Genomic DNA, 57,328 nt, shown 5'->3' with positions numbered 1-57,328 from the left:
GGATCGCGCTGCGCAGAATCCGCGAGGACGCCAGACAGTCCAGGGCTGCCATCGAAGCCCGGCTGTGTCTGGGATTGCCTGCGCGCCAAGCCTTTTTGCCCCATCGGCAGTCCGCTTTGCGTACTGCGCTGGTCCCGTCGATCGATGCCACGAAGGTCGTCGGCTTGATCAGCCTGCCCGGCGCGATGACCGGACTCATACTTGCCGGTGTCGACCCGCTCACCGCGATCCGCTACCAGATCGTGGTCATGTACATGCTTCTCGCCGCCACCGCCCTGGCCGCGCTCACCGCCGCCCGTGTCGCCGAACGCGCGTTGTTCGACGACGCCCAGCGTCTCGTCCCGCTACCGGATTGATCCCGGACTCATCGTTGACGGGTTTCATGGCGTCGTACTGCTTACGCCGTCGTACCGCGAGTTGATCCGGTGAGGGTGGCGACCGGTGTCACCCAGCGATGCAGAGCATCAGGGAGACCGTCGTCCGCGGGTGTGGTGCTCAGCCAGGCGGTGTGGCCGTCCGGGCGCAGCAGAAGTGCGCGGATTTCCGGATGCTCCGGACACTTCGCGTGGACGGTGGTGACCGAGGCCGACCACGTCGAAAACGCCTGTTCTGGAGTCAGATCCAGCAACACCGGACGGCCTGGGTACAGCAGCGAGGCTAGGGTCGTTTCGCCGTCAGCGGTCGACAAAGCGAGGTTGGGGGCGAGGCGGCCGAGCCAGCGGTGATCACCCGGCTCGTAACAGGTGTCGAGGCCGGTCAGGATCTCGGTCAGCGCGCGGTTGCCTTCCGGGTGTGCCGCGACCCGCTGGACCAACTCGGCCAGCGGCGATGCGTTTTCGCCGAGCAGCACCTGCGCCCGCTGATTCGACAGGAGTGCGACACCGGTCGCGTGCCGTTCCTCGTGGTAGGTGTCGAGCAAGCCCTCGGGCGCACTGCCGCGGACCGTGGCAGCGAGCTTCCAACCCAGGTTGAACGCGTCATCAATCGCCACATTGACGCCTATTGCCCCGGCAGGCGGATGGATGTGCGCCGCATCGCCTGCCAGCAGGACCCGCCTATCGCGGAAGCGGTCGGCCAGGCGCGCGGCGTCCCCGAACCGGGTCAGCCAGCGTGGCGCGCGCAGTTCGACGTGCCGGCCGAGCGCATCGGACACCTGGGCTTGCAGCAACTCCAGCGTCACCGGGGTGTCTTTTGCTGCGGGCGAGTCGGTTTCGCCCACGATGACGCGGACGTATCCGGGCCGGGGGATGACGAACACATTGCGCCCGTCCGGTCCGGTCGACAGCCCGAACGGCAGGTCGCATTCGACGTCGCCGAGCAAGGCGAAGAAGGTGGCGTCGGTGCCGGGAAACGCGATTCCCGCGCTCTTGCGCACAACACTTCGGCCACCATCGCAGCCGACAAGGTACCGCGCGGTCACCTGAGTGACGTGCGGTCCGTCGTGAACCGTGGCGGTGACCGACTCCGTGTCCTGCTCGATTCCGCGAACCTCGCGACCGCGCAGGACGGTGGCACCCAGCTCGATCGCCCGCTCGGCCAGCACCTCTTCGACGCGGGTCTGCGGGATACCCAGCGAGAACGGGTGATCGGTCCGAGTCCCGGCCAGCACCAACGGCTGCGCGATCCCGGTGGCCGGAACGTTCGGCACCTGATGGCCTTCGGCGATGAACCCGTCGGCCAGGCCGCGCCGCGCGAGCAGGTCCAAGGAACGGGCGTTGAGGTTATAGCCGCGACACCACAACGGTTCCAGCGAACGTTCGAGGACAGTCGTACGAACCCCGGCGAGCGCGAGCTCATAGGCGAGCATCAGACCCGCCGGGCCCGCGCCGACGATCAAGACTTCGGTATCCAGTGGACGGTTCGACATCGTGCTCCCCCTCAGAACGTGCCGGGCTCAGGCCAAGGCAGCGAACCATCGCGGATCTCGGCGACGGTCTGCCGAGTCCATTCCAGTTCGGCCCGCAAGGCGTGCCGCACGTACTCGACTTCGATCATGAACAGCCGCGGCGCGCCCGCACCGACGGTCTCCTGCAGTGCGGTTTCCGCACCGGAAATGCGTTCGACTAGATGGCGTGCGCGCTCCTCGAGGGCATCGGCCGCACGCTCAGGACCCAGCGCACCGAGATAGCTCACCGCGGCAATGAACTTCGGGAACTCCGCGACCGGAGTCCGCACCAGCTCATCGAGCCACGAGACGAACTCCTCACGCCCGAGCTCGGTATGCGCGTAGACCGTCCGCTCCGGACGGTTGCCATCCCGGACCGTCTCCACCGGCTCGATCCAGCCGTGCCGCGCGAGCACCTCGACCGTGTCGTACAACGAACCAGAGTTGATCTTGAAACTGCCGTCCTTGTGCCGTTCCCGCAGCGTAGTGGCCATTTCATAGGGATGCATCGGGCGTTCGAGCAGCAGCCCGAGCAGCGCGAGAGCCAGGGTGTTGGTGACCTTACGGCGTGCCATCATTAGTCGCTTCCTACTAGTCGGAACCGACTATACGCGCGCGGCACTGCGCGAGCGAACTCAACCCGGGTACGACAGAGCCGCGCGTAGTCGTTCAGCCAACGCGCTCGCCTGCTCGGGCGTCCACGGCAAGACGCCGTTTTCCGCCATCAGTGCATGGAACTGCTGCTCGCGGTAGGGCACGCCCGGCGGCAGTGGCGAGACGTGCCAGTGCACATGCGCATTGCCCTGCTGGCTGCCCAGGCTCAGCAGGTATGTGCGTTCGACCGGCAGAACGTCCTCGACAGCGCGCGCTACCCGGTAGACCAATGCCATCAGCTTCAGGAATGCATCCTCGGCAAGATCGCGCACGACGTGCTCGTGATGGATCTTCGGCGCGACCAGCACATGGCCGAGCAGCGTCGGATACTTCGACAGGAACGCGATGTTGCGCTCGTCCTCGGCGATGACCTGATGCCACTCGTCTTGCTCGGCGACTACCCCGCAGATGAAGCAGGGACTCGACTGGACGCGCTCGGCGTAGGCGGCGACATCGAACGGAATACGTTGCATACCAACCGATTCTGCCGTGCCGCCGACGCCACGACCGCCCGCTACCGATACGCGGTCACGGAAGGTGCTGTGCCGCAACCGTGGCGGGCGGCTGATTCACCGCCAAGTCGGGGACCGTGCCCTCGAACCGCTCGATCTCAACCAACGACAACTGACCTGTACAGCCCTGACTCAACGTCGAAGAGGGACGGTCCGGAGTCAGCACGTTCGGGTTGCCATGGCGGCAGAACGCGGCATTCGCGGGGTCGGGGTCGTACCAGGCACCGGTGGACAGTTGCGCGACTCCCTGCCGGACCGCGTCGTCGACGACCAGTCCGGCCAGGCAGCTACCGCGCTTGCTGATGATGCGGACGGTGTCCCCGTTGTGCAGGCTGCGGGCCGCGGCGTCGTCGGGGTGCAATCGAACCGGTTCGCGCCCGGCGACTTTGGTGGATTGGCTGTACGCGCCGACATCGAGTTGGCTGTGCAGCTTGGACCGCGGCTGGTTGGCGACCAGTTGCAGCGGGAACTCGGCCGGAGCACCCAACCATTCCTCCGGCTCGAACCACGTCGGGTGGCCGGGGCAGTCGGCATAACCGAAGCCGTCGATGGTCTCGGAGAAGATCTCGATCTTGCCGCTGGGCGTACTGAGTGGGAATCGCTCGGGGTCGGCGCGGAAGTCGGCGGCGAACACCTGTTGCGGGTCGGGCACGGGCAGTTCGATGTGCTCGCTGGCCCAGAACGTGTCGAAGTCGGGCAGCGCGTGCCCGCTGCGCCGGAGCCGCCATTCCTCATAGAGGTGACGCAACCACTCGTCGGCGGTGCGTCCCTCGGTGAATTCCTTGCCGATACCGAGTCGTTCGGCCAACTCGCCGAAGATGGCGTAGTCGTCCCACGCTTTGCCGTGTGGCTTGGTGATCGCCTTCATCGGAAACAGGACGCGGTCGTTTTCACCTGCGCCGTAGTCGTCACGTTCGATCGTCATGGTGGAGGGCAGCACGAAATCCGCGTGCCGGGCCGTCGAGGACCAGAACGGATCGTGCACCACCACGGTCTCGGGACGGGCGAACGCCTCACGCAACCGGGCGAGATCCTGGTGATGATGAAAGGGATTCCCGCCGGCCCAGTAGACCAGCCGGATATCGGGGTAGGTCAGGTGTTGCCCGTTGTACTCGAAGGGTTGGCCTGGGTTCAACAGCATGTCGGCGATCCGCGCGACCGGAATGAAAGTGTCGACCCCATTGGGCCCTTGCGGAAGCCGCGGCGGGGAGAACTCCCGCGCAGGCTCCCCCACGCTCGCCGTCGACCCATAACCGTGTCCGAATCCGCCACCGGGCAGTCCGATTTGGCCGAGCATCGCCGCGAGCACCACCCCCAACCACAGCGGCTGCTCACCGTACTGTGCGCGCTGCAACGACCAGCTGACCGTCACGAACGTCCGCGCGGCCGCCATCTCGCGTGCGAGTGTCCGGATGCGCTCGGCCGGTAGCCCGGTGAGCGACGAGGCCCACTCCGGAGACTTGACGATTCCATCCGCCTCGCCGCGCACATAGCCGACGAAACGCTCGTAGCCCACCGTGTACTTGTCCAGAAATGCGTTGTCCGCCAGGCCTTCCGCGTCCAGCACCTGCGCCAGCGCCAACATCAGCGCCGTATCGCTGCCCGGTCGCGGCGCGAGCCACTCCGCGTCCGCCTCCGCGGGGATGTCGTCGCGCAACGGCGTGATCGACACGAACCGGCAGCCCCGTGCCCGCGCGGCCCCGATCCATCCCCGCGTATTGTGCCGAGACACTCCGCCCGGCGACACCGCCGCGTTCTTCGGCGACAACCCGCCGAACGCCACTACCAACTCCGCGTGTTCCGCCAGCACGGTCTTCGACGTCGCCTGCTCCAACACCACACCGAGGTGGGCGATCACATGCGGCATCAGCACCTGCGACACCCCGAGGCTGTAGCTGTTGACGTGCCGCACGTACCCGCCGAGGCAGTTCAGGAACCGATGCGTCTGACTCTGCGCGTGATGAAACCGTCCCGCACTGGCCCACCCATAAGACCCGCCGTACACGGCTTCGGCACCGTGTTCGCGATATACCCGCCTCAACTCACCGGACAGCAGATCCAGCGCCGTCTCCCATGACACCGGCACGAACGGTTCGTCCCCACGCCCGGCCGCCCCCGGCCCACGCTCCAACCACCCCCGCCGAACATAGGGTTGATCGACCCTGGTCGGATGATGTTGTGCGGACGCCACATTCTCGATCAGCCGCATCGGCTCGGGATCGTCGCGCCAAGGCCGAACAGCGGTCAGCCGAACACCATCGCTGTCGGCCTCGAAGGCACCCCAGTGCGTCAGATGCGTGGTCACCATCCCACCGTAACCCGGCCGTACGACAAAGTGGCGGCCACGTCGACGGCCATCAGGAACGGCACGACTCACCGACGCCACGAACACATTTCAACTCGCCGTCGGCACCACGATCTCCCCTCGGGCCGAGCGGGTCTCAGACCCGGCGCAGCTCGAACATCCGGAACTGACGCCCGCCGGAGAGCTCGTACTCCATCTCGTACCCAGGCCAGAACTCAACAGCCAGATCCCAGGCCGGTTTGCGATCGACACCGGTGAGCTCGGTGACCCCGACCGTGAACTGCTCACCCTTGTGCCGAACCGTCGCGGTACTGGCCGCACGCAGATTCGCCGACCACACCGGATGCTTCGGACTGCCCCAGTTGGAACCGAGCACCAGAAAGTCCTCGCCGCGCGGCACATACAGCAGCGAGGTGGTCCGCGCGATGCCGGTCTTACGACCCGCGACCGTCACCTCGATCGAGGGCAACCCCACCAGATCCAGCACACCCATCCGGCCGTGGGTCCAGCGCCGAACCACACGCTCCACCGGAATAACGACCGGCGCCGTGCGCATGACCCAGCGCTGTTGAGCCAACCTACGAGCAATCGGAGGCAGCGGATTCGACACCATCTCAGAATCCTGACACGCCGTCGTTCCTCAGTCGCCACGGCAGGCCGCGACCGAGGGGCATGTCACACCGTCGACCCACGCCGCACCGCAAAGTCGTTGACACACAACGCTCCACGAACGCGACTGTGCGGTCGATCCGTCGGATCGACCGCACAGTCCCACTACAACAACCTCACGCCAGCGCGATCGCCGCACTCAACGCCGCGACCGCGATGAACTGCAACGCGACTCGCGCATTGACCACGCTGTCCCACTTGTCCTGCAGCGCACGGGCATTCGGCGGCGTCGTCCCCGCCTGCGCGGCGGCGGTCTGCAGCTGATTGACCGGCTTGGCCACCCGAACGTAGATGGCCAACCAGCTCACCAACGCCACCACCGCAATACCCGCCGCGACTGCCGCCTCGCTCAAGCCGCCGACGGCCGCCAACACCGCGGTCAGCACCGCCGTGACGACACCACTGATCCCGACGATCGGCATCCGACGGTCACCGTAGTAATGACCCCACCCCGCCGAGGCGGTCACCGTGGCATCGTCCAACCGTGCATACACCGACCGCGTGATCAGGGCATAGCAGGCGTCGGTCCCGTACACGACCGCGTTAGCGAGCACCGCCACGATGCCGAGGACCTGAACGATTGTGCTGAACATTGGTGACTCCGTCTATAGATCTAGCGTTGCTAATCAATCTAGCATGGCTAGAGATAGACGCAAGTCCACACCCATTCCAGCAGCTCACACCCCCTCTTCAACCCGAAGACCAGCCTCCGCCCAATCCTGAATCCCCGCCCGATACGCGCGCACATTCGAATACCCCAACGCCCGCAGCTTGACGGCGACGTTCTCACTGTTACGGCACGCCTCGTTCGAGCAATAGGTCACGATGGCCGCGTCGCGATCCGGAAGCAGTTGCCCCGCAGTCGATTCCACGTCGGCTTCGACCAGCACCCGCGCGCCCGGCAGATGCGCCTTCTCGTAATAGCCGGGCCCGAGCGTGTCGAGCACCGTCACCGAACCCGCCTCGATAGCGGCGGCCAGCTCCTCGCGAGCAATGACGTCGGTCATGAGATTTCCTTCCTCCGAACACAAACTATGTGCGTGTGCACGCTACTATATGCGTGCAGACGCACACAAGTAGGTAAGATCGAACCGTGACCGACAATCACCGCGCGGCCGCCAACGCCTGGTCCGCGCTGCTGCGCGTGCACGCGCAGCTGGTGCCCCAACTCGACGCCGACCTGCGCAAAGCAACCGGACTCCCGCTCGCCTGGTACGACGTCCTACTCGAACTCGACGGCGTCCCACCCCTGCGCATGACCGACCTCGGCGAACGCGTCGTGCTCAGCCGCACCCGAGTCAGCCGCCTGGTCACCGAACTCGAGACAGCCGGACTGGTCACCCGCGAAGCCAACCCCGACGACGGCAGATCCGCCTTCGTCACCATCACCGACGCCGGACGCACCCGCCTGCACGACGCCGCCCCGCGCTACCTCGCAGGCATAGCAGAACGCTTCGCAGGCAAACTCGACCCCGACGAACTGCGAACACTCACCCGAACACTCGGCAAAATCCTTGGCCCAACCGACATTTCCTAGCAAAACTCTCAGGAAGACCACTCGGCGGCACCGGTACTTTGGATAGCGCGCAGCTCGGGCGCGACCACCGGAAGGATGCAATCTCTTGATGATCGGTGCCCTCAGGCCGCTCCCCACTCGACCGACCTGTCCGCACTTACGAAGAGCCGCCTGATGTTCGCGCGCTGGGGAGACTTCGTCCACCGGTTCCGATTCATCGTCATCGGCATCGTCGGCGCCGCGCTGCTCGCACTCGGCGGGTACGGGTCCGACCTGTCCGAGCATCTGAGCTCCAGCGGATTGGACGACCCGACCTCGGAATCGGCCAAGGCCGCGAAGATATCCGACCAGGCCTTCGGCCGAGACCACAAAGCCGACGTCGTCGTCCTCTACACCGCACCCGCGGGCGTATCGCTCGACGATCCGGAGTTCAGCGGCAAGATCGTCGCCAATCTCAACAGCCTGCGCACCGAGCACCCCAACGAAATCAAAGAGATCAACGGCTCCTACTGGAAGACCGAGACCGGCCAGCAGCAACGCGACGCATTCGGCCGACCTGAGCTCAACCGCGCCTTCGCCTCGATCGCCATCAAGGGCGAGACCGACACCGAGATGGTGAACAACTTCCGGAAAGTGAAGGACGTCTTCTACATTCCGGGCATCGACGTCAAGGTCGCCGGAATCCAACCCATCGCGGGCACACTCACGTCCTCCCTCGACGAGGACATCCACCTCATGGAAGTCGTCGCCTTCCCCGTGGTGGCCGTGCTCCTGTTCTTCATCTTCGGCGGCTTGGTCGCCGCCGCACTCCCCCTGATCGTCGGCGGACTCACCGTAATCGGCGCCAACGGCATCATTAGGATCTTCACCGAATTCACCGACGTCAATTCCTTTGTCTCCGGCGTCGTCTCGATGATCGGCGTCGGCCTGGCCATCGACTACGGCCTGTTCATCGTCAGCCGATTCCGCGAGGAACTCGCCGAGGGCTACGACACCCCCACCGCAGTGCGCCGCTCGGTGATGACCGCAGGCCGCACCGTGGTGTTCTCCGCAGCCATGATCATCGCCAGCCTCGGCGGCATGCTGCTGTTCCCGCACGGCATCCTCAGATCGATGGCCTATGCCTCCATCGCAACGGTCACGCTGGCCGCGTTGACGGCGCTCACCATCTTGCCCGCGATGCTGAGCATCCTCGGCCCGCGCGTGGACATGCTCGGGCTCAAGCGTTTCGGCAAGACCAAAACCGCCGAGGAGGTCGAGAACGGCTTCTGGGGTCGCTCCACCCGCTGGGTGATGAAGCACCCCAAACAGATCGCCGTCCCGATCTGCCTCGGCCTGCTGCTGTTGATAATCCCGATCAAGAACATCGCCTTCGGCGGATTCAGCGAAACCTATCTGCCACCGAAAGATCCGACCCGGGTGGCCCAGCAGGAGTTCGACGCCACCTTCCCGCTCCGCAAAGCCGATCCCGTACAGCTCGTGTTCATTTCCGAAAACACAATCGCCATCGGCGACGTCGTGAAGAAGGCCAATCGAGCACCGGGACTGCTCACCCCGACAGGTGCGACCGGCCCATTCCACACGCCGGAAACCTCGACCCTGCGACCCGGCGTCTATCGCACCGACGCAACTCTCGCCGTCAAGAACGCCAACGCGACCATCGACTACCTACGCTCGATCGAGCTACCCGACGGCGTGACCATGCTCGTCGGCGGCACGCCCGCGATTCAAAAGGATTCGATCGACGGCCTTTTGGGCCGCATCCCATTCATGGTCGCGGTGGTCCTCTTCCTCACGACCGTGCTGATGTTCCTGACCTTCGGATCCCTCGTGCTGCCGATCAAGGCCGCCCTGATGAGCGCCCTCGGCCTCGGCACCACACTCGGCATTCTCACCTGGATCTTCGTCGACGGAAACGGCGCAGGACTGCTCAACTTCACCCCGCAGCCGATCCAAGCCGTAGTCCTCGTGCTGATCATCGCCATCATCTACGGCCTATCCACCGACTACGAGGTATTCCTGTTGTCCCGCATGGTCGAAGCCCGCTCCAAGGGCGCGACCACCACCGAGGCGATTCGCACCGGCACCGCGCACACCGGCCGCATCATCACCGCCGCCGCGCTCATCCTGCTCGTCGTCACCGGCGCGTTCGCCTTCTCCAAACTGGTGATGATGCAGTACATCGCCTACGGCATGATCGCCGCGCTCATCATCGACGCGACCATCCTACGCATGCTGCTGGTCCCCGCCGTCATGAAACTCCTCGGCGACGACTGCTGGTGGGCGCCGGCCTGGATGAAACGGCTGCACGAACGCGTCGGCCTCAGCGAACCGATCCTCGCCGACGAACACCCCGCCAACCGCAACATGACCGACCTCGTCAAAACCACGCCCATCACCGACCCGGTGACCGTACAACTGCCCGTCGTCACCGCCGATCACGCACCACGCTGACGCCGAATTCGCCCTCAGCGGAATCACTTCCGCCGCTCGACCGCCCCGAATTAGCGTGGGCAGCTCGAAGGGAGGGCGAGTATGAACGCTCCGATCAAGTTCTCGATGACCGCCAATGTGGTCGAGGTCGGCGCCTGGGCGGACTTCGCCCGGGGGTGTGAGCAGGAGGGGTTCGGTGCCCTGATGGTTCCCGACCATCCGGGTTCGTTCGTCTCACCGTTCGTCGCCTTGGCCGCGGCCGCGACGGCTACCGAGACGATCCGGCTCGGGACCAATGTGGTGAATGCCGGGATGTGGGAACCGTTTCTGCTCGCCGGTGAGGTCGCCACGCTGGATTTCTTGTCCGGCGGGCGCGCGCTGTTCGGGATCGGCGCGGGACACACCCCGGCGGAATGGACCATGCAGGGGCGCGCGCATCCGTCGGCTGCGCAACGGGTCGACCGGATGATCGAGGTCACCGACACCACTCGGCGGCTACTCGCCGGGGAGACCGTGACGTTCGCGGGTGACCACGTCCAACTCCGGGACGCCGTGCTGCGGCAACCGCCGACCGTCCAGGAGCAGGTGCCAGTTCTCATCGGCGGCAACGGGACTCGAGTACTCCGGTATGCCGCCGCGACCGCCGATATCGTCGGATTCTCCGGGCTCGGTCGTACGCTGCCTGACGGTCACAATCATGAGACCCGGTGGAGTCGCGATCAGATCGACGCGCACGTCGAGCTCGCACGCAACGCTGCCGAGCAAGCCGGACGCACCCCCGCGTTCGAGGCGCTCGTGCAGCACGTCGAGATCACCGATGACGCCGAGGCCGCCTGTGCGCGCTTCGCCGAGGACATCCCCACCACCAGCGCCGCCGAGCTGCTCGGTGCGCCGTACGTGTTGATCGGCACGGTAGCCGAACTGGTGACCGAGCTCCGTGCGCACCAGAAGCGCTGGGGGTTCGACCGATTCGTCATGCGCGCCCCCGCCCGTGCGGCTGGTGCCCAGCTCCTCGAAGCACTCGCCACATCGGAGACCTAGTACTCGCCACCCGAGCCCACCCCTCTCGTCTCAGCTGATGAGAGGGCTGGGACGGGTGGTTCAGCATTGGTGATTCGTGGTTGGTTCGTACTGAAATGAGCTGCATGCGTAGGTGCGCATATCTAAGTATCCATATGGACCATCTGTATTCATACGTTCCACTGACCCGCGCCGACCACACGCGACGTCTCCGAAACATGAAGTCCCCCAACCGAACTCCCTACCGAACTGCAGCCACTCCCCTATCTCACCGGAACGCCCGCCTACTGCACTCCTCCCCCACTTCTCCGGACTCTCGCCCAACGCACCGCCACAGATCCACCTAAAACGGACATACGACCAGTTACGCTGTCCCCCAGATCCATGGCCCGGTCATCCCGTTGAACAGGAGCCCGATGCGATCACAGCGCCGTCGCCACGTCTTGGCCACCCTCGCGGCCACTACCGCCGCGCTCACCGTCGGCAGCACAGCCACCGCTGCCGCACGTCCGGAGCCACCCACTCAGGTCGCAGCACTGGGCGCGGACTTCCGGTGGGGCGTCGCCGCATCCGGCTACCAGTCCGAAGGCCATGCCCCCGACAGCAACTGGTCTCGATACGTCGCCGCCGGGAAAACCACTGACCCCTACAGCGATTCGATCGACTTCTTCACCCGATACCGCTCGGACATCGCCCTGGCCGCGCAGCTCGGCGTCAAGGTCTATCGAATCGGACTCGAATGGGCACGCGTGCAACCGCGGCCAGGCGAGTGGGACGAGGACGGACTCCGCTTCTACGACAACGTCATCGCCGCGATCACCGACGCGGGCATGCAACCGATGCTCACCATCGACCACTGGGTGTATCCCGGCTGGGAGTTCGACCGCGGCGGCTGGCGCAACGCGGGCATCGTCGAGGACTGGCTCGCCAACGCCCGCACATTCGTCAACCGGTACGCGCAGGCCAACCCACTGTGGGTCACCTTCAACGAGCCCACGTTCTACATCGTCAACGAACTGCAAAAGGGTGGCATCTCGCCCATCGACATCCCCGCGATGCACGATCGAATCGCCCAGGCACACAACAGCATCTACGACTACATCCACGCCGTCCAACCGGGCGCGCTGGTCACCAGCAACGTCGCCTACATCCCCACCGGTGAGGATGTCATCAACAAACCCCTGATCGACAAGATCAGCGCACGACTCGACTACATCGGCATCGACTACTACTACGGCCTCTCCCCCGAATCCCTCCTGGCGGGCCCGCCCGACTTCGAAAGGCTATGGACCCAACCACTTCAGCCGGAAGGCATCTACTACGCCCTCCAGCACTACACTCGCCAGTTCCCCGGAAAGCCGCTCTACATAGTCGAAAACGGCATGCCGACCGAAAACGGCGCGCCCCGAGCCGACGGCTACACCCGCGCCGACAACCTGCGCGACACCATCTACTGGCTGCAACGCGCCAAGTCCGACGGCATGAACGTCATCGGCTACAACTACTGGAGCCTCACCGACAACTACGAATGGGGTTCCTACACGCCACGTTTCGGCCTCTACACCGTCGACGTACTGACCGATCCAACCCTGACCCGCAAACCCACCGACGCGGTTCCCGCCTACACCGCGATCACCCGGGCAGGCGGCGTGGCTCCCGACTACCGCCCCACCCGAGCACCGCAGAGCTGCTCGTTCGTCGACGCCGTGGCCAGCTGCCTCGACCCGGTCACCGTCCCGCGCTGACACGTGAGCGAAACACCTGACCCCACAGCGGTTCTCCAGCGCTGGCAGGATTCGGGAGCCATCTGGCGCGTCCTCTCCCGCCAGCCGGACCGGGTGACCATCGGCCTCTACGAATGCACCGGCGGCCAGGAGGTCGACCGATTCACCTCGACCGACCCGAGCCTGTTGCAGTTCCTGGGCAACCGATCGAGCAGCGAAGACCTCGACTGACGCAGTCAGTGGTCCGGTCGGTGGCCCAACACGTCCAGCAGTGCGTCGATTTGGAGTTCGAAGAGTTCGTCACGGTCGGTGAAGGTTTCGGTGCCGTACATGTCGAAGACGTCGGCGCTCACCGCGCCGAACAGGCTGGCCCAGAACGTGACTCCGCGGACGATCAGCCAGTCCGGGATATCCAGCTGGAGCTCGTCCCGGATCTGGGCGAAATTGGTTGCGAGCGAAGACGATATGCGCACATCAGTGGATGGGGCCTGGAGTTGGCCCGACCGGTAGGCGCGGGCGAAGAGGGATTGCAGAGAGATGATCACTCGGGTGCCCGGCGCCATGGTCTGGTCGGCGGGAGCGTCGTAGCCGGGGACAGGAGTGCCGAAAAGCAGTCCGTAGCGGGCAGATTCGGCGTGCGCCCAGCGTCGGACGGTGCGGGCGAGAATCCGTATCTGTTCGATCGGGTCGTCAGGTGACTCGGCCAAGGCGGCATCGACCTCGTCGGCGAGTGCGTTGTAGCCGTCGACCACCAGCAAGGTGAGTAGCTCGTCGCGGCTGCTGACGTAGCGGTAGACGGCCGAGGAGACCACGCCGAGATCGCGTGCGACCGCGCGGAGCGAGAGCGCCGCGGCACCGTCCGTGGCCAGATGTTCGCGACCGATGCGGACTATGTCGGTCATGGTCTGGGCCCTAGCTCGGGCGCGCGGGGTCGTCGGCATGCATCCACGGTGCAATATCCAGAGAGCGTTGTCAACAACAGTGAGCACTGCTCTTGACAACGGACCCTAGGCTGCCGCATGCTCATCCTCAACAGAGAGCACTGCTCTCCAAAGGGATCGGGCGACCTCAGCCCCTCGGAAGGGATTCACCAATGTCTGACCTGCACATCGTCACCGGAGCCGGACCCGTCGGTACCACCATCGCCGAGCAACTGGCCACCGCAGGCAAACAGGTGCGCGTGCTCACCCGCTCTGGCAGCGGCCCCGACCATCCGTTGATCGAGCTCCGTCGGGTGGACGCCTCGCAGCCGGAACAGCTCGCCGGCCAATTCGACGGCGCCACTGCGGTGTATCACTGCATTCACGGTTCGAAGTACTCCGCAAAGGTCTGGCGCGCGGAACTCCCCGCCGCCGAGCAGGTCGTGATGGACGAGGCAGACAAGGCAGGTGCGGTCGTCGTGTTCCCGGAGAGCCTGTACTCGTACCGGCCGACCGACGGTCCGATCACCGAAACTTCGCCGCGCACAGGGGCTTCGGGAAAGGGCGCGGTGCGCGAGGACCTCCTGCGCGCCCGTGCCGCACACTCCACGGCGACCGTCAGCGTCGTATCCGCCGACTTCTTCGGCCCGTATGTGCACGCCTCGATCGCAGGCGATCAGATGTTCACGCCGATCCTGGCCGGCAAGCGGGTCACCGCCCTCGGCAAGATCGACCTCCCCCACTCCTTCACCTACATCCCCGACCTCGCCGCAGCCATGATCCGAGCGGCCGCCGACAAGTCCCTGCACAACACCGTCCTGCACGCCCCCACCGCACCGGCAGGCACCCAGCGCCAGCTCATCAACGCCATCGCGGACGCGGCGGGCGCGCCGAAACCGAAGATCACGGCCACCCCGGTCTGGATGATGAAGCTGATCGGCCTCGCCAACCCGCTGCTGCGCGAACTCGCCGAACTCGGCTACCAGCTCGAGCGCCCGTTCATGCTCGACTCCACCGACAGCGAGAAGAAGCTCGGCCTGCACCCCACCCCGTTCGACGAGGCCGTCGCCACCACCGTCGGCTGGTGGAAATCGCAGTCCTGAACGTGGAAAGCGGGTGGCGCCGACACAAAGCCGCGTCACCCGCCCTGGTTCGGCGCACAACCTACTCGGTAGTAGTGTTAGCCGAGTCACTGGCGACACGATCGAGGAGTTTCCTATGGACCAGCGAGCAACGGACTTCGACGTTCTCATCGTCGGTTCTGGCTTCGGTGGCAGCGTCACCGCGCTCCGGCTGGTCGAGAAGGGCTACAGGGTAGGCGTCCTCGAAGCGGGCCAGCGGTTCGCCGACGACGAGCTGCCCAAGAACAGCTGGGAGCTGAAGAAGTTCCTTTGGGCCCCCAAGCTCGGCTGCTACGGCATCCAGCGCATCCACCTGCTGCGCGATGTGCTCATCCTCGGCGGCGCCGGTGTCGGCGGCGGATCGCTGAACTACGCCAACACGCTGTACGTGCCGCCGGAGCCGTTCTTCCGCGACGCACAGTGGCGCGACATCACCGACTGGCAGACCGAGCTCGCCCCGTACTACGAGCGCGCGCAGAAGATGCTCGGCGTGGTGCGCAACCCGCATATGACGCCGGCCGACGAGGTGTTCAAGCAGGTCGCCGACGACCTCGGGGTCGGCGACACCTTCGTGCAGACCCCGGTCGGCGTGTTCTTCGGTGAACCGGGAAAGACCGTGGCGGACCCGTACTTCGGCGGTGTCGGTCCCGAGCGCACCGGCTGCGTCGAATGCGGTGACTGCATGGTCGGCTGCAAGTTCGGCGCCAAGAACACACTCGTCAAGAACTACCTCTACCTCGCGGAAAAGGCTGGGGCGGAAGTCATTCCGATGACCACGGTCACCGACGTGCGCCCGCACCCGGACGGCACCTGGGACGTGTCCACCGCGCGCACCGGCGCCTGGGTTCGCAAGCAGCCCAAGACCTTCACCGCCGCGAACGTCGTGCTCGCCGCAGGCACCCGAGGCACCCAGCAGCTGCTGTTCGCCATGCGCGACAAGGGCGCCCTGCCGGAGCTCTCGGATCGGCTCGGCCAGCTGACCCGCACCAACTCCGAGTCGATCGTCGGTGCGGCGACCAAAAAGGTCACGCCCGGAGTCGATTTCACCAAGGGTGTCGCGATCACCTCGTCCATCCACCCCACGCCCGACACCCACATCGAGCCGGTCCGCTACGGCAAGGGCTCCAACGCCATGGGCCTGCTGCAGACGCTGATGGTGGACGGCGGCGGCCGAATCCCGCGCTGGCTGCGCTTCCTCGGCATCCTGCTGCGGCGCCCGATGGACCTGATCAGCTTCCTGAGCACCAAGGACTGGAGCGAGCGCACCATCATCTCGCTGGTCATGCAGCACCTGGACAACTCGATCACCACCTACACCAAGCGCGGACTGTTCGGCCGCAAGCTGACCAGCAAACAGGGCCACGGCGAACCGAACCCGACGTGGATCCCGGTCGGCAACGACGTCACCCGACGGGTCGCCGCCAAGATCGGCGGCATCGCGGGCGGCAGCTGGGGCGAGATCTTCAACATCCCCCTCACCGCCCACTTCCTCGGCGGCGCGGTCATCGGCGCCGACCCCGACCACGGCGTAATCGACGGCTACCACCGCGTTTTCGGCTACCCGACCCTCAGCGTCGTCGACGGTGCCGCGGTCTCCGCCAACCTCGGCGTCAACCCCTCCCTGACCATCACCGCCCAGGCCGAACGCGCCGCCGCATACTGGCCGAACAAGGGCGAGGTGGACACCCGTCCCCCGCTCGGCGCCGCCTACCACCAGATCGCACCGGTAGCACCGGCCAAACCCGTGGTTCCCGCGAACGCGCCTGCCGCCCTTGTGCTTCCGATCGTGCAGATCAGGAAGACACCCGCGGCGGGCTGATCTACCAGGCCGGGACCATGCGCGGGCGATCGGCCGATCCGTAGCGTTCGCTCGAGCTTTCGATGAACGGGCCGAGTGCCACGTGCAGATCGGGCATCCAGAGGCTGGGCGGCGGGCGCATCGGCAGCGCCGCACCTGAGATCAGCGCTGCGGCGCCACCCATCCCCCGCACCTCGACGTCGGGACGGACGGTCTCGTCGGGCAGCGCACCGACCGCCGACATCATGGCGGACGCCAACGCCGAAAGCTGTTCTTGCTCGGACGATTCCGGTCGATCCGCGGCGACGTGCGTCCCCGAATTGATCGCCACTTCGACGAGGTCGGCCATCAAGGAGGCGTCCCCGAGCTGCCGTGCCCAGTCGAACAGCTGCGACTGTATTCGCGCGTTCAGCTCGGTCCAGGCGATTCGGCTTGCGGCTTGCGGGAATTGGAATCGTTGCGCATCGATGAAGATCATCGCGGGCAATGCCAGATCGAGCGCGTACCTCAGCTCCTGGAAGTCCGACGCCGCGACGGCTAACGTGGCAGCCCAGAAGTCACACTTGGCCACTTCGATGGTGATGCCGAATTCCAACTCGATCCCGCGGGAACGACCGAGGTTCGTCAACGCCGAATCGTAGTGTCCGAGAACCGACTCGGTAACCGCTGTATTGCGGTAACAGGCTGCCAACTCGCGCCGAAACGAGGGGTCCGATTCGAAGTACGCACGAGCGGACTCCAGCAACGCCGCACCGCCCGCGTAATCACCTCGGAGTGTCGTCGCGGCGGCGAGGTTCTGCCGACAGACCGCCGCACGGTGATCCAGCCCTATCTTCCGAAGCGTTTCCTCGGCCGAGCGGTAGGCGCGCACGGCAGCGTCATAGTCGTCTCGTTTCAGATAGAGCCCACCGAGATTCGCCTCGGCCAACGCCATATCCGCGTCGAAACCCAGCTCGACGAAGAACCCCCGAGCCCGCTCGTAGGAGCGCTCGGCGTCATCGAAACGTCCGGTCTCACAATAGACAAGACCCAAATGCATATCCGCGCCGGCCATTTGACGCACCACACCCGTGTGCGCAAATCCATCTCGGGCAGCGGACAGCATGGTTTCCGCCACCGCGTGCCGCCCCATCGAGAAATGCGCCATGCCTGATTGTTCATAGCAGACAGCGACTTTCGCCCACTCTTCGATTTCCTCGAAGATCTTGCGTGCACTGTCCATCTGTTCTATGGCCGCGTCGTGCTCGCCCGTCTGTATCAGGGCGGTGCCGAGGACCTGGCAGCACTCGGCCGTGAACTCGAGGTCGTCCAGCTGTTTCGCGTACTCTTGCGCAACGCCGAGCAGCCGCAGCGCTTCGTCGAGTGCCGATCGCTGAATCGCGACATTCGCCAGGTACAGCTGGCACTTCGCGAATCGCACATGATCGGCGGCGTCCTCGAACACGGAGCTCGCCGCGAGCAACATTCGCTCGGCGCCCGCGTAGTCCCCTTCGGCCGCGCGGATGGTCGCCAAATTCGCGTCACACCAAACGACTTCGAGCGGTTGGTCCGTCTGGCAGTAGTAGGCACGGGCCCGGACATGCGCGGCCGCCGCCTCCGGATATCGGCTGACTTGATCCAAGACCACACCGAGCGCCATATCGATCTCGGCGACCAAGTCCAGCGAGCCCGCGGAAACGCAGGCATCCCGGGCGCACATGATCTCGGCGATCGCGGCTTCGGTGAGTCCGAAACGCGGGTGATTCCGCGCAGCTCGCATGTGCAGGTCCGCCAAGCGCTGCTGGCAGTCCACCTGCTCCGGTTGCTGTTCGTGCCGAGTGAATTCGGCGCTTGCCGCGGTCAGCGCTACGACGGCTTCATCGATCCGATCGGCGTCCGACAGCAGCTTGCCCAGTTCGTGGTCGCACTCGGCGACCGAAACGGCTTCATCCAGCGCGACGAATGCACCCCGCGCGCGCCGCAATTCGGCTTCGGCGCGGACGTTTTCCTCGAGATCGACGCACGCAAGCCCGACCATGTGTGAGCAATGTGCGGAATCCAGCTCCGCACCGATGGCGTCGAAAAGCCCCCGCGCCGCATCGAACTCGTCGCGGATGAGCGCAGCGTCCGCCGGTTCCTTCATCAATTCCACTGCCGACTCAGCGCAGTGCAGCCGGCACTCTGCTGCGTCGTCGCGCCGATCGACCCGCAGGTACCCGTCGGAAGCCGCGCGGAACGCGCCGAGCGCGGCGGCGAAATCCCCGGTATCGACGAGAATCTTGGCCAGTATGTGGTCGCAGTCGGCCTTCGCCTCGATCTCGCCGAAATACCCGTAGCCGGATGCGGCGGCTCGCAGATACGGCATGCCGTCCACCGCTCGATCCAGCTCGACGAGTGCCAAACCGGCGAATTCTGCGCTCTCGACGGCTACTTCGGATAGCGGCGAGTCCGCTAGAAGATCGATAGCCTGAACAAACGCTGCCACTGCGGCGTCGAACGCATCCTGTCGCCCGTGCACCAGTCCGATCAAATGTAGGCACTCGGCCGCCAACGACGCACGCTCCGGGTCGGCGCATTCGTGCAACGCGGCGGTGGCCGCACCGAGCGCCAGGTCCAGTTGCTCTTCCTCGAACAGGTCGAGGGCGTGCATGAACAACGCACGCGGCAAGGACTCACTCAGCGGGTCGGTCATCGAACCTCCCCAATCGACACGACACAGGGCCTGACAGCCCATTACTCGACATTGTCGCCACCTCGGCGATGAATCCGCACGCGTTCGAGAGCTATTCGCACACAAAGCATTCGAATGAATGACACGGGCTGTCGGTCACGCAGCGGACACCGCTGACGCATCCGCCCGAATAGCCTTGGGCCGTACGACAACACAGGGGTGTCTCCCCGAAACTCCCCTCCAGATAAGAAAGTCAGGAAACCTTCATGGCACTTCAATGCGAAAAGCACTATCGCCCGCTGGCAACATGCCAGGCCTGCCACGGGCATCCCACCCGGTCCGGCCTGCACTGTAGCGTCTGCAAAGACAGCGGCCTCGTCTGCCCAGAATGTGGCGGACACTGGAAGAAGTAGCAAACCGGCAGGAACAGCACGCTGTCGCCCGATTCCGCGGTGCTGCGGCCGCGGGGTACTCGGCGAACGACCTGACGGATAGCATGCGGGGCACGCTGCGGGAGAGGCCCGCGGCAGACGAAGGGCCACCCATGCCGGAGGCAGACCTGAAACGGCAACTCGCCGACCGGTTTCGCGAGGTCAACGGCGATCATCCGATGACGGATGCCGACGACGCCTACGTCAGCGTGCAGTTCGTTTCCCGCTGGCCACGACCGAAGGCTGAGCTCACACCGCGGCGGCCGCGGCGTGGTACAGCCGTCGGTGTTCGTCCCACGGCTCGTGCTGCTCCTCCGGGGTCATCGCGAGGAGCCGTCGCAGTTGGGCCCATTGGGTTTCGTCGGTCGGGGTGTAGATCTGGACCCAGGCGCCGGCGACGGCGGGTAGGGACATGCTGGTGACGAACATGGCCAGTTCGCCGATGGCCAGGTTGCGGATCTGCTTGATCCGGTTCGACGGGACCGCGACGTCGTTGCGGGCCCACAGGGTGGCGAAGTCGGTACTCGCGCCGCACATCTCCTCGATGAACTCCTGCCAACTCGGGTCGTCGAGGTTCTTCGCGTAGGCGCCGCGCAGGTAGGCGACCATGCGGCGCAGGTCATCCCAGTTGGTCTTGTAGGTGTTGCAGCACTGCGGCGTGCGGAACACCCGTCGTACGACATTGCGCTCGCCCATCAGGAAGCCCGGGCACAGCACCGCGTAGGAGTCGTTGAACGCCAGCACGTCATACCGTGCGCTGAGCACCGCGGCGGGCAGCGGCGACAGATGATCGAGGATGGTTTGCATCTCTTCGGGCAGCGCGGTGTTCGCGTGCGGGCTCGGCACGGTCGGCACATCGGCGAGCCGATAGAGATGCCCGCGCTCGGCGTCGTCGAGGGCCAGCGTCCTGGCCACCGCGTCGAGCACCTGCACGCTGACGTTGATCTGGCGACCTTGCTCGAGCCAGGTGTACCAGGTGACCCCGATGCCGGACAGTTGCGCGACCTCCTCGCGCCGTAGCCCGGGCGTGCGCCGACGCGGACCGGGTGGCAGCCCGACGTCGTCCGGGGAGATCTTGGCCCGCCGCGACTTCAGGAAGGTTCCCAGCTCCGCACGGCGCGCTTTGCGCACCGCCCGCACGTCCAGCACATCGGTCATCTCATGATCGTGCCCGAAATCACTAGCGGTATCCAGGTGCTGCTAGTACCCGTTTTACGGAAAACATCCAGCATCCGAACGCGACCCGAACCTTTGGGGCGTGCTCCAGCTCGAGTTATTCGGTAAGTTGATCACTTGTGCCCAAGTCTCGGATGCTGGAGTTTCCACGCTCGGGCCCAACGCTTTTCATCCTGGCCGCAAGTGCCGCCCTGGCGGTGATCCTGCTGTTCACCACGGTAGATCCGTGGCTGGACCGGGCAGGCATCCTGGACGGCGGGCTGGATGTGCACGTATATCGGGACGGCGCCTGGCGCATCTTGCACGGACTGCCGCTCTATACCGAGCCGACCATCGCTGGGCTCCTGTACACCTACACCCCCTTCTCTACCATCGCGTTCATACCCATCGTCCTGATTCCGTGGGCGTGGGTCGCCGACACCTGGTTGGTGTTGAACCTGCTGGTGCTCTTCGCTTGTGTACTGCTGAGCTGGCGCATCCTCGGTCACCGGATCAACGCCCAACTCGCCGCTGTCAGCGCCCTGCTGGCGATCACCTGTGCGTTCATCGAGCCGGTGCGCACCACGCTGTTCTACGGGCAGATCAACCTGATGCTCATGCTGCTGGTGCTGTGGGACTTCTCCCGCCCCGACCGCAGCAAGCTGCGCGGCATCGGCGTCGGAATCGCCGCGGGCATCAAGCTCGTTCCGGCCTACTTCGCCGTGCAGTTCCTCGCGCTGCGCCAGTGGCGGGCGGCCTGCACCGCGATGGTCACCTTCGTCGCATCGATCGTCCTCGCCTGGATCGTGCTGCCCGCCGATTCCCGGAAATACTGGACTTCGACGTTCTTCCAGTCCAATCGGATCGCCGACGACATGCACCCGTCCAACCAATCCATCCGCGGCGCGATCGCGCACCTGACGCATCACCCGGCGCCCGTGTGGCTGTGGTTACTCATCGCGGGCACCGTCACCCTGGCGAGCCTGGCGATCACCGCAGGGCTGTTCCGGCGCGGCGAGCGGCTGCTCGCGGTGACACTCGCAGGGCTCACGGCCTGCGCGGTGTCACCGTTTTCCTGGGATCACCACTGGGTGTGGTTCGTTCCCCTCTTCGTCTACCTGGTGCACAAGGCCCAATCACATTGGGGTTGGTGGCTCGTCGCCGCCGCCCTTTTCGCCTCGATCGGCGCGTGGACGTGGGAGTACGACCCCAACTACGTGGTCGTCGGACTGTTCCTGTTCCCGCCGTGGTGGCCGGGTGCCCAGATCCTGATCAACAGCTTCGTCATCGTCTACGCCATCGTGCTCATCGGCTCAGGTCTGGTCTTGTTGCGCCTGCACCGCGACGGCGTCCAGGTCGCCGACGAGGTGCGGGCAACGACGTAGTGCCGAGCTCAGAGCAGATGTAGTAATCGGAGATCGCTGACGTACTTGTCGATCAACGCCGCCGACAGGTGCGGAATGTCGTGATCGGCACCGATATTCGCGGTCTGCACGGCCGCCTGGAACTTCTTGGCCGGAAGCAGGGAACCGCGGATAGGCGGGCGTTGCCGGCTGTACGCGCGCAGTAGCGGCAGTACCGAGGCGTGGCGCTGGGTTTCGGGGAGGCCGCGGATGGCGGTCTCGAAGCGGCTGAACCACTCGTCGTAGTCGGCGATCCGCTGGATCGGCAGGCCGGACTCGATGAGCCAGTCGACGAAGACATCCAGGGAGATGCCGTCGTCGTACGGGTTCAGCACGTCGTAGGTCTGGAAACCTTCGACGGCTTGAATACCGAGCGCGGTGATCGACGCCGCGGTGAAATCGGCGGGCAGACCCTCGTAGTGAGCCCGCTGCCGGTTTCCGTCGGCATCGGTCTCATAGAACGAGTACGGCGCGACGCCGGAGGTGACCAGGCTGAGCACCAGGCGGGTGAACATGTCCTGGACGTTGAGCTGACCCGCGTACTTGCTGTGCGCCAGAATCATGTCCGAACGGAACACCGCGACCGGCAGACCGCACAGATCGTGTACCTCGCGCAGCAGGACCTCACCCGCCCACTTGCTGTTGCCGTAGCCGTTGGCGTAGCCGTCATTGACGGCGCGGACCGCGCTCATCTCACGAACGTCGCTGTCCTCTTGGAACGTCGCCGGATCGACCTGATCCGCCACGCCGACGGTCGACAGGTAGGTGACCGGCTTGCGTCGCGCGGTGATCGCCAACCGGATGATCTCGGCGGTGCCGACGACATTGGGCCCGAACAGCTGGCTGTAAGGCAGCACGTGATTGACCAACGCCGCGGGATGCACGATCAGATCGACGGTTTCGGCCAGGCGTTGCCAAGTCTGTTCGTCCAGACCGAGATTCGGGTCACCGATGTCTCCGGCCAGTACCTCCAGGTGCCGAGCGGCCAGTCCCTGGTAGTGCTCCACCAGCTCCGGATCGCCACTGTCGAACGCCGCGTCGAGCCGCTTCCGCGCGGCGGCCGCGTCGCTCCCGCGCACGATGCAGATCAGCGTGCCGCCCGTTTGCTCCAGTCGCTCCAGCCATTCCAGGCACAGGAAGCGGCCGAGGTAGCCGTTGGCGCCGGTCAGCAGGACCGTCCGCGCGGGATTGGGCGCGGCGGGAATCGTGTTGGCGGCGGCCAGGGTTCGGGCATCGATGAACTTGTCGAGGGTGAGTTCGGCGGCGGTGACCTGCGAGCCGCCACCGTGCACCGAGGTGAACGTCGGACGCTTCGCACTCGAATCGCGTTCCGCCTCGATGTATTTCGCTATCTCCGCGAGGTTGTTCGCCGGGCTGATGATGACACCGACCGGCACCTCGACCCCGAAGGTCTCGTTGAGCAGGATCGAAAACGACAGCGCCGACAGGGAATCGCCGCCCAGGTCGGTGAAGTGCGCGTCGGGCCGCAGGTCGGTGGACGCGACGCCGAGCAGGACGCGCGCCGCATGGCCGACCGTGTCGAGCACCGGACGTTCGCCGGCTTCGCGTCGCAGCGCAAGCATCTCGTCGCTCTGCCGTGTGTCGTGATCGGTGTAGATCTGTTCGAGGCGTTCCCCGTAGCGCTCCTTCAGCTTGGGGCGCAACAACTTCGCGATACCGGACAGCAGACCGTTGGCCATGGTGAACGGCTCGGTCTCGATCAGGAATTCGCGAGGCACCTCGTAGGACTGCAGATCCGCATCCTTGGCCAGCCGCTGAATCGACTCGGCCAGCGCCGATTTCAACGAATCGGTGTCGTGCTCACGCAGCGCGGCGTCGGTCGGCACGATCACCGCCACCAGGTAGGAGCGTTCGCTGCTGCCGTAGATGTAGATCTGCCGAATCAGCGGGCTGCTGGCGAACACCGCCTCGAGATGAGCAACGGTGACGAACTCGCCCTGCGACAACTTGAGTACGTTGTTGCGACGGTCGACGTACACCAGCTCGTCGGGCCCGAGCTCGGCCACGATGTCACCGGTCTTGTAGAAGCCGTCCTCGTCGAAGATCTCCGCGGTGACCTCGGGCCGCTGGTAATAGCCGGGAATCTGGGTCGCCGCCTTCAGCAGCAGCTCGCCCCGTGGATGCGGCTGATCGGTGCGGAAGTAACCGAGCTCGGGCACATCGACGAGCTTGTAATCGGTCACCGGCGGCCGCTGCACCCGGTTGTCCATCAGGATGCCCGCGCCCGCCTCGGTCGAGCCGTACCCATCGTGCAGCTGCACGTCGAGGACGGACTCCATGAACGTCCGCATCTCCGCGGACAGCGGCGCGCTACCGACGATCGTGCCCATGAAACGTCCACCCAGGAAGTTCTGCCGCAGTTCGGTTTTCACCTCTTGATCGAGCGCGGCCACGTCGACACCGGCGACCGAGCGCCGGTCCATCTCGCTGCGATAACGCTGAAAGATCATGTCGCACACGCGCGGAACGAAGAAGATCTCAGTGGGCCGCACCAGTGCGATGTCCTCGAACAGCGTCGACATGTCGCTCTTGGCCGCGAAATACGCTGTGCCACCGCGAGACAGCACGCCGATGAACGACAACCGTCCGGCAATGTGGCTCATCGGCATATAGTTGAGGTTGATCCCGACCCCGGGCAACGCACCTTGCCACATCACCCGCGACAGCCGTTCGGTGTACATCGCGCCCTTCGGCGTGCCCGTGCTGCCGGAGGTGTAGATGACCAGCGCGAGCGGGTCGTCGTCGGCGTCGGGGACGTACACCGGTGCTTGCGGCAGTGCGCTGCCGCGTTCACGCACCTCGTCGAGCGTTTCGACCACCACCGAGCTGCCCGCGTCGGTGAGGCGTCGGCGGGCGGATTCAAATGCCTCGCGCTGCGAGTCGTCCTCGGGGTGGTAGTCGAACACCAGCAGCCGCTCGGGCGAGGTGCCCGCGAGCAGGCAGTCGACGGCCGCGTCGAGGTGCTCCGGGGTCGAGGCGAGCAGCCGGGGTGACGTTTCGGTCAGGATCGCGGTCAGCTGGGACACCGCCGCACTCGCCTGCAACGGCACGGTGACCGCGCCGAGGTGGATGGTGGCGAAGTCGAGCGTCGCGTAGTCGATGCTGGTGAAGCCGAGGATGGCGACGAAATCTCCGGCGTGCAAAGGCTTTTCGGGTTCGCTCTGCCAGGCCGTGGCGACCGCGCCGATACGCTGCCACAGTTCGCCGTAGGTGATGGTCTCGAACTCGGACAGCAACCGCAGCGTCTTGGCGCCGGTCGCGTCATCGGTGGCCAGTTCGAAGGCACGCTGCCCGACGGCGGGTCTGTCGGCATAACCCTCCATCACGGTGGCGACAACCTCTGCCAACCGCAGCCCGGGTGCGCGCGCAGCCTCGGACACGGCCTCGATCTGCTGCGCCGCCTTGATCTGTTCGTCTTCGGCGAACAACCGTGCGATCCGGCTCTTCAGCCGCTCGTCCCGTGAACCAACCGCCATGGCAAATCTCCCTCGTTGACAAAGTTAGAAACGCCCTGCAGGTTTTAAAACAGGTTAGCCTGTCTAAGTATTTCAGGAAAGTTCATGCTTCGGCGACGAAATACGTGGTCTCCACCACATCTGACAGGAATAATATGCCGTATAGCGGACATTCCTCGCTATCCGCGCGCTTATCCAGGTGTTGCCGGTACCAGTTTTAATGGGCTCCTGTTACTGGTGTCGCACAGGCCGCAAGATCAGTGCATGACGCAGATCTTGTCGCCGGATTCGGCAGCCGCACAGCCGGTTACCGCGCCCCCGGCAGCACCACCCGCCGCGTACGGTGCGCGGCGCACCCTTGCCATCCTCGCAGTGATTCTCACCGGTCAGTTCATGGCCGTGCTCGACGCCTCCATCGTCAATGTCGCGATTCCTTCGATTCGCAGTTCCCTGCACACCTCCGGCGCGGCTTTGCAGCTGATCGTGGCCGGTTACGTGATCGCCTATGCTGTTTTGCTGGTGACCGGCGCCCGGCTAGGTGACCGATTCAGTCAGCGGCGGATGTTCATCGCCGGGTTGGCGCTGTTCACGCTTGCCTCGCTGGTCTGTGGCTTGGCATGGAACGAGATATCGCTGATCGTGTTCCGATTCGCCCAGGGCGTAGGCGCGGCGGCGATGGTGCCGCAGATCATGACGCTCATCCAGCGGAACTTCACCGGCAACGCACGGGCCAAGGCGCTCAGCGTGTACTCCGCGATCATCTCCGGCGGCATGGTCGCCGGGCAGGTGCTCGGCGGGCTCATCGTCAGCGCCGACCTGTGGGGCAGCAGCTGGCGCGGCGTGTTCCTGGTCAATGTGCCGATCGGTCTTGCTTTGCTGGTGATCGCGCCGCGAGTGCTTCCGAAGGTGACCGAGCGCTTCGATCGCAAGCTCGACCTGGCCGGACTGACCGTGCTCACCGCCGCGGTGCTGGCGCTCGTGCTGCCGCTGGTGCTGGGCCGCGAGCTCGGCTGGCCGCTGTGGTCCTGGATCTCGTTGGGCGCCTGCGTGATCGCCTTCGCGGCGTTTGTCGGGATCGAGCGGGCCGTTGCGGCGCGCCACGGTGAGCCGCTGTTCTCCCACCGGGTGCTCGCCGCGCCGGGACTGCTGCTTGCCGCGGCGACCCTGTTCGTGATCATGGCGACGTTCGGCGGCTGGATGTTCGTGATGGCCATCCATCTGCAGAGCACGCTGGGTTACAGCGCACTGCACGCCGGTCTGCTGTTCATCCCGATGGGCGTGACGTTCGCGATCGCGGGCCTGAACTGGGAACGCGTCCCACATCGGTTCCACGCCAAGATGATTCCGCTCGGCCTCGTGCTGGCCGCGGCGAGCATGGTTGCCGTGGGTGCCCTGCTGCGCAACGGTGCGGATGTCGGGCCGCTCGTGCTGGTATTGCTCGGGCTCTGCGGTGTGGGCAATGGGCTGGCGTTCAGCCCGCTGATGACGCGGACGCTGGCCAAGGTGCCGATGAGCCTGGCCGCGGACGCCAGCGGGATCCTGGTGACCAATGTGCAGCTCGGCATCGTGGTCGGCATCGCTTCGTTCGGCACGCTGTTCCTCGGCCTGGCGGGTAGTACGACGCTGTCCGCGGCGCATGCGCTCGGCGGGACCGCCATCGCGGAAGGCGTGACGGTGCTGGTCGCGGCGGGTCTCGCGGCCCGCGCCGCGCGGTAGCAATCACCACTCCGATCCCGGGTCACGTGCTGGCCCGGGATCAGTGCTGTGCGGGTGCCTTCGAATCACCACGACGCAAACCGTCGCGCCTATCCGCGCCGGACAGCATGCTCGAGGAGGGCTGCTTCGCCAGTCGGACAGAGAGGTGTCGAAATGCCAGTCGGGCGAGCCGGTCTCGTTGCCGCGCCGCAGGCCTTCGAGTCCTGACGGCGGCACCCCACGGCGACCCGGTCACCGCCCACCTCGATCCCCCACTTCCCGTCGTCGGCGTCCGCGAACCTCGCACAGGTGTCGCCGATCGACTGGCCCGCGACCCCCGCCCCGTACTCATCGCCGAAAACGGCGTCATCACAGCAATTCTCGATCGCAGCACGGAAGAAGGTGTCGAATGGGCGTTTTCGCGCTCGGCATAGAACTCGACGGCGAAGGCTTCCACCCCGAGGCCTGGCGTCGCGCCACGCACGCGCCGGACCGTCTGCTCACCGGCGACACCCTGCGCACCCGGGTCGCCACGGCGGAGAACGCGGGCTTCACGCTCGCCACCTTCGCCGACTCCATCCTGCCGCCGGAGACCTTGGCGGGCCGGATCGACGCGGTGACCCGCGCCTCGTTCGTTGCGGCGACCACCAGCACCATCGGCTTGGTCCCCACGGTCGCGACCACCTACGCCGAACCGTTCCACACGTCCTCGCAGATCGCGACGCTCGACTACGCGTCGCGCGGCCGGGCCGGGTGGATCGCCGAACGGATCAATGACCCGCGGGCCGCCGCGACCTGGGGACGTGCGCAGGTCACCGGCGACGAACTCGCCAGGGAGCAAAGCGATTCCATCGAGGTAGCCCGCCGCCTCTGGGACTCGTGGGAGGACGACGCGGTGATCCGCGACTATCCCAGCGGTCGGTTCCTGGATCGAAACAAGCTGCACTACATCGACTTTCGCGGTGCGTCGTTCTCGGTGAAGGGCCCGGCGATCGTGCCGCGCCCACCGCAGGGGCAACCGGTGGTGTTCGGTGCCGATGGTGATGTCGATGTCCGGCTCGTCGCGGCCGACTCGGTTGCCGCCGCGATCGAGTTCGCCGAGCACGCGCGATCTGCCGGAACGCCCCTGGCCTTCGCCGAGATCGACGTAACCCTGGACACCCCCGACGCGACGGCCGTCGAACGGCTCGGCGCCGCACCCTCGAATTCCCCGGCCCGGCTGGCCTTTTCCGGATCCGCGGCAGAGCTAGTCGATCTGCTGACCCACCTCAGCACGCACCTGGACGGCGTCCGCCTGCACCCGGCGGTCATCGACGAGGACCTTCCGGTACTCGCCCGCCAGGTGCTACCCGCGCTGCTGCGCACCGGTGTCGCACACCGCCCGGTGCCGGGTTCCACGCTGCGCGCGAACCTCGGTCTGCCCCGCCCCGCCCATCGCTACGCCGCGTCGCACTGACCTGACCTGACCTGACAAGGAGCTAACGACATGACAGTTCATCCACGTCCGGACGCCCAGGTCCATTTCGGTGTGTTCTTCCAGGGTGTCAACCACACCACCATCTGGTCCGATCCGGCCAGCGGCTCACAGATCGACTTCGAGACCTTCCGCCAGGTCGTACAGACCGCCGAGCGCGGGCTGTTCGACGCGTTCTTCCTCGGTGAGGGCCTCCGGCTGCGTGAGCAGGACGGCAAGATCCTCGAACTCGACATCGCGGGCAGGCCGGACGCGATCGCTCAGCTCGCCGCGCTGGCGGGCATCACCCGGCACATCGGCCTGGTCGCCACCCAGAACACCACCTACAACGAGCCTGCCGATCTGGCCCGCCGTCTGAGCAGTCTCGACCTGATCTCCGGTGGCCGCGCCGGCTGGAACGCCGTCACCACCGACAATGCCTGGACCGGTGAAAACTTCCGCCGCGGTGGCTATCTGGACCACGCCCTGCGCTACGAGCGGGCGGGTGAGTTCCTCGCCACCGCCCGCGCGATCTGGGATTCCTGGCGTGACGGCGCCGTAGCCACCTCCCAGCAGAGCCCATCCTGGGCCAGCGACGACGCGGTGCGACCGGTCGAACGCTCCAATGACCACTTCCAGGTGACGATCACCCCGACGCTGCCCCGCAGCGCCCAGGGACATCCCGTCATCTTCCAAGCGGGCGACTCCCCCACCGGCCGCGACTTCGCCGCGGCCAACGCCGACGTCATCTTCTCCAGGCACGGAACGCATTTCGACGACGCCCTCGCCTTCGCCAACGACGTCCGCGCCCGCCTACTTGCCGCAGGCCGCCCGGAGGACGACATCAAGATCCTCCCCGGCACGCAGATCGTGTTGGCGGAGAAGGAATCCGAAGTCGAAGAGAAGGTCCGCTGGGTCAAGAACGGCCAATACACCGGCCAGACCGCACTTTCCCTGGCCGGCCAGGTGTGGGGACGCGACCTCTCCCACCTGGACCCCGACGGCCCCCTCCCCGAGGAAGACCCCGAACCCCGCCCCATCTCCGAAACCCGCGGCTCCCCCCGGCGCGGCGCCGACCCCCAATCCATCGCCCGCGAATGGCGAGCCCGCGCCGAAGCCGAAAACCTCTCCCTCCGTGAGACAGTCATCGCCACCACCGAACGCTCCGGCTTCGCAGGCACCCCCGCCCAGGTGGCCGACGAACTCGCCCGCTGGGTCCGCCAAGGCGCCGTAGACGGCTTCAACATCTCCCCCTACCTCATCCCCACCGGCCTAGACGAAATCGTCGACTGGCTCGTCCCCGAACTCCAAGAACGAGGCGTCTACCGTACCGAATACACCGGCACCACCCTCCGCCACCACCTCGGCCTCCGCGCCCCCCTCACCCACCGCACCTGACCGACAGGCACGCGACTGGCGACGCCGACGACTACTGCCGCACCATTTCTTGCGGTCCGCACCGAACATTCGCCCGCATTGCCGGTGCGGGGCGTCGGAAAGACATCCCAGGAGCTTGAATGTCAAGCAGCGGACTGCTGAGCTGGGTCGGGCCAGGCTGTGGTCTCGTTGTAGAGGGTTCCGGTTTTGAGGCAGCCGTGCAGGATCCCGACGAGTCGGTTGGCGAGCTGGCGTAGCGCGGCGTAGTGACCGACACCGCGGGCTCGCTGACGGTCGTAGTAGTCGCGGGCGCCCCGGGACCACATCAGCGCGGATTGCGCCTGGGTGGTGAGGGCGTCGATGAGCCGGTCGTTGTGTACGAACCGGGCCAGGGCGACCTTCTTCTTGCCCGACGCGCGGGTGATCGGGGAGGTGCCCGCGTAGTTCTTGCGGGCTTTGGCGCTGCGGTAGCGGTCGGGGTCGTCACCGAACTCTGCGAGCACCCGGGCACCGAGGACCTGTCCCAAACCGGGCTGGGACGCGATGATCTCAGCGGCCGGGTGCTGCCCAAAATGCGCCTCGACCTGCCCCTGCAACGTCTTGATCTGGGTGTTGAGGACAGTCAGGACCGCCAGCAGCGCCTGGACCGAGGCTGCGTAGGCCTGCGCCACGACCTCGGGCTGGCCGAGCTGCTCGCTGCGCAGTGCGGCCGCAATAGCGGTGGCTTTGTCGGCGACGTTGCGGCGGCGCGCCCGCTTCAACGCGGCACTGATCTGGGGGATCGTGAGCCGGGCCGCCGCAGCTGGGGTGGGTGCTTTGGCGAGCAGTTCCAGGGTGTCGGCGGCGTCGAGGTCGTCGAACGCGGCCAGCGCGGCGGGGAAGTAGTCACGCAGAGCGTGACGCAACCGCTGGGTGTGGCGAGTTCGGTCCCAGATCATCGTCTTGTGAGCACGGGCCACCACCTTCACGGCCTCGGCTCGCGCGGAATCCCCAGCGACAGGTCGCAATTCGTGGGAATGGGTGCGGACCATATCCGCCAGCACGTGAGCGTCACCAGCGTCGCTTTTGGCACCCGAGACTCCCAGCCGGTCCCGAAACCTGGCCGCCTGCAATGGATTCACCGCCAGTACCGTGTATCCGGCGGCGACCAGCGCCCCGACCCAGGGACCGCGGTCGGTCTCGATCCCGACCAGGACCTCGACCTCGTCGGCGTCGTCGACCAGGCCGCCGAGGATCGCGTGCAGTCTCGCCATTCCGGCGACGCCCTCGGGCACGCGCGCTTTGGCCAGGCGGCGCCCGGCGGTGTCCATCACCTCCACGTCGTGGTGGTCTTCAGCCCAGTCATCTCCTACGAACAGTCGCAACAATCCTCCAATTGCTAATGCCGATCACCGTCGAGCAGCCAGCAGGAGAACCATCAGCGACCTAATCAAGCAGTGCTCACGCCCATTCGGGCGGGCACGACATCCCAGCAGCGATCAACTCTCCCGGCCTACCGGCAGGGGCACGGTCTTTCTCCAGGACTCGAAGTCCAGGGTGCGAAAGTGCTCACCTACCGGCCGGCTACTACCAGGAGTGTGCCGGATAGCTCACTCCCAGAACTGATTAGGGTGCGGCTGTGGGTCAGGGTAAGGCGACGTGCACGCGATGTTCGGCGCCGTAGTGGAATCCGGTGCCGACGACCAGGAAGCCCAGGCGCGCAGCGAGTTTGAGGCTGGGTTCGTTGCCGGCGTGCACGAGTGCCCACACCGAGTTCAGGCCGAGGTCTACGAGACCATGGCGGAGGATGGCTGCCGCGGCCTCCGTGGCGAGTCCGCGTCCGCCATGGAACGGACTGAGATACCAGCCGATCTCAGGCAGATCGCCCGGCAGTTCCCACGAAGGCCGAAGGTGCCCGATTCCCACCACGGTTTCGCCGTCCAGGAACGCCCAATGCCCCATCCGCGCCGGTCCGTCGTAGGCGAGCCGCCGCCGCACCATCTCCCGCGCGTTCGCCGGATCACTGAAGTCGATATCGATGTAGGTACTCATGCTCTTGTGCGCGAACACCTCGACGACCGCCTCCGTGTGCTCGTCCCGCAGCGGCACAAGTGTCAGTCTCTCGGTACGCAGTGTGGATTGCCCCATACCTCGATCCTGCACCCACAGAACCGATTCCGACGACTCAGTTCCTCAGTTTCACATGGCATCTGCCCGCTCGGAAGCTGGACTCTGCCAGACCCCCACCGCATCATGGATACGACCGATCGACAGGTAGCAGTCATCTACCCGGCCAACTATCCGAATTCGACTGACCCTACGGAACCAGCTTCTTAGCATTGATGATTCGACGGACACGTTTCCGAAGTACGGAAGTGTCCTTCTCATAGAGCACTTCAAGTGCAAGCTCGACGAACTCTGCTACATCGAGAAAGTCCTTCGCCTCTAGGCCTGCAGGATGGGTTCCCTCGTTTCCCACCCATTTAGCGGCCAGAAGTAGTTCGGCCGCATCGTGTCTTATCGCGTCGAACTCCTCGAGGCGCCGGTGGAGAGAGCGGAAGTTGCCCTTCGCGTCCACGGCGACGATCCCTTGCTCGTCCATGAGCCGCTCGATGCTGTTGCGAAGCAGTGAGATTCCGGCCGAAGGGTCTTGCCACGCGACAGCCGCTGCCCGTTCCAGGCTGCCGCGGACCGACTCTGGCACCAACTCCGAGGTCTCCACAACCCGCACTGCAGGATACAGCGTGCGGACCCTGTAGATCGGAAACCAGCTCTGCCCCGGAGGCCCACCTGGGTCGACCGTATAGTCCCCGGCAGCGGCGACAACATCCCCGCAACCGCGGTTCGTACATTTCAGGTGCCCGAAGAAGATCCCCTCGATATCCGACGGATCCCCTTCCCACTCATGCCAATCCGCGGTGGCACGATTGCCGACGGACTTGATCGCACCCAGGGTCCCCACCCGACAGCTAGGGCATTCCAGAACCGGCCACTCATCCCGTGAGAACCACTCGGCCAGCCGACGAACCTGCTCCTTCATCCGCCCCTCCCATACCCCACCACATCATGGCCTCTGCCCGAGCACAGCACACTCAGAATGAGACCGCCAAGCGTACGCGCACCATAGCGGGCCGAGCAGATGCAGGGTGTCCGGCGACGATGACCGGCGCAGGCGATCGCAACCGCAGCAGCACGGTGCGCATTCGACTGATGCAATCCTGCGCTGCCCTACCCAGACCCCATCGATCGATTCCAGTCCCCGGATATGATTCGAGGCCCGTCCAAATGGACGGGCCTCGAATTGTGCACTCAGAGCAAGGATTCGATCGCTGCGACGAGCGCAGCCGCATCGGGGGTGACGGTGGGGCGGAAGCGCCCGGCCACCTTGCCGTCGCGGTCGATCAGGAACTTCTCGAAGTTCCACTGGACATCGCCCGCCGCGCCGTCGGCGTCGGCGGTCTCGACCAGGGTTTCGTACAGCGGGTGCTGGTTTTCGCCGTTGACGTCCGTCTTCTCCAGCAAGGGGAAGTCGACGCCGTAGGTGGTCGAGCAGAACTCCTGGATCTCCTCGGCCGAGCCGGGTTCCTGCCCCATGAACTGGTTGCTTGGCACACCGACCACGCTGAAACCGCGCGGACCGTAGGACTTCTGCAATTCGACCAGCCCGGAATACTGCGGCGTCAGCCCACATTTAGAGGCCACGTTGACCAGCAGCACCACGTTGTCGCCGACCAGCCCGGACAGCGTCGCGGGTTCCCCGCTGAGTGTCTGCAGCGGTACGTCTCGAAGATTCATTCGTATCGGACCTGCCAATTCTTGATTCCGTTGATCCACCCCGATCGCAACCGTACCGGATCGGCCACCTCGGTGATCTTGGGCATGGCATCGGCGATGGCGTTGAACATCAGGTCGATTTCCAGCCGGGCCAGGTTCGCGCCGACACAGTAGTGCGCGCCGGTGCCGCCGAAACCGACATGCGGATTGGGATCGCGCAGCACGTCGAAGGTGAATGGATCGGTGAACGCGTCCTCGTCGAAGTTGGCGGAACCGTAGAACAAACCGACCCGCTCGCCCTGCCGGATTCGGGTGCCACCGATCTCGGTATCCGCGGTGGCGGTGCGCTGGAACGCGGTCACCGGCGTGGCCCACCGGACGATCTCGTCGGGCGCGGTGCGCGGGCGCCGCTCTTTGTAGAGCTCCCACTGCTCGGGATGATCCACGAAAGCCTTCATGCCGTGCGTAATGGCATTGCGTGTTGTTTCATTGCCCGCCACCGAAAGCAGGATGACGAAGAAACCGAATTCGTCGGAGCCGAGCGACTCACCGTCGACGTCGGCGTGCACGAGTTCCGACACGATATCCCCCGCCGGAGCGCCGCGCCGCTGCTCGGCCATAGTCCAGGCGTAACCGAGGATTTCGGCGGAGGCGAGGGCGGGATCACCGTAATCCGGGTCGTCGTAGCTGAGCATCTGATTCGACCAGTCGAACAGCTTGCGCCGGTCGGCTTGCGGCACCCCGATCAGCTCGGCAATCGCCTGCAACGGCAACTCGCACGCCACCTGCTCGACGAAGTTCCCGCCGCCCGATTTCTTCGCCTCGTGCACAATGGCATGCGCTCGTTCGGTCAATGCCGCACGCAATCCCTCCACCGCGCGCGGCGTGAAACCCTTCGTGATGATCTTGCGGAACTTGGAGTGCTTGGGCGGGTCCATGTTCACCAGCAGCACGCTCGCCGCCGCCGACTGCTCCGGCGTGGTCTCGGCGGACGGCCGGATGATCGAGCCTTTCCGCTCGGACGAGAACAGCTCCGGGTTGCGCGAGATCTCCTTGACGTCAGCGAGTGTGCTCACCACCCAGTAGCCGCCGTCCCGGAATCCACCGGAGCGGTCGTCGGCCTGCGGGTTCCACCAAACCGGCGCGGTCCGGCGCAGCATCGCGAATTCCTCGATGGGCTTTCGCGTCTCCCAGAGCGCCGGATCGGTGAAGTCGAATCCGGCCGGCAACGACGGTGTCGCCACGGCTACCTCCTCAGGTGGGTACTGCGAACCGCGCCTCAGCGCAGCCTTGTTCGGCGCATCAGCCGCAAGGACATCAGCGTGATCTTCAATTGCTTCTCGTACGGCTGCCCCGAGCGGGCGGAGAGCACCTGACGCTTCAGCACGCCGACGTTCACGGTGTCGGTGTACTTGAGCAGGCCCTGATCACCGTGCCGCGTCCCGACGCCGGACTGCTTCACCCCACCCGACGGCGTGCCCTTGGCCGCGTAGGTCGCCACGAATCCGTCGTTGATGTTGATATTGCCCGCTTGGAGTTGGGCGGCAATGCGGTTGGCGCGGGCCAGGTCTCGGCTCCACACACTCGCGTTCAGCCCGTAGTCGGTGTCGTTGGCTAGGCGGATGGCTTCCTGCTCGTCGTCGAACGGATAGACGCTCACCACCGGGCCGAACGTCTCCAGGGTGTCGAATCGGCTGCGGTGCACGTAGATCCGTTCGATGTGCATGCACGCCTGCCCCGAGTTGGCGAACACCGCGAACGCCGCCCCGGCGATCGCTTCGTCCAGGTTCGCGTCCTCGAGCACGAGCATCGGGTTCTTGCCGCCCAGCTCCAAACTGCAGCTGATCAGGTTGCGCCCGGCCTGTTCGCCGACGACACGACCGGTAGCGGTCGAGCCGGTGAACATGACGAACTCGACGTTGTCGATCAGGCTGGGCCCGATATCGGGCCCCTCGCCGCACACGACCTGAACCAGTCCACGCGGCAGTCCGGCACGGTGCAGCAGCTCGACCCCGTAGAGGACGCACAGCGCGGTCTTGTTGTCCGGCTTGAGGATTACCCCGTTGCCCGCCATCAGTGCGGGCATCGCGTCGGACAGCGCGATCGCGAACGGGAAGTTCCACGGCGCGATCACCGCAACGAGGCCCTTGGGCCGGTGTTCCTCGGTCGAGGTGGTCAGGATCGGCATCGGACCGCCGCGACGCTTCGAACGCAGCACGCGGCGTGCGGTTTTCAGATAGTGGCTGATGACCATCGGCACATCGCACGATTCCTCGACGGCCATCCGGCGGGTCTTGCCGCAGCCGATCTGGATAAGGTCGGCGATGGTCTCGACCTCGGCCAGGATCAGCTCGTGCATCTGCTCGAAGACCTGCAACCTGCGTCGCACCGGCAGCGCGGCCCATTCCTGTTGCGCCGCACGGGCGGTCGCGGCCGCCGCGACGACGTCGTCGGGAGTGGACTGCGGGAGCTCGCCGACCAGAGCGCCGGTGTAGACCTCCGTCATCGAGTACGGTGCGGCGGTACCGTCGGCGGCGATCAGGCCGATCAGCCGTTCGATCAGCGCGCCGGTGATCCGTGTCGGCAGGGCTGCCGTCGGACTCTTCGTGGTCTCAGTACTCATCAGGAATTCTCCATGACGTGCGGAATCGCCGCAGGTATCGGGCCAGGTGTTATCAGCGAATTAGAACACGTTCCTATTGCATGGCGTGGGTATTCGCACAGTCTCGTGGTCAGTCCACGTGATAGTCCGGCGCACGCCGGGCCGTGTAGACCTTGGCCCAGCGGACATCTTGTTTACCGCTGGGTGCCCGGGCGATGACTGAGGCTCCCCCCAAGCAGTGGACACCGATTTAGCGGGATCGCGGTCCTGCTGGAAGGATGTCCAGTATGTCATCGTCTCGGAAGCGCCGGTCGTTCACGGCCGAGTACCGGGTCGAGGCCGCGCATCGGGTGATCGATTCCGGTCGCACGATCGCCGCGGTGGCTGGCGAGTTGGGTTTGCATGAAAGCCTTCTCGCTAAATGGGTCCAAGACGAACGCCGCCGGATAGCGGCGGCCGAGGTACACGGCGAGCAGCCGTTGAGCCCGGCCGAGCGGGCAGAGTTGCTCCGGTTACGCAAGCAGGTCAGCGAGCTGGAGAAAGACGTCAGTTTCCTAAAAAAAGCGAGCGCGTACTTCGCGGCGATGCAGCAGAACCGGCCCGGTTCGAGCTGATGGCAGCGCAGTGCGCCGCCACCGAAATCAACGGCAGCACAGCCGATATCACGCGCATGGCGCGGTTGTTGAGTGTATCGACCTCAGGGTTCTACGCGTACCTGAAGCGGAAGACGGCCCCTGTGTTGACCGATCGGCAGCAGCGGCGCGCCGACTTGACGGTGAAGATCCTTGCCGTCCATAAAGACTCCGATGGGACCTACGGGGCTCCGCGGATCACCGCCGAGCTGCGCGATCGCGGTGATCGGGTGTCGGAGAAGACGGTCGCGGCGATCATGGCCGAGATCGGGCTGGCCGGGATCAGCCCGCGCACCTTCAAGGTGCGGACCACGATCGTGGACCCGACCGCGTCGTTCCCGGACGACCTGGTGCAACGTCTTTTCGACCAGGGCCGTGTAGACGCAGTCTGGGTTTCCGACATCACCTATCTGACTTGCGGTGAAGGCGATATGTACCTGTGCGCGATCAAGGACGAGCATTCCAAGAAGGTGCTCGGCTGGACCGTGGCCGATCACATGCGGACCGAGATGGTCACCGACGCCGTGGACCGGGCGGTAGCGGCGCGTGGCGGGTCGTGTGCGGGCACGGTTCTGCATTCGGACCGAGGTAGCCAGTACACCGCCAACGACATGGCTGCCGCCTGCGATCGGCACGGTCTGCGCCGATCCATGGGATCGACCGGAATATGCTGGGACAATGCCGAGCGCGGAAAGCCTGTGGTCGACATTCAAACACGAATACTACTATCGACACACCTTCGCCACCAAAGCGGAACTCGTTGCAGCAGTTGACAAATGGATGAATTTCTACAACAGTAGAAGACGCCACTCCACGATCGGGATGCTCAGCCCCGACAATTATGAGCGGTCACTCCTCGCGGCCACTTCGGCCGCATAACCCCCCGTCCACCATTTGGGGGGAACCTCAGACATCAACCAGCAAGTTCTGCTTGGGAACTGACGGAATTTCGAGCAGGTCGGCGAAGTTACCTGCTACGACAATTCACCGGATTGATCGGCGGAAGCCTGGCCCTTCAGATCCGGGAGGAAGTTGACTCTCCACTGCGCGAGCGCGGGTCGACTCGTCGCGCCGAACTTGTCACACACCTCTGTCATGATCTGTTCGCAGCGGGTGAGTATCGGGTCGGTGAACGCGCCACGGCGTAGAGGAGGGGCGGGTTGTGAAGCGGATCGTTGTCGTTAAGCTCGCCCCCACCCCGGAGCAGTATGAGGCGTTGAAAGCGACACTCGAGTTGTGCAATGCGGGTGCGAACGCGGTCGCGCAGCTCGCGCACACCGCCACCGATCGTCGCCCGTTCGCGCTACAGAAGCAGGTATACGCCCACCTCAAAGCATCCGGGTTGTCCGCGCAACCGGCGATCCGGGTTATCAAGAAGGTCGCTGATGCGTATGCGGCCCGACAAGCGAACCTGACCAACGGGAATTACGGTCCGCCCGGATCGAAACGGTATGCCAAAGTCGTTGGCAAGGCGATCGTATTCCGCAAAGACGCGGGGCAACCGTTCGACGATCGCTGCCTGTCGTGGCGGATCGATTCCTCGACGGTGTCGATCTGGACGACGGCCGGGCGCCTGCGGCGGCTCGGATTCGTGTGCGCGCCATGGCAGTTGAAACTACTCACCGCCCGGAAAGGTGAGTCGGATTTGATCTTCCGCGACGGTCAGTTCTACCTGCACGCCACCATCGACACCGACACACCGCCCCCGCTGATCCCGGCCGATGACCTCACCGGCTGGTTGGGGGTGGATCTGGGGATCGTGAACCTGGCGGTGACCACTACCGATGACCCCACCGACCTCGACGCCCGCTGGTCTGGGGGCGCGGTGACTGCCCGCAGGAAGAGGAACCAAACCTTGCGGAGCGCGCTGCAGAGGGTGGCGACGAAGTCCGCGAAACGGAAACTGAAGACCCGCCGCAGGAAGGAAACCCGGTACGCCACCGACATCAACCATCAACTCTCGAAAACTCTTGTTGCCCAGGCACAACGCACCGGTCAGGGAATCGCGGTAGAAGACCTATCGGGAATCCGGGACCGGGTACGGCTCGCCAAGGCGCAGCGGCAGCAACTACATTCCTGGGCGTTCGCGCAGCTGCGTGACCAGATCACCTACAAGGCGCAAGCCGCAGGAGTGCCGGTGCAGGTGGTCAACCCACGCAACACCAGCAAAACCTGTCACCGCTGCGGGCACTGCAACCCGGCAAGCAGACCCAGCCAAGCGTTGTTCCGATGCCGCGGTTGTGGGTGGAGCGGCCACGCCGACCATAACGCCGCCCTCAATATCGCCGCACTCGGACATCACAGTTATCGGGCCGCCCAATCAACCGCGCCTAAAGCAGCCACCCCTCTAATACTGCAACGGCACTCAGGTGAGTGGGTGGCCGCGCCGCCGGTAGTGCGATAACCGGGCTTGGTGCTGGCGGCGTCGCCGCCAGCTCGACCAGGCCCAGATGTGATCGGCGACATGGTGTGGGGTGAGCACGAACGCGATGAGCAGGCGGCGGATTTCCGGTAGCGTGAGCGCGATCATGTCTTGCTCGAGTTCGCTGGTTCCCCTTTTGCGGCAAGGGTTTTCGACGCTGCCAGCCAGGCGAGTGCGAGCATCGAGAGGGTGATGTGGGCGTACCAGGCCCGCCAGCTGCGGACCTGGTAGTGATCGAGCCCGGCTTCGCCCTTGGCTTGCTGAAACGCCTCCTCCACATGCCAGCGTGACCCGGCGACCCAGGCCAGGTCGACCAGGCGGGATCGGTGCGGGCCGTAGCAGATGTAGTAGGCGATCTCGTAGACGCCGTTGCTGTTGGGACTCAACGCGCGTCGTGCCAGCAGCCAGTGCCCGCGCCCGCGGGCCCAGGTCCCCTCGATCGGGCGGCGTGCCCAGTCGTATTCGCGGGGTCCGTGCGCGCCGGCTCCGACCGAGAGCCGCTGCCACTTGCTTGCGGCGAGGTCGGCGATCAGTTCGTCGGCGCGTGCGGTGCGCTCGGCGCGGGTGCTCAGCTGGTGGTCACAGCGGGTGGCCAGCACATAGGACACGTCCTGGTCCTCGAGCCAGTCCCGCAGGTAGGGCGCCTGTCCGTAGACCTCGTCGGCGGTGAACCACGCGAACGGCACTGCCGCGGCCAGCGCCCGTTGCAGCATGGCGATCATCTGCCGCGCTTTGGTCGCGAACTCGACCTCGTCGGGGATCCCGGCGTCGCGGCAGCGGTCTCGATCCGAGGTCCACGACTCGGGAACATAGAGTTCACGATCGATCAAGGCATGCCCGTGGCGCGAGGCGTAGGCCAGGAACACCCCGATCTGGCAATTCTCCGTGCGACCGGCAGTGCCGGAGTACTGGCGTTGCACCCCAGCAGATTTCACGCCCTTCTTCAGGAATCCGGTCTCGTCACCGACCAGCACAGCCTCGGGATCACCCAGATGTTCGACCACATAGTCACGCACATCATCACGCACCGCATCGACGTCCCAATCAGCCTTGCGCAGCAGCCGCTGCATCCCGTCCGGACTGCCCTCACCAGCACGTTCAGCGAGCGTCCACCCGTTCTTGCGTTCCAAACCCGCCAACAGCCCCGACACATACTCCCGCGCCCGCTCCCGCGGCTCGGACCGGGCGAACCTGCCCGCAATCCGTGACATCAACGAATCCAACTCGGCCACAACACGATCCAACACCACACACCAGATCTACCAGCACTCACTCACATAGGTGCCGTTGCAGTACTAACAGCCAGTTAGAACGTGAGCAGCAAACCCGCGCCCTTCCGGACCGGGTAGTTGATTCTCTCGATATTCCTCACACCACCGTCAGCGGCAGCGGGATGCCGCGGTCGGTGAAGGCAAAGGCGGCCCCGGTGCTGAATCGGGTCAGCGCGACCTCGGTCGACTCACGGAACGGCTGCTCCGCGCGGGCGATCTCGACGGTCAGCTCACGGTCGGTGGAATCGACTGTGTGCGCGGCGAATCGGGGGTTCACGGCGCGGGCCATCGCGTCGATGGGCGCGAGGTGGTCGGCATCGATCATCGCGGGCCAGGCACCGTCCGACTCGGCACCGCTGTCGCGCGGAATCGTCAGTCGGACGCCGTCTTCGGCTTCCGTGACGCAGACCCCCGTGTAGGACAGCGGGTTCCATGCCGGGTGTAGGCGCAACACCGTGGCCAGCGCGGCCGGGTCGTCACCGAGGTTCAATGCCTTGCGCAATCGTTCCGCCGTGAGCCCGGCGATCCCCGCGAATTGCTTGCGGCCCAGCTCGAGCGCCGCGGTCGAGGCGAGCCGGGTGCGCAGCGCGATCAGGAAACCGAGGGTCAGCAGATGGTGTTGCAGGCACACCTCATCCGCCATGCGCACCAACGCCGACTTCGAGAAGTCTGCGAAGCGAAGATCACTCAGCAGCGGGCCCGCGTAGTCGGATCGACCCTCGTCGTCGAGATCGATGTCGGACAGCGGCAGTCCCGCGGCGACAGTGGACGCCATCCGATCCGCGTTCGGCGGCACCGACGGCGGGATATGGGCGGCGTCGATGGTAACCGTCCACGCACACATCGGTTTCCGGTCGGCCGGGCGACGCGGCGGGCGATGAATCGGCCGGACCTGAGCGTGCGGATTGGTGGCCAGCGCGGTGGCATCGAAGGTCGGATCCTCGATGTCGTGACACATTGCCACCACGAAGTCCTCCCCCATCGGCTCCACATCCAGCAGCGCACCGCAGTGGTCGAGCCAGAACTCGCCGTGGTCGCGATCGTCGACGCGGAACCGGAAGTCCATGAATTGCGGTGGGGCACCGATATCCAGCTGCAACCCCTTGAAGATGGTGACCACATCGTCGCCAGTGAACCCGAACGCCCGTTGCATGCGCCGCGTGTAGACCGGACTGGCGAGCTGCCACTCCTCGATCGCGACGGCGGTCATCCCCTCGCGACCGAACGCCGCGATGGTGTGCGCCATGCCGGACCGGTCGATCAGGTGACCGCACAGCAGCAGTTCGGGCAGCAGTATGGCGAGCTCTGACCGCGACAGCTGCTCGAAGTTGCTCCCCGACAAGACTTTCACCACAGCGAGGCCGGGGATTCACCGACGGGATACCACCCGGGCAGCGGACCGGCGACCGAGCGTTGGATGCGCTGCTGCATCCCGTCGGGCAGCACGTTGCCGGTGATCATCTCCATGAACATGTGCGAGACATTGCCGAAGTCGAAAAAGTCACGCTGCCAAGACCATTGGAAGTCGCCGCCGTAGCGGAACCAGCTGCCGCCGATACCCTCGGGCGAATAGTGCCGTCCGTCGGGCCGTTTCACCTCCGACACCTGTTTCCAGAAGCCGATGACGGTGCCGCTGCGCTCGTCGATGACGAACTCCTGGTACGGGTAGGTCCAGCCGTCGAGTCCCTGCATCTCCTGACCGAGGGCGAGGTCACGGATCTCGTCGCGGCCGACGGCCATGAATTCCTGTGTCGGGCCGCAGTTCCAGCCGTAGGTGGCGTTCTCGGTGTACATCTCGGCGAGGGGTTTCCAGTCGCCCTTCTCCTCGCAGCGCTGGTTCTCGATCAGCCAGCGCCGGACCATCTCGTCCAGCTCGTCACGCGCGAAACCCATCACCGGGCACCTTCCGTCGGAGCGATCGACAGCGCTTGCGTCGGGCAGTACTGGACTGCGCGCTCGATATCGGCCCGGTTGGCCGGGTCCGGCTCGTCCACCAGGATTTCCACCTGGCCCCGCTTGGGTACTCGGAAGGCGTCCGGCGCCTCGTCCTGACATACGGCGTGGCCCTGACACAGATCCAGGTCTGCGATGACTTTCACTGTTGGCTCCCGCCTTGTTCTTTCGACCGATCCCGCACCCGCGCCTCCGGCTGCACCTCGACGAGAACGAGGTGCGCACCGCGTGGCGTGGATACCACCGCCACCACCGCGGCGGCCAGATCGTTCGGGCGCAGCATGTTCGGATGCCGAGCGAAGCCCCAGTCCTTCCACGCCTCCAGCACCGGCCCGATGATCTCGGGGGTGGAGTCCATGCCCATTCCGGTCAGCGTCGGCCCCGGCCGCACCAGGGAGGCCCGAATCCCGGTGCCTTCCAATTCCATTCGCATCTGCAACGCCATGGCCTCCAAACCGGCTTTGGCGGCGCTGTAGGCACCGGTGCGCGGCCGCGGCTCGGGGGCACAGTCCGAGCTGATCAGTACGACGTCACCGCGCTGCCGATCGACCATGCCAGGCAGCACCCGATGCACCAGCCGATGGGCGCCGATCAGATGCACCTGCACCTGATGCAGGAACCGCTCCGGATCCATCTCGTGCACCGGCGAGAACTCGATGTCCCCGGCACTGGAGACCAGAATCTCGATGGCGCCCAACGCGTTTTCGGCCGCACGCACGAATTCGTCGATCGACGCGGCATCGGTGACGTCCAGCCGGTGCGCGAAGGCTTCGCCACCGTCGGCGCGAATCTTCTCCGCGAGTTCCTCGCACCGGTCGACCCGGCGCGCACCGAGCGCGACCGGATGCCCGAGTTCGGCCAGCGCGGCCGCGGTGGCGGCGCCGATGCCGGACGACGCTCCCGCGACGAGAACCGGACGGCGGGCGGGATGGGGTTCGAAACGGGGCACTAGCTCGCCTCCACAACAATCGGCAGCTTGGCGAAGCCGCGCACATTCGAGGAGTGCACGCGCACGATGCCCGCCTCTTCAACGTCGTATGACCGCACCCTGGAAGCGAACTCGCGCAATGCGACCGCGGCTTCCAGTCGAGCCAGGTGAGCACCGAGGCAGTAGTGCACGCCCGCACCGAAACTCGCCAACCCGGCCTTGTCGGCGCGATCGACGCGAAAGGTGTCGCCGTCATCGAACACCGCGGGATCGCGGTTGGCCGAGCCGATCAACAACAGCACCTTCGCCCTGGCGGGGATCGTGCCGCCGTGATAGTCGAGTTCCGCCGTGGCGGACCGCGCGATCACCTGACTGGACGTGTCGTAGCGGAGCGTCTCTTCCACCCAATCCGGCACGTGCGCAGGTTCCGCCGCGACCTTGGCGTACTCCCCCGGGTTCCGCGCGCCCCAATACAGCGCGTTGCCGAGCAGTTTCGTCGTGGTCTCGTTGCCCGCGACCACCATCAGGAACAGGAACCCGATGATCTCCTGATCCGACAGCGTGTCGCCGTCGACGTCGGCATCCAACAGCGCCGAGGTCAAGTCGTCGGACGGCGTGCGTCTACGCTCGGCCACCATCTCGGTGTAGTAGGTGAGCAGCTTGATCGAGGCCTCGATGGAGGCCTGCGGAATGTCGAGCACCCCGTCGTCGCGATGCACGACAAGGTCGGCGAGCCTGCGAATTTCGACTCGGTCGCGCGCGGGCACGCCCATCAGCTCGGAGATGACGTCCATCGGCAGCTTGCCCGCGACCTCGTCGATCCAGTCGAAAGATCCTGTGGCAATGGCGGGTTCGAGGTAGGACAGGGTCAATTCCTTGATCCGGCCCTGCATTTCGGCCACCCGCTTGGGCGTGAATCCCTTGTAGACCAGCCTGCGCATGCGCAGATGCCGTGGATCGTCCATGGCCAGGAACGACATCACCCGGTGCGCGTGCGGACCCCAGGCGGCCGGATCGAGGGAAACACCGTTGGCGCTCGACAGCCTGGTGCTGTCCCGGAATCCGTTGGTCACGTCGGCATGCCGGGACAGCGCCCAGAAATCCAGCTCGGCGTTGTAGTACAGCGGCGCCTCGGTGCGCAGCCGGTGATACGTCGGATACGGGTCCTCGTGGAACCGGTAGTCGTACGGATCGAACGTCAAGGGCTCCAACGCGGCCGTCACCACCGCCACCCGCCATTCGAGAACAAGTTCTCCCGATCGACAACCCGCATCGAGTCGAGGGGAAACAGATAGCTGGACATGTGTCTGGACAGTACCATCGGTGCACACCTCCGACAACGTTTCCAGCGGCCTACCAACACGATTACGCACAATCCGGTCGACTCGCCCGAGAACCGCGGAGATTCCCCCACGACGGCACGACGCTTGGATCAGAATGGCTGAGTTAGAACCTGTTCTTGCGTGAAATCGCGACTCGCGACTACATTCCGTACACATGTCCAGACAGCATCGGAGAACCGCATGACCAGCCTGCTGCCCGCCGACGGAGCCCGGCTGCTCATCGGCGGCAAGCTGGTCGAGGGCGGGGACGGGGTCTTCGCCACCGTGAATCCGGCGACCGAGGAGGTCCTCGGGCAGGCCGCGAACGCTGACGCCGGCGACCTGGACGCGGCCGTCGTCGCGGCCCGCACCGCGTTCGACGAGACCGACTGGTCCCGCGATCACGCCTTCCGCGCGCACTGTTTCGAACAGCTGCGCACCGCACTGCAATCACACATCGAAGAACTGCGCGAGCTCACCATCGCCGAGGCGGGCGCGCCCGCCATGTTCACCCGCGGCCCGCAGCTCGAAGGCCCGATAGCCGACCTCGCCTACTCCGCCTCGCTGGCCGAAACCTACAGCTGGGAAACCGATCTCGGCGTCGCGGAGCCGATGGGCATCAAGACCCGCCGGGTGCTGCGCCGCGAGCCCGTCGGGGTGGTCGGCGCGATCACCCCGTGGAACTTCCCGCACCAGATCACCTTCGCCAAGCTCGGTCCCGCGCTCGCCGCCGGAAACACCGTGGTGCTCAAGCCCGCTCCGGACACACCGTGGTGTGCGGCCGCCGTCGGCGCGATCCTCGCCGAGGAGACCGACATCCCGGCCGGTGTGGTGAACATCGTGACCTCCGCCGACCACGGGCTCGGTGCGCGACTCACCGAGCATCCGCTGGTCGACCTGATCAGCTTCACGGGTTCGACGCAGACCGGGCGCGCGGTGATGCGCGGCGCCGCAACGACTCTCAAGAAGGCGTTCCTCGAACTGGGTGGCAAGTCGGCGTTCATCGTGCTCGACGACGCGAATATCGCGGGAGCCTGTGCGGTGGCGGCATTTTCGGTGTGCGTGCACGCCGGGCAAGGCTGCGCGATCACTACCCGGCTGCTCGTCCCCCGCGCGGCCTATGACGAGGCGGTTCAGGCGGCGGCCGCGACGATGGCAGGGATCAAGCCGGGTGATCCGGCGAGCTCACGGACGGTGTGCGGGCCACTCATCTCCGAACGGCAGCGCGCCCGGGTCGAACGCTACCTCGACATCGCGCGGTCCGAGGGCGGCCGCATCGTGGTCGGCGGCGGTCGGCCGAAGAATCAGGAGCGCGGCTTCTTCATCGAACCGACGCTGATCGCGGACGTGCCCAACACCGCGACCGTCGCCCGCGAGGAGATCTTCGGCCCGGTGCTGGTGGTCATCCCCTACGACGGCGACGATGACGCCATCCGGCTCGCCAACGACTCCCCCTACGGCCTGTCCGGCTCGGTGTGGGGCACCGACCCCGGCCGAATCCGCCACGTCGCCAACGGCGTACGCACCGGCACGCTGAGCGTCAACGGCGGCGTCTGGTACTCCGCCGACGCACCCTTCGGCGGCTACAAGCAGTCCGGCATCGGCCGGGAGATGGGCATCGCCGGGTTCGAGGAATACCTGGAAACCAAGCTGATCGCGACCGCTGGATAAGAGGAGCACACCGTCATGGCCCGTTTCGCGGGAAGATCCGTCATCGTCACCGGTGCCGCACAGGGCATCGGTGCCGCGTACGCCGCCGCGCTGGCCGCCGCGGGCGCGAAAGTCGTTGTCGCCGACAAGAATGCCGAGGGCGGCCAGGCGACCGTCGAGAAGATCACCGCCGACGGCGGTACCGCGCTGTTCGGTCAGGTCGACGTTTCCGATCCCGAATCCGCCACGGCCCTGGCCGAATTGACGGTCGCCGAGTTCGGCGGCATCGACCACCTGGTCAACAACGCGGCCATCTACGGCGAGATGAAGCTCAATCTGCTGCTGACCGTGCCGTGGGACTACTACAAGAAGTTCATGAGCGTGAACATGGACGGCGCGCTGAACATGACGCGTGCCGTATGGCCGCACATGCGCAAGGCGGGCGGGTCGATCGTCAACCAATCGTCGACCGCCGCTTGGACATACTCCAGCTTCTATGGCCTGGCCAAGGTCGGCATCAACGGCCTGACCCAGCAGCTCGCGTTCGAGCTCGGCGGCTCGAACATCCGGATCAACGCCATCGCACCGGGTCCCATCGACACCGACGCCACCAAGGCGGTGACGCCCCCGGCCATCGTGGAGGACATGGTGAACCGGTTGCCGCTCAAGCGGATGGGCACACCGGCGGATCTGGTCGGTGCGTGCCTGTACCTGCTGTCCGACGAGGCGAGCTGGGTCACCGGACAGATCTTCAATGTCGATGGCGGACAGGTGTTCCGGTCATGAGCGATGACAGGATCGGCTTCATCGGACTCGGTGCCATGGGTGCGCCGATGGCCAAACGACTGCTCGACTGGCCGGGCGGGCTGACCGTGTGCGATGTGCGAGCCGAAGCCGTGCAGCCATACACCGAAGCCGGTGCCGACGCCGCCCAGTCACCGGCCCAGCTCGCCGAGCAGGCAACCGTCATCTCGGTGGCGGTGGTGAACGACGCACAGGTGCGCGACGTGATCACCGGCCCCGAGGGGGTACTGCGCAGTGCCGCACCGGGAACCGTGGTGGCGGTTCACTCGACGATCAGCGACCGGACTGCCGAAGAACTGGCCGCCGAATGCACCACGCACGGTGTCGAATTCGTCGACGCACCGGTGAGCGGCGGCAGACCGGGCGCGACGAAAGGCACTCTCGCGGTCATGGTCGGCGGCCGCGAAGCAGCGTTCGAACGGGTGCAAGCGCCCTTCGGCTGTTTCGCCGACCTGATCGTGCACGCCGGACCCGTCGGCGCCGGAACCCGAATGAAGCTGGCGCGCAACCTGGTCCACTTCGTCGCGTTCACCGCCGTCACCGAGGCGCAGCGGCTGGCCGAGGCCGCCGGACTCGATATCACGTTGCTCGGCAAGGTGGTTCGCCATTCCGACGCCGTCACCGGCGGCCCCGGCGCCATCATGCTGCGCGACCGCACCGCACCGATCGCGGAGGGCGACTTCTGGCTGCCGATCCTGCGGCACGTGCGCGACCTCGGCGAGAAGGACCTGAGCCTCGCCCTCGACCTCGCCGCCCGCCTCGATGTCCCGCTCCCCCTCGCCGAACTCGCCCTGGACCGGCTCGGCCCCGGGCTCGGCGTCGGCGCCTCCGAAAGGCAAACGTCATGACTGACAACGGTTCCGCCGATTCCGTGCGTGAGCGCGGCCTGGCCAAGATGGCCGAGGTGTACGGCACCGAGTTCCAGGACTACCCGGGCAGCCACTTCGCGGTCACCGCCGACCACCTGTTCGCCGACATCTGGTCGCGCCCCGCACTGTCCATCCGGGACCGGCGGCTGCTCCTCCTCGGCGCACTCACCGCGCAGGGCGCCATCGACACGGCGGGCATCCAGATCGGTGCCGCGCTGCGCAACGAGGAACTGACCGAGGAGCAGCTGCATGAGATCGCGGTATTCCTCTGCCACTACGTCGGTTGGCCGAACGGCACCAAACTCGATCTCCTGGTGGGCACCATTGTGGCGCAACAAAAGAAAGCCGCCCGCCAGCAACAAGCCGATCGCACCGAGTGAAGGACCCGAAACATGTCTGATGCCAACACCCTTCGCCCGGTGCGCGCGAGCAGTATCACCGAGTGGGACCAGCAGGCCGACGTCGTCGTCGCCGGATACGGCATCGCCGGGGTGTGTGCCGCGATCGAGGCGGCCCGGGCGGGCGCCGACGTGCTGATCCTGGAGCGCACCGGCGGCTGGGGCGGCGCGGCCGCAATGGCGGGCGGCTTCATCTACCTGGGCGGCGGCACACCGCTGCAACAGGCCCTCGGCTTCGAGGACACACCCGAGAACATGGAGACCTTCCTGCTGGCGGCGCTCGGCCCCGGCGTGGACAAGGCCAAGATCTCCGACTACGCCCGCGGCAGCGTCGAGCACTACAACTGGCTCGTCGCCAATGGCGTGCCGTTCCGCGAGGCATTCTGGGGCGAGCCCGGTTGGGAGCCGCCGCACGACGAGGGGCTGATGTACTCCGGCGGCGAGAACGCCGCACCGTTCAACGCGATCGCGAAACCGGCTCCGCGCGGCCATGTTCCGCAGATGGCTGACAAGAAGATCGGCCGCAAGAGCGGCGGCTACATGCTGATGAAGCCACTCGCGGAGACCGCCGAATCTCTAGGTGTCCGAGTCGAATACGACCTGCGGATCGGCCGACTGGTGATGGACGACGACGATCGCGTCGTCGGGGTGATCGCCAAGCGCTACGGCAAGGAGGTGGCGATCCGTGCCGACCGCGGCCTCGTCTTGGCCACCGGCAGTTTCGCCTACCACCAGCAGATGATCGAAGGCTACGCACCGCGCCTGATCGGCAGGCCCGCGGCCGCGATCGAGGAGCACGACGGCATCGGCATCCGGGTCGCTCAGGCCCTCGGCGCCGAGCTGGCGCACATGGACGCGACCGAGGTGGCGTTCTTCGGTGACCCGCAGCTGATGGCGCGTGGCATCCTGGTCAACGGGCGCGGCCAGCGCTTCATCGCCGAGGACACCTACCCGGGCCGGATCGGCCAGGCGACGCTCATTCAGCAGGAGAACCAGGCCTTTCTCGTCATCGACGAGGCGTCCTACGAAGCCGGACTCGCCACCGAGACCTCGACCCCGTTCTTCCGGCAGCCGCCGACCTGGGCCGCCGAAACGGTCGCCGAACTCGAAGCCGACATGGGACTACCAACTCTTGCGCTGCAAGCCACCGTCGACTGCTACAACCTGCACGCCGCCGACGGCAAGGACCCGCTGCTCGGCAAGAAGCCGGAATGGGTTCGCCCACTCCAAGGTTCGCTGGCAGCGTTCGACATGCGCGGGTTCACGGCGGGTTTCACGCTCGGCGGGCTGCGCACCGACCTCGACTCCCGGGTGCTGCACGTCTCCGGCGAGCCGATCCCCGGCCTGTTCGCCGCGGGGCGCTGCACCTCCGGACTGTGCGCGGGCGGGTACGTGAGCGGAGCGTCCCTGGGCGACGGCAGTTTCTACGGCCGCCGGGCCGGCATCGCCGCCGCGAAGAACTGAACTGCCCACGGTAGTAGTATCCAGACACATGTCCGAACCCGATTCCGTCATTCTCGAGGCGACCCGCCGCAGGCTGTCCGGAAAACAGGCCGACACCGTCGACAAGCTCACCAAGTCGGCGGTGGAAGTGCTTGCCCGCGAAGGGTTCGCGGGGATGACGATCCGGATGGTCGCCGCCGCGGCCGGGGTCGGGGCGGCCACCGCGTACACCTACTTCTCCTCGAAGGAACACCTGGTCGCCGAGATCTTCTGGCGGCGTTTGATTTCCGCGCCGTCCCCGGTGAGCGAGGACGCGGACGCGACCGTGCGAGTGGTCGCCGAGTTACGCAACATCGCGATGCTGGTGGCCGACGAACAGGAACTGTCCGGCGCGGTGACCAGCGCGCTGCTCGGCCGCGATCCCGATGTGGTGCACCTGCGTGGCCGCATCGGCGCCGAGATCCGCAAACGACTCATCCGGGCACTCGGCGAGAACGCGGACCCGGATGTCGTCGAATCACTGGAACTGCTGTACGCGGGCGCACTCGTGCGAGCGGGCATGGGCTACGCGTCGTACTCGGAGATCGCCGACCGCATCGAGAAGTCCGCCTTACTCATCCTGAAATAGCGATACTCAGCGCCCGCGGCCGAACGGACGATCAGGACTCGACAGGCACCGGAAGCTCGGTGAATCCGAACGCGACCAGCTGACGCACCGGGTCGTGGTAGCTGACCCACTCGGCGACCTTGCCGTCGCGGAACCGGAAGACATTGAGGTAGTCGTTGCGATACGGCCTGCCGGTGTCCCGGACGACCATGTCGCCCTTGGTCGCGACCAGGAAACTGTCCGGATTCAGCATGGGCTCGACCTTGACCACCGACTGGGCGGTGGAGCTGTACCGATCCATCGCCCCGCTCAATTGGCGCAGATTCTCTTTGCCCGCACCATGATTCGGGAAGCCGGGCAGCTGGTACGGGATCGACATCCGGACATCGTCGGTGCACAACTCGTACAACTTCTCGAACTCTCGCGCCGAGATGAACTCGTAGAACTGCTCGATTGTCGCGATCTTGCGCGCGCGGTCCTCGTCGGACATATCCATCACAGCCTCTCGATCAAAGGGAACCGAATGGTCTCAACCGAGGTTATCAAATCAATACGACCGATCGATCGTTTTGTGACTGCCATCACCTGCTTTGCCACCCTATCGGCCGTCGGCAAGTTCAGCAAAGGACCACAGTCGGTGACTTGTGCCCGGTTGCGCCGAAATCGAACCCCGGTCCGCTCGATCCTCGTATCTTTGCCGTAGGCGTCACAGATCGGAGTGGGATTGTGCAACCAGGTGGGCTTTCTGCGGACTATGTGATCGTCGGCGCCGGATCCGCGGGTGCGGTGCTGGCGAACCGGCTCAGCGCCGATCCGAATGTCTCGGTGGTGCTGCTGGAGGCGGGGCCCGCGGACAAGAACAAGTTCGCCCACATTCCGGCCGGATTCGCGAAACTCTTTCGCTCCGAAGTCGATTGGGACTATCTGACCGAGCCGCAGCCCGAGCTGAAGAACCGGCAGATCTACTGGCCGCGCGGCAAGATGTTCGGCGGCTCGTCCTCGATGAACGCGATGATGTGGGTGCGTGGCTTCCGCGCCGACTACGACGAATGGGCGCTGCTGGCCGGCCAGGAGTGGGGTTTCGCGGCCGCCGTCGAGCAGTTCCGGCGGATCGAATGTGTCGAGGACGCACAGTATCCGGACGAGGGCGCCAACGGGCCTATGCACATCTCCCGGCAGCGCAGCCCGCGCGCGCTCACCGCCGCCTACCTGACCGCGGTGCGGGAGGCGGGTTTCCAGGTCGAGCCGCCGAATCGGCCGGAGCCGGAAGGCTTCAGCGAGACCATGGTCAGCCAGCACGGCGGCAAGCGGTGGAGCACCGCCGACGGGTACCTGCGGCCCGCGATGCGGCGGCCGAACCTGACGATCCGCAGCGAGGCACTGGCTACGCGGGTGTTGTTCGAGGGAACCCAAGCGGTCGGTGTCGAATACCACCAGGGCGGCGGTCCACACACGGTCACCGCGCGCCGCGAGGTGGTGTTGTGCGGTGGTGCGATCAACAGCCCGCAGCTGCTGATGCTTTCGGGCATCGGCGACCGGGATGAGCTGGCGCGCCAGGGCATTCGCGCGCTGCGGCACGCGCCCGAGGTGGGCGCGAACCTGCAGGATCATCTCGTCACCGGCGTCGGCTACAGCGTGGCCGAGGACTCGCTGTTCGCCGCGGAGAAACCACGCCAGCTGCTCGACTACCTGATCCGGCATCGCGGGATGCTCACCTCGAATGTCGGCGAGGCCTATGGATTCGTCCGCAGCAGGCCCGATTTGGACCTGCCCGACCTCGAGATGATCTTCGCCCCCGCGCCGTTCTACTACGAGGGCCTGGTCGATCCGACCGAGCACGGCGTCATCTTGGCCACCGTGCTGTTGCGCCCGCACAGTCGCGGGCGCATCACACTGGCCTCCGCGGATCCGGCCGCGAAGCCGTTGATCGATCCGCGCTACCTATCCGACAGCGCGGGCATCGACCGCGCCGCCCTCATGTCCGGCCTGCGCACCTGCACCGATATCGCCAACGCGCCGGCCATGAAAACCGTTCTGGGCCCACTCATCTACCCGCCGCAGGCACCGTCGCAATTGGAAGCCACCCTCGAACTCACCCTGAACGGCTACTCGCACACCCTGTATCACCCGATCGGCACCTGCCGGATGGGTACCGACGTGGCGAGCGTCGTCACCCCGAAGCTGGAAGTGCGTGGCGTGCAGGGCCTTCGAGTAGCCGATGCGTCGGTCATGCCGCTGCTCATCCGCGGTCATACCCACGCCCCCGCCGTTTTCATCGGCGAGCAGGCGGCGAAGTTCATCCAGAACGGGTAGCGCCAGCTTCAGGACGCGACAAACAAGGCGAGCGATGCGGCGGCCAATGCCAGATAAGGCATCGGATAGGCGAGGTCGCCGTAACCGCGGGCGCGGAGGATCGTGATGATCGCGCCGATGAAGTAGAGGACGAGGCAGATCGCGGCGGCCAGCCCCAGCGGCGGGATGGCCAGTCCGACGAGTAAACCGAGGGCACCGACCGTCTTGATCACTGCTAGGGGGTACAGCGTCCAGTCCGGGATGCCGTAGCTCCGCATGTTGTCGCGCACCCACTGGGCACGGAACACGTCGACTCCCGACGCGATCAGCATGGCGGCCGCGGCGGCGATGGTGACGATGACGTAAGCGGTGGACATGGGTAACACCCTCCTGTTTCGTGGTGCGGCCGGTCTGCGATCGTGAGGTGACGCCGATCGACCGGACGCTGTGTGATCCGTCGAGGGTGTGACGGATGACGGAACGGAAAGGTGACCGATGCCGGCCCAGGACATGTTGGCGCGACGTTTCGAGACGCATCGCGGGCACCTGCGGGCGGTCGCGTATCGGATGCTCGGGTCGGTCAGCGAGGCCGACGACGCCGTGCAGGAGGCCTGGCTACGGCTGGCTCGGCAGGACAGCGACGAGGTGGACAACCTGGTCGGCTGGCTGACCACGGTGGTGTCGCGGATCTGCCTGGACATGCTCCGGACTCGGGCGTCGCGGCGCGAGGAACCGATCTATCTGCTCGCCGAGCTCGGCGACACCGCCTACGACAGCGACCCGGAACACGAAGCCGTGCTGATCGATTCGGTCGGCCGGGCCCTGCTGGTGGTGCTCGATACGCTCGGCCCCGACGAGCGGGTGGCGTTCGTGCTGCACGATCTGTTCGCGGTGCCGTTCGATCAGATCGCGCCGATCGTCGGGCGAACGACGGCCACCACGAAGAAGCTGGCCAGCCGGGCGCGCCAGCGGGCGCAGGGTGAAACCACCGCGACGGCAACCGAACTGGCCGAGCAGCGGCATGTGGTGGAGGCGTTCCTAACGGCCGCCCGTGGCGGCAACCTCGACGCCCTGCTCGCCGTGCTCGCACCCGACGTGGTCCGGGTCGCCGACCCGGCCGCGCTGCCCGCCGGAATGGCGGCGATCGTGCGTGGAGCGCAGGCGGTGGCGAAGGAAACGGTACTGCTGCAACGTCGTTCGCGGGTGGCGGCACTGGCGCTGATGAACGGCGCGGTCGGCATCGTCGTCGCGCCGCACGGCAAACTGCTACTCGCCCTTGTGGTTACGGTGCGCGACGATCGGGTCACCGGTTACGAGGTGATCGCCGACCCCACCCGACTGCGCGCACTCCACCTAGCCGTACTCCCGCAATAACAACAGCCGCACACCTCCTGATTTCCCGCAAATGGAATCGCATGCGATTCGGTGTGCGGGAAATCAGGAGGTGTGCGGCTGAAGGCTAGCGCGCAGGCACCCGGGCGAAACCGACCGGCGGAGTCGGATTCGGGCCGGTGCGCAGGGCTTGGCGGAAGTCCGGCAACGCCGGGAGCACATCGACATTCCGGGCGGCGTAGCAGCGCACCTTGGGCAGCGCGCGGAGAACCTCGGCGCGCTCGACCGGTTCGTCGTCGATGAAGCCGATGGTGTCCAGCGACAGCCCGAGGGTGGCGCCGATCCGGGTGATCGCCGAAGACTTCGGGCCCCAGCCGATTTCGAGGGCGGAGAACATCTCGTAGACGCCGTGCCGGTACAGCTTGTCCAACGTCCACTCGCGATCGCCGCGGCTGGCCACGGCATGCCAGATGCCACGCTCGCTGAGCAGTCGCAGCGTGCGCAGCGCGGTGGGCCGCAGCGCACCGCTGGTCCGGTCGCTCACCGCGCCGTCCCACAATGTGTTGTCCAGTTCCCAGACAAGACATCTCAGAGCCGGTCTCATGTGTCCTAGCCCCCTATCGCGTCATCTCTGCCTTCCCTGGCGTGCGTGCGCGGCAGATGGGTACAAGCAACAACCCTCTCCGGCACGGCACATGCCCGGCAAGCCCATGGTTCCTGGGACAAGCCCGGCGCGAGCGATCCTACCGCCAGCGCAGGCGGCACTCTCGTCAACTGACAGAACCGGCGGTACCGGATTCGACCACAGAACCCCTGTGACGCAGCACAATCACCAACCGACCAGTCTCTGACGCCCGTCACAGAACCAGGCGAATCGATCCGCGACCGGAATCCAACGATTAGTGTGAACTCGCCGCACAGCTATCTCCGGGGGCGGAAGGAAGTCGTCAATGTCGATCGACAACTCTGCACGGCAGAGCCTGACTCTGGCTGGCAAGCCGATGTCGTCGCCGCTCAAGGACGTTCGCGCGTTATCGCGTCAGATGGTCGGGCATTTCGTCGCCAACGTCATCCCCTGTGGAACTTTACCCGCGGACGCGATTTCCGGCGACGTCACCACGATCACCCGGGTCTGCCTCGAGTTCGCGGTCAGCATGCTCGACGGTCAGGACATCCCGGGGAAGTTGCAGCGCCTGCAGGACGCCGCGTCGAGCTGGGCCCGCGAGGGCGTGCCGATCGACACCATCCACCACTCCATCCACGAAGGCTTCAAGATGGGGCTGGATCTGGTGGTGTCCGACGCCTCCATCAAGGATTACGACAGCCTGGTCGACGGCGCCAAGATGGTGCTGGAGATGCTGGACATGATCAGCTCGGCGATCTCGGTGGCCTACATCCGGGAACTGCGCTCGGTGGTCAGCGAGCACCACACCGCCGTGCACACGCTGACCTCCGCCCTGCTCGGCGGGCACAGCACCTCCACCATGGCGCGCGAATGCGGTATTGCCATCGCGACCTCGTATGCCGTGCTCGCCGTGGCGATTCCGCCGCACCGCGAGGAGAACAATCCGATGATCGACAGTCAGGTCGTCGCGCGCCGCAAGCTCAGACGGGTGCAGGCCGAACTCGCCACCCGCTGCGGGGAGAGCGCGCTGTCGTTGCTCAGCGTCGACGGCGGCACCGTACTCATCCCGTCGGCCGCCTTCGACAACGAGGGCTTCGACGCCCTGGTGACCCAGCTGTCGCAGGCCGCACAAGTCGGCATCACCGCGACCATGGTCGAGGCCACCCCCGAACAGATCCCCAATGCCGCCGACCAAGCCCACGAGCTGCTCGACATGGTGCAGCGCCTGGAAGCGGTGGCCGGGCTGTACCGCTTCGACGAACTCGCGCTCGAATACCAGCTCACCCGTCCCGGCCCGGGCCGGGAGTATCTCGGCCAGCTGCTCGACCCGCTCGACGAGCACCCCGAACTCCTGGAAACCCTGCAGCGCCACATCGGCAACAACCTCAACCGCCAGCGCACCGCCCGAGTCCTGCACGTGCACACCAACACCGTGGACTACCGGCTCAAGCGGATCGGTCAGCTCACCGGCTTCGACCCGTCCCAACCGTCCGGACTGTGGTATCTGCGATCGGCATTGGTCGCGCGCAGCTATCGCACGACATGAGGTCGCTCTCGAATTCGGCTGCGGCATAGCGTTTCGTGCCGAGGGCCGAGCCGACGACAACCCGACGATTGACCACCCCGCGCAGCGTGAGATCGCGCGCGTCCGCCGCGACCGGATGTTCGGTGACCAACGCGTCCACCGACGCGCCCAGCCAAGGCAGCCGATCGACCAGCGTGGCCGTTGAGCGTCCGGAGTACAGCAGGATATCGACAGCGTCGGCCAACCCCGCTCGCCACCTGTTGATTCCGTCGAGCAGGGCGCGCAAGGCCGCGGGCTGGTCGGTCGGTTCACCGCCGCAGATCGTGACACCGTCGACTTGTTCGGCGGGTAACTCGTGCAGCCAGTCGACTATCGCGTCCACACCGCAGCGCGTCGATTCATCGAACACCCAGGTGTTTCCGGCGAGACAAGCGCGGCAGAACACCCGGCAATCCGGCAACCAAATGCCCGCCCGAATTCCATAACCGATGTTCCCCACCGGAAACCGCAAGCGCGACAACAGCATTGTGGCGCTGTCCAGGTGCCGATTCGAGTGCACGTCCATCTCTCCTCAGTGAGGCCGCGTGGCGGCGGTGCGCCCCACCTCTATGATCGGCCATTTCGGCGACGACCATTCCCGCGTGGGCCACGTCAAAGTAGCTACCAACGCCACATTTCGCGCAGAAATGGGGAATAGGACGCG

General features: G+C 65.8%; 51 protein-coding genes and 2 pseudogenes (1 of these 53 running past the window's edge). 25 read left to right on the top strand and 28 right to left on the bottom strand.

The features are described 5' to 3' along the window. On the top strand, positions 1 to 356 hold the 3' end of the coding sequence (locus ACQPW1_RS24985; RefSeq protein WP_433653912.1) for an ABC transporter permease. The gene continues 403 nt to the left of window position 1, outside the view; 356 of the gene's 759 nt are visible here — the last part of the coding sequence; its start codon lies beyond the left edge, outside the window; the stop codon is at positions 354 to 356. A gap of 41 nt (positions 357 to 397) precedes the next feature. Here the strand turns inward: ACQPW1_RS24985 and ACQPW1_RS24980 are convergent, their stop codons facing one another. The 7 genes from ACQPW1_RS24980 to ACQPW1_RS24950 all read right to left on the bottom strand — a co-directional run bounded on the left by ACQPW1_RS24980 (position 398) and on the right by ACQPW1_RS24950 (position 7,032). Then, on the bottom strand, positions 398 to 1,867 hold the full coding sequence (locus ACQPW1_RS24980; protein ID WP_433653911.1) for an FAD-dependent monooxygenase: 1,470 nt from the start codon (positions 1,865 to 1,867) through the stop codon (positions 398 to 400). An 11-nt stretch (positions 1,868 to 1,878) separates the two neighbouring features. Then, positions 1,879 to 2,463 carry a PadR family transcriptional regulator gene (locus ACQPW1_RS24975; RefSeq protein WP_433653910.1) on the bottom strand — a complete coding sequence of 195 codons (585 nt, stop codon included), beginning with the start codon at positions 2,461 to 2,463 and terminating at the stop codon, positions 1,879 to 1,881. Between the two features lie 57 nt (positions 2,464 to 2,520). Beyond that, positions 2,521 to 3,012 (bottom strand): HIT family protein, encoded by a 492-nt coding sequence (locus ACQPW1_RS24970; RefSeq protein WP_433653909.1) that lies wholly within the window; start codon positions 3,010 to 3,012, stop codon positions 2,521 to 2,523. Positions 3,013 to 3,067: 55 nt separating this feature from the next. Then, positions 3,068 to 5,359: a molybdopterin guanine dinucleotide-containing S/N-oxide reductase gene (locus ACQPW1_RS24965; RefSeq protein ID WP_433653908.1), complete on the bottom strand. Its 2,292-nt coding sequence runs from the start codon at positions 5,357 to 5,359 to the stop codon at positions 3,068 to 3,070. 133 nt (positions 5,360 to 5,492) lie between these two features. Then, positions 5,493 to 5,912: a nitroreductase family deazaflavin-dependent oxidoreductase gene (locus tag ACQPW1_RS24960; protein ID WP_433653907.1), complete on the bottom strand. Its 420-nt coding sequence runs from the start codon at positions 5,910 to 5,912 to the stop codon at positions 5,493 to 5,495. A 229-nt stretch (positions 5,913 to 6,141) separates the two neighbouring features. After that, a complete protein-coding gene (locus ACQPW1_RS24955; RefSeq protein ID WP_433653905.1) occupies positions 6,142 to 6,618 on the bottom strand; it encodes a DUF1772 domain-containing protein in 477 nt (158 codons plus the stop codon). An 84-nt stretch (positions 6,619 to 6,702) separates the two neighbouring features. After that, complete coding sequence (locus ACQPW1_RS24950; protein ID WP_433653904.1) at positions 6,703 to 7,032, bottom strand: rhodanese-like domain-containing protein; 330 nt, start codon at positions 7,030 to 7,032, stop codon at positions 6,703 to 6,705. An 86-nt stretch (positions 7,033 to 7,118) separates the two neighbouring features. Here ACQPW1_RS24950 and ACQPW1_RS24945 point away from each other — a divergent pair, with 86 nt between their 5' ends. The 5 genes from ACQPW1_RS24945 to ACQPW1_RS24925 all read left to right on the top strand — a co-directional run bounded on the left by ACQPW1_RS24945 (position 7,119) and on the right by ACQPW1_RS24925 (position 12,949). Beyond that, entirely contained in the window at positions 7,119 to 7,562 is a 444-nt protein-coding gene (locus ACQPW1_RS24945; RefSeq protein WP_433653902.1) for a MarR family winged helix-turn-helix transcriptional regulator, read from the top strand. A 153-nt stretch (positions 7,563 to 7,715) separates the two neighbouring features. Next, on the top strand, positions 7,716 to 9,995 hold the full coding sequence (locus ACQPW1_RS24940) for an MMPL family transporter (RefSeq protein ID WP_433653900.1): 2,280 nt from the start codon (positions 7,716 to 7,718) through the stop codon (positions 9,993 to 9,995). 81 nt (positions 9,996 to 10,076) lie between these two features. Beyond that, the gene (locus ACQPW1_RS24935; RefSeq protein WP_433653898.1) at positions 10,077 to 11,015 is read left to right on the top strand and encodes a TIGR03621 family F420-dependent LLM class oxidoreductase; all 939 of its coding nucleotides are present in this window, start codon (positions 10,077 to 10,079) and stop codon (positions 11,013 to 11,015) included. Positions 11,016 to 11,410: 395 nt separating this feature from the next. After that, the gene (locus ACQPW1_RS24930; RefSeq protein ID WP_433653897.1) at positions 11,411 to 12,739 is read left to right on the top strand and encodes a family 1 glycosylhydrolase; all 1,329 of its coding nucleotides are present in this window, start codon (positions 11,411 to 11,413) and stop codon (positions 12,737 to 12,739) included. Positions 12,740 to 12,742: 3 nt separating this feature from the next. Further along, positions 12,743 to 12,949 (top strand): hypothetical protein, encoded by a 207-nt coding sequence (locus ACQPW1_RS24925; RefSeq protein ID WP_433653896.1) that lies wholly within the window; start codon positions 12,743 to 12,745, stop codon positions 12,947 to 12,949. Positions 12,950 to 12,954: 5 nt separating this feature from the next. Here the strand turns inward: ACQPW1_RS24925 and ACQPW1_RS24920 are convergent, their stop codons facing one another. Then, positions 12,955 to 13,659: a TetR/AcrR family transcriptional regulator gene (locus ACQPW1_RS24920; protein ID WP_433653894.1), complete on the bottom strand. Its 705-nt coding sequence runs from the start codon at positions 13,657 to 13,659 to the stop codon at positions 12,955 to 12,957. A gap of 152 nt (positions 13,660 to 13,811) precedes the next feature. Between ACQPW1_RS24920 and ACQPW1_RS24915 the strand changes: the two genes are divergently transcribed. Together ACQPW1_RS24915 and ACQPW1_RS24910 are read left to right on the top strand one after the other, a co-directional pair. Continuing rightward, entirely contained in the window at positions 13,812 to 14,741 is a 930-nt protein-coding gene (locus ACQPW1_RS24915) for an NAD-dependent epimerase/dehydratase family protein (protein WP_433653892.1), read from the top strand. 115 nt (positions 14,742 to 14,856) lie between these two features. Further along, entirely contained in the window at positions 14,857 to 16,578 is a 1,722-nt protein-coding gene (locus ACQPW1_RS24910; protein WP_433653890.1) for a GMC oxidoreductase, read from the top strand. Position 16,579: 1 nt separating this feature from the next. Here the strand turns inward: ACQPW1_RS24910 and ACQPW1_RS24905 are convergent, their stop codons facing one another. Then, on the bottom strand, positions 16,580 to 19,228 hold the full coding sequence (locus tag ACQPW1_RS24905) for a tetratricopeptide repeat protein (RefSeq protein ID WP_433653889.1): 2,649 nt from the start codon (positions 19,226 to 19,228) through the stop codon (positions 16,580 to 16,582). A gap of 659 nt (positions 19,229 to 19,887) precedes the next feature. Further along, positions 19,888 to 20,796 (bottom strand): helix-turn-helix transcriptional regulator, encoded by a 909-nt coding sequence (locus ACQPW1_RS24900; RefSeq protein WP_433653887.1) that lies wholly within the window; start codon positions 20,794 to 20,796, stop codon positions 19,888 to 19,890. Between the two features lie 137 nt (positions 20,797 to 20,933). Here ACQPW1_RS24900 and ACQPW1_RS24895 point away from each other — a divergent pair, with 137 nt between their 5' ends. Further along, on the top strand, positions 20,934 to 22,178 hold the full coding sequence (locus ACQPW1_RS24895) for a glycosyltransferase 87 family protein (RefSeq protein WP_433653885.1): 1,245 nt from the start codon (positions 20,934 to 20,936) through the stop codon (positions 22,176 to 22,178). An 8-nt stretch (positions 22,179 to 22,186) separates the two neighbouring features. Here the strand turns inward: ACQPW1_RS24895 and car are convergent, their stop codons facing one another. Beyond that, the gene (car, locus tag ACQPW1_RS24890; RefSeq protein ID WP_433653883.1) at positions 22,187 to 25,693 is read right to left on the bottom strand and encodes a carboxylic acid reductase; all 3,507 of its coding nucleotides are present in this window, start codon (positions 25,691 to 25,693) and stop codon (positions 22,187 to 22,189) included. A gap of 243 nt (positions 25,694 to 25,936) precedes the next feature. Here car and ACQPW1_RS24885 point away from each other — a divergent pair, with 243 nt between their 5' ends. From ACQPW1_RS24885 to ACQPW1_RS24875, 3 genes are all read left to right on the top strand, one after another. Further along, positions 25,937 to 27,388, top strand: a complete 1,452-nt coding sequence (locus ACQPW1_RS24885; protein ID WP_433653881.1) for an MFS transporter — start codon at positions 25,937 to 25,939, stop codon at positions 27,386 to 27,388. 388 nt (positions 27,389 to 27,776) lie between these two features. Continuing rightward, positions 27,777 to 28,823: an LLM class flavin-dependent oxidoreductase gene (locus tag ACQPW1_RS24880; RefSeq protein ID WP_433653879.1), complete on the top strand. Its 1,047-nt coding sequence runs from the start codon at positions 27,777 to 27,779 to the stop codon at positions 28,821 to 28,823. A 30-nt stretch (positions 28,824 to 28,853) separates the two neighbouring features. Continuing rightward, on the top strand, positions 28,854 to 30,218 hold the full coding sequence (locus ACQPW1_RS24875; protein ID WP_433653877.1) for an NtaA/DmoA family FMN-dependent monooxygenase: 1,365 nt from the start codon (positions 28,854 to 28,856) through the stop codon (positions 30,216 to 30,218). Between the two features lie 122 nt (positions 30,219 to 30,340). Here the strand turns inward: ACQPW1_RS24875 and ACQPW1_RS24870 are convergent, their stop codons facing one another. The 6 genes from ACQPW1_RS24870 to ACQPW1_RS24845 form a co-directional block, all read right to left on the bottom strand. Continuing rightward, entirely contained in the window at positions 30,341 to 31,564 is a 1,224-nt protein-coding gene (locus ACQPW1_RS24870; protein ID WP_433653875.1) for an IS110 family transposase, read from the bottom strand. A gap of 256 nt (positions 31,565 to 31,820) precedes the next feature. Then, positions 31,821 to 32,324 (bottom strand): GNAT family N-acetyltransferase, encoded by a 504-nt coding sequence (locus ACQPW1_RS24865; protein ID WP_433653873.1) that lies wholly within the window; start codon positions 32,322 to 32,324, stop codon positions 31,821 to 31,823. Positions 32,325 to 32,493: 169 nt separating this feature from the next. Further along, positions 32,494 to 33,216 carry a DUF4145 domain-containing protein gene (locus ACQPW1_RS24860; RefSeq protein WP_433653872.1) on the bottom strand — a complete coding sequence of 241 codons (723 nt, stop codon included), beginning with the start codon at positions 33,214 to 33,216 and terminating at the stop codon, positions 32,494 to 32,496. 269 nt (positions 33,217 to 33,485) lie between these two features. After that, a complete protein-coding gene (locus tag ACQPW1_RS24855) occupies positions 33,486 to 33,971 on the bottom strand; it encodes a glutathione peroxidase (protein ID WP_433653870.1) in 486 nt (161 codons plus the stop codon). Continuing rightward, a complete protein-coding gene (locus ACQPW1_RS24850; RefSeq protein ID WP_433653868.1) occupies positions 33,968 to 35,194 on the bottom strand; it encodes a cytochrome P450 in 1,227 nt (408 codons plus the stop codon). Before ACQPW1_RS24850 ends, ACQPW1_RS24855 begins: the two co-directional genes overlap by 4 nt. 35 nt (positions 35,195 to 35,229) lie before the next feature. Next, the gene (locus ACQPW1_RS24845; protein ID WP_433653867.1) at positions 35,230 to 36,573 is read right to left on the bottom strand and encodes an aldehyde dehydrogenase family protein; all 1,344 of its coding nucleotides are present in this window, start codon (positions 36,571 to 36,573) and stop codon (positions 35,230 to 35,232) included. A gap of 257 nt (positions 36,574 to 36,830) precedes the next feature. Here ACQPW1_RS24845 and ACQPW1_RS24840 point away from each other — a divergent pair. The 4 genes and pseudogenes from ACQPW1_RS24840 to ACQPW1_RS24825 form a co-directional block, all read left to right on the top strand. Further along, positions 36,831 to 37,082, top strand: a pseudogene (locus ACQPW1_RS24840) (transposase); the annotation flags it as partial. Further along, positions 36,974 to 37,957: an IS3 family transposase gene (locus ACQPW1_RS24835; RefSeq protein WP_433653865.1), complete on the top strand. Its 984-nt coding sequence runs from the start codon at positions 36,974 to 36,976 to the stop codon at positions 37,955 to 37,957. The pseudogene ACQPW1_RS24840 and the gene ACQPW1_RS24835, both read left to right, overlap by 109 nt. After that, on the top strand, positions 37,863 to 38,063 hold the full coding sequence (locus ACQPW1_RS24830; RefSeq protein WP_433653864.1) for an integrase core domain-containing protein: 201 nt from the start codon (positions 37,863 to 37,865) through the stop codon (positions 38,061 to 38,063). Before ACQPW1_RS24835 ends, ACQPW1_RS24830 begins: the two co-directional genes overlap by 95 nt. Before the next feature lie 283 nt (positions 38,064 to 38,346). Beyond that, positions 38,347 to 39,588: an RNA-guided endonuclease InsQ/TnpB family protein gene (locus ACQPW1_RS24825; protein ID WP_433653862.1), complete on the top strand. Its 1,242-nt coding sequence runs from the start codon at positions 38,347 to 38,349 to the stop codon at positions 39,586 to 39,588. On the opposite strand, the gene ACQPW1_RS24820 is transcribed toward ACQPW1_RS24825, so the two are convergent. The 7 genes and pseudogenes from ACQPW1_RS24820 to ACQPW1_RS24790 form a co-directional block, all read right to left on the bottom strand. Next, positions 39,550 to 39,714 carry a hypothetical protein gene (locus tag ACQPW1_RS24820; protein WP_433653860.1) on the bottom strand — a complete coding sequence of 55 codons (165 nt, stop codon included), beginning with the start codon at positions 39,712 to 39,714 and terminating at the stop codon, positions 39,550 to 39,552. The two genes, ACQPW1_RS24825 and ACQPW1_RS24820, sit on opposite strands and share 39 nt — an antisense overlap. A gap of 20 nt (positions 39,715 to 39,734) precedes the next feature. After that, a pseudogene (locus ACQPW1_RS24815) lies at positions 39,735 to 40,856 on the bottom strand (IS701 family transposase); the annotation flags it as partial. A 118-nt stretch (positions 40,857 to 40,974) separates the two neighbouring features. After that, positions 40,975 to 42,219 (bottom strand): hypothetical protein, encoded by a 1,245-nt coding sequence (locus tag ACQPW1_RS24810; RefSeq protein ID WP_433653859.1) that lies wholly within the window; start codon positions 42,217 to 42,219, stop codon positions 40,975 to 40,977. A 5-nt stretch (positions 42,220 to 42,224) separates the two neighbouring features. After that, complete coding sequence (locus ACQPW1_RS24805) at positions 42,225 to 42,770, bottom strand: nuclear transport factor 2 family protein (protein ID WP_433653857.1); 546 nt, start codon at positions 42,768 to 42,770, stop codon at positions 42,225 to 42,227. Beyond that, positions 42,770 to 42,976: a ferredoxin gene (locus tag ACQPW1_RS24800; protein ID WP_433653856.1), complete on the bottom strand. Its 207-nt coding sequence runs from the start codon at positions 42,974 to 42,976 to the stop codon at positions 42,770 to 42,772. The genes ACQPW1_RS24805 and ACQPW1_RS24800 overlap by 1 nt, the downstream gene beginning before the upstream one ends. Further along, on the bottom strand, positions 42,973 to 43,779 hold the full coding sequence (locus ACQPW1_RS24795; RefSeq protein WP_433653854.1) for an SDR family oxidoreductase: 807 nt from the start codon (positions 43,777 to 43,779) through the stop codon (positions 42,973 to 42,975). Before ACQPW1_RS24795 ends, ACQPW1_RS24800 begins: the two co-directional genes overlap by 4 nt. Beyond that, positions 43,779 to 44,984: a cytochrome P450 gene (locus ACQPW1_RS24790; protein ID WP_433665327.1), complete on the bottom strand. Its 1,206-nt coding sequence runs from the start codon at positions 44,982 to 44,984 to the stop codon at positions 43,779 to 43,781. The genes ACQPW1_RS24795 and ACQPW1_RS24790 overlap by 1 nt, the downstream gene beginning before the upstream one ends. Before the next feature lie 297 nt (positions 44,985 to 45,281). Between ACQPW1_RS24790 and ACQPW1_RS24785 the strand changes: the two genes are divergently transcribed. Genes ACQPW1_RS24785 through ACQPW1_RS24760 form a run of 6 tightly spaced genes read left to right on the top strand, consistent with a single transcriptional unit; the run spans position 45,282 to position 50,872 of the window. Then, positions 45,282 to 46,751: an aldehyde dehydrogenase gene (locus ACQPW1_RS24785; protein ID WP_433653852.1), complete on the top strand. Its 1,470-nt coding sequence runs from the start codon at positions 45,282 to 45,284 to the stop codon at positions 46,749 to 46,751. Positions 46,752 to 46,766: 15 nt separating this feature from the next. Further along, positions 46,767 to 47,516, top strand: coding sequence for an SDR family oxidoreductase (locus ACQPW1_RS24780; RefSeq protein ID WP_433653851.1), 750 nt, complete (start codon positions 46,767 to 46,769; stop codon positions 47,514 to 47,516). Continuing rightward, a complete protein-coding gene (locus ACQPW1_RS24775) occupies positions 47,513 to 48,382 on the top strand; it encodes an NAD(P)-dependent oxidoreductase (RefSeq protein ID WP_433653850.1) in 870 nt (289 codons plus the stop codon). Before ACQPW1_RS24780 ends, ACQPW1_RS24775 begins: the two co-directional genes overlap by 4 nt. Continuing rightward, the gene (locus ACQPW1_RS24770) at positions 48,379 to 48,783 is read left to right on the top strand and encodes a carboxymuconolactone decarboxylase family protein (RefSeq protein WP_433653849.1); all 405 of its coding nucleotides are present in this window, start codon (positions 48,379 to 48,381) and stop codon (positions 48,781 to 48,783) included. The genes ACQPW1_RS24775 and ACQPW1_RS24770 overlap by 4 nt, the downstream gene beginning before the upstream one ends. Positions 48,784 to 48,795: 12 nt before the next feature. Then, the gene (locus ACQPW1_RS24765; protein ID WP_433653848.1) at positions 48,796 to 50,265 is read left to right on the top strand and encodes an FAD-dependent oxidoreductase; all 1,470 of its coding nucleotides are present in this window, start codon (positions 48,796 to 48,798) and stop codon (positions 50,263 to 50,265) included. Between the two features lie 28 nt (positions 50,266 to 50,293). Then, a complete protein-coding gene (locus tag ACQPW1_RS24760; RefSeq protein WP_433653847.1) occupies positions 50,294 to 50,872 on the top strand; it encodes a TetR family transcriptional regulator in 579 nt (192 codons plus the stop codon). 31 nt (positions 50,873 to 50,903) lie between these two features. Here ACQPW1_RS24760 and ACQPW1_RS24755 read toward each other — a convergent pair whose 3' ends face one another. Beyond that, complete coding sequence (locus tag ACQPW1_RS24755; RefSeq protein WP_433653846.1) at positions 50,904 to 51,341, bottom strand: nuclear transport factor 2 family protein; 438 nt, start codon at positions 51,339 to 51,341, stop codon at positions 50,904 to 50,906. A 236-nt stretch (positions 51,342 to 51,577) separates the two neighbouring features. Between ACQPW1_RS24755 and ACQPW1_RS24750 the strand changes: the two genes are divergently transcribed. After that, positions 51,578 to 53,164 (top strand): GMC family oxidoreductase, encoded by a 1,587-nt coding sequence (locus ACQPW1_RS24750; protein ID WP_433653845.1) that lies wholly within the window; start codon positions 51,578 to 51,580, stop codon positions 53,162 to 53,164. Positions 53,165 to 53,172: 8 nt separating this feature from the next. Here ACQPW1_RS24750 and ACQPW1_RS24745 read toward each other — a convergent pair whose 3' ends face one another. Then, the gene (locus tag ACQPW1_RS24745) at positions 53,173 to 53,520 is read right to left on the bottom strand and encodes a DoxX family protein (RefSeq protein ID WP_433653844.1); all 348 of its coding nucleotides are present in this window, start codon (positions 53,518 to 53,520) and stop codon (positions 53,173 to 53,175) included. A gap of 118 nt (positions 53,521 to 53,638) precedes the next feature. Here ACQPW1_RS24745 and ACQPW1_RS24740 point away from each other — a divergent pair, with 118 nt between their 5' ends. Beyond that, entirely contained in the window at positions 53,639 to 54,517 is an 879-nt protein-coding gene (locus tag ACQPW1_RS24740) for a sigma-70 family RNA polymerase sigma factor (RefSeq protein WP_433653843.1), read from the top strand. An 85-nt stretch (positions 54,518 to 54,602) separates the two neighbouring features. On the opposite strand, the gene ACQPW1_RS24735 is transcribed toward ACQPW1_RS24740, so the two are convergent. Continuing rightward, positions 54,603 to 55,079 (bottom strand): HAD-IIIC family phosphatase, encoded by a 477-nt coding sequence (locus ACQPW1_RS24735; protein WP_433653842.1) that lies wholly within the window; start codon positions 55,077 to 55,079, stop codon positions 54,603 to 54,605. Between the two features lie 346 nt (positions 55,080 to 55,425). Between ACQPW1_RS24735 and ACQPW1_RS24730 the strand changes: the two genes are divergently transcribed. Then, the gene (locus ACQPW1_RS24730) at positions 55,426 to 56,646 is read left to right on the top strand and encodes a PucR family transcriptional regulator (protein WP_433653841.1); all 1,221 of its coding nucleotides are present in this window, start codon (positions 55,426 to 55,428) and stop codon (positions 56,644 to 56,646) included. On the opposite strand, the gene ACQPW1_RS24725 is transcribed toward ACQPW1_RS24730, so the two are convergent. After that, positions 56,564 to 57,190: a 4Fe-4S cluster-binding domain-containing protein gene (locus tag ACQPW1_RS24725; protein WP_433653840.1), complete on the bottom strand. Its 627-nt coding sequence runs from the start codon at positions 57,188 to 57,190 to the stop codon at positions 56,564 to 56,566. The two genes, ACQPW1_RS24730 and ACQPW1_RS24725, sit on opposite strands and share 83 nt — an antisense overlap. Positions 57,191 to 57,328 lie beyond the last annotated feature (138 nt).

The organism is Nocardia sp. CA-128927 (genome assembly GCF_050955855.1).
Lineage (GTDB): Bacteria > Actinomycetota > Actinomycetes > Mycobacteriales > Mycobacteriaceae > Nocardia.
Note: the sequence above shows the minus strand (reverse complement) of the source record. Positions and strands in the feature narration are given on the sequence as shown.

Coding starts and splice junctions, on each gene's coding strand:
- ACQPW1_RS24760 (WP_433653847.1), top strand. CDS start 50,294: ATGTCCGAACCCGATTCCGTCATTCTCGAGGCGACCCGCCGCAGGCTG.
- ACQPW1_RS24845 (WP_433653867.1), bottom strand. CDS start 36,573: ATGAGTACTGAGACCACGAAGAGTCCGACGGCAGCCCTGCCGACACGG.
- ACQPW1_RS24725 (WP_433653840.1), bottom strand. CDS start 57,190: ATGGACGTGCACTCGAATCGGCACCTGGACAGCGCCACAATGCTGTTG.
- ACQPW1_RS24855 (WP_433653870.1), bottom strand. CDS start 33,971: ATGAATCTTCGAGACGTACCGCTGCAGACACTCAGCGGGGAACCCGCG.
- ACQPW1_RS24910 (WP_433653890.1), top strand. CDS start 14,857: ATGGACCAGCGAGCAACGGACTTCGACGTTCTCATCGTCGGTTCTGGC.
- ACQPW1_RS24950 (WP_433653904.1), bottom strand. CDS start 7,032: ATGACCGACGTCATTGCTCGCGAGGAGCTGGCCGCCGCTATCGAGGCG.
- ACQPW1_RS24770 (WP_433653849.1), top strand. CDS start 48,379: ATGACTGACAACGGTTCCGCCGATTCCGTGCGTGAGCGCGGCCTGGCC.
- ACQPW1_RS24865 (WP_433653873.1), bottom strand. CDS start 32,324: ATGGGGCAATCCACACTGCGTACCGAGAGACTGACACTTGTGCCGCTG.
- ACQPW1_RS24740 (WP_433653843.1), top strand. CDS start 53,639: ATGCCGGCCCAGGACATGTTGGCGCGACGTTTCGAGACGCATCGCGGG.
- ACQPW1_RS24905 (WP_433653889.1), bottom strand. CDS start 19,228: ATGACCGACCCGCTGAGTGAGTCCTTGCCGCGTGCGTTGTTCATGCAC.
- ACQPW1_RS24900 (WP_433653887.1), bottom strand. CDS start 20,796: ATGACCGATGTGCTGGACGTGCGGGCGGTGCGCAAAGCGCGCCGTGCG.
- ACQPW1_RS24920 (WP_433653894.1), bottom strand. CDS start 13,659: ATGCCGACGACCCCGCGCGCCCGAGCTAGGGCCCAGACCATGACCGAC.
- ACQPW1_RS24955 (WP_433653905.1), bottom strand. CDS start 6,618: ATGTTCAGCACAATCGTTCAGGTCCTCGGCATCGTGGCGGTGCTCGCT.
- ACQPW1_RS24735 (WP_433653842.1), bottom strand. CDS start 55,079: ATGAGACCGGCTCTGAGATGTCTTGTCTGGGAACTGGACAACACATTG.
- ACQPW1_RS24935 (WP_433653898.1), top strand. CDS start 10,077: ATGAACGCTCCGATCAAGTTCTCGATGACCGCCAATGTGGTCGAGGTC.
- ACQPW1_RS24960 (WP_433653907.1), bottom strand. CDS start 5,912: ATGCGCACGGCGCCGGTCGTTATTCCGGTGGAGCGTGTGGTTCGGCGC.
- ACQPW1_RS24880 (WP_433653879.1), top strand. CDS start 27,777: ATGGGCGTTTTCGCGCTCGGCATAGAACTCGACGGCGAAGGCTTCCAC.
- ACQPW1_RS24805 (WP_433653857.1), bottom strand. CDS start 42,770: ATGGGTTTCGCGCGTGACGAGCTGGACGAGATGGTCCGGCGCTGGCTG.
- ACQPW1_RS24860 (WP_433653872.1), bottom strand. CDS start 33,216: ATGAAGGAGCAGGTTCGTCGGCTGGCCGAGTGGTTCTCACGGGATGAG.
- ACQPW1_RS24930 (WP_433653897.1), top strand. CDS start 11,411: ATGCGATCACAGCGCCGTCGCCACGTCTTGGCCACCCTCGCGGCCACT.
- ACQPW1_RS24970 (WP_433653909.1), bottom strand. CDS start 3,012: ATGCAACGTATTCCGTTCGATGTCGCCGCCTACGCCGAGCGCGTCCAG.
- ACQPW1_RS24885 (WP_433653881.1), top strand. CDS start 25,937: ATGACGCAGATCTTGTCGCCGGATTCGGCAGCCGCACAGCCGGTTACC.
- ACQPW1_RS24875 (WP_433653877.1), top strand. CDS start 28,854: ATGACAGTTCATCCACGTCCGGACGCCCAGGTCCATTTCGGTGTGTTC.
- ACQPW1_RS24745 (WP_433653844.1), bottom strand. CDS start 53,520: ATGTCCACCGCTTACGTCATCGTCACCATCGCCGCCGCGGCCGCCATG.
- ACQPW1_RS24835 (WP_433653865.1), top strand. CDS start 36,974: ATGGGTCCAAGACGAACGCCGCCGGATAGCGGCGGCCGAGGTACACGG.
- ACQPW1_RS24755 (WP_433653846.1), bottom strand. CDS start 51,341: ATGTCCGACGAGGACCGCGCGCGCAAGATCGCGACAATCGAGCAGTTC.
- ACQPW1_RS24830 (WP_433653864.1), top strand. CDS start 37,863: ATGCCGAGCGCGGAAAGCCTGTGGTCGACATTCAAACACGAATACTAC.
- ACQPW1_RS24980 (WP_433653911.1), bottom strand. CDS start 1,867: ATGTCGAACCGTCCACTGGATACCGAAGTCTTGATCGTCGGCGCGGGC.
- ACQPW1_RS24780 (WP_433653851.1), top strand. CDS start 46,767: ATGGCCCGTTTCGCGGGAAGATCCGTCATCGTCACCGGTGCCGCACAG.
- ACQPW1_RS24940 (WP_433653900.1), top strand. CDS start 7,716: ATGTTCGCGCGCTGGGGAGACTTCGTCCACCGGTTCCGATTCATCGTC.
- ACQPW1_RS24820 (WP_433653860.1), bottom strand. CDS start 39,714: ATGATCGCGCTCACGCTACCGGAAATCCGCCGCCTGCTCATCGCGTTC.
- ACQPW1_RS24775 (WP_433653850.1), top strand. CDS start 47,513: ATGAGCGATGACAGGATCGGCTTCATCGGACTCGGTGCCATGGGTGCG.
- ACQPW1_RS24765 (WP_433653848.1), top strand. CDS start 48,796: ATGTCTGATGCCAACACCCTTCGCCCGGTGCGCGCGAGCAGTATCACC.
- ACQPW1_RS24965 (WP_433653908.1), bottom strand. CDS start 5,359: ATGGTGACCACGCATCTGACGCACTGGGGTGCCTTCGAGGCCGACAGC.
- ACQPW1_RS24785 (WP_433653852.1), top strand. CDS start 45,282: ATGACCAGCCTGCTGCCCGCCGACGGAGCCCGGCTGCTCATCGGCGGC.
- ACQPW1_RS24730 (WP_433653841.1), top strand. CDS start 55,426: ATGTCGATCGACAACTCTGCACGGCAGAGCCTGACTCTGGCTGGCAAG.
- car (WP_433653883.1), bottom strand. CDS start 25,693: ATGGCGGTTGGTTCACGGGACGAGCGGCTGAAGAGCCGGATCGCACGG.
- ACQPW1_RS24915 (WP_433653892.1), top strand. CDS start 13,812: ATGTCTGACCTGCACATCGTCACCGGAGCCGGACCCGTCGGTACCACC.
- ACQPW1_RS24975 (WP_433653910.1), bottom strand. CDS start 2,463: ATGATGGCACGCCGTAAGGTCACCAACACCCTGGCTCTCGCGCTGCTC.